The following is a 56,649-nucleotide window of genomic DNA, read 5'->3' as shown; positions in this document are numbered from 1 at the left end:
GTAGCCGAGGATCGCGGCCACGGTGCTCGCGGCCGCGATGGCGCCCCACACCCCGAAGACGTAGGCCTTGCTGCGCCCGGACTTCTTCATGCCCGCCGAGCTGGACAGGCCCTCCGGGATGTTGCTGATGAACACCGCCGCGACCGTCACGAGGCTGACCGCCCCACCGTCGAGCAGGCTGACGCCGATCACCGCCGACTCGGGCACTCCGTCCAGGAGCGCGCCGAGTGCCAGCGCCGTGCCCGAGCCGCCCTGTTGCTCCTCGGACGGCTGCGCCTGTTCCGTGTGATGACCCGATCGCTTGCGATGGCGGGCGCCTCGGCGTGCCAGCCACAGGTTCCCGGCGGTGTAGGCGACTGCTCCGGCCAGCGTCCCGATCGCTGCCGGACCCAGCCCACCCTGCTCGTAGGCCTCGCCGACCAGCTCGAAGGAGACGGCCGAGAGGAGCACGCCGGCACCGAAGGCCATCACCAGCGCGATGACCTTCTGCGACACGCGCATCCCGTACCCGAACACCGCTCCCAGCAGGAGAGCACTGCCCGCCAGCAACCCCCAACCGCCTGCTTGCATCACCTCGGACATGCAGCGATGTGTACCCGCGCGACCGTGATCGGCACCCGAGGTCCTCGGCGACGGTGGCCGGTGGCCGTGGCGGTCGGCGGACCGAGCGGCGCTCGGGCAAGCTGCCGTTTCCTCAATGGCGGACCAGGCAGAACGGGTGCCCCGCCGGGTCGGCATAGAGCGGACCGAGCGGCGCTCGGGCAAGCTGCCGTTTCCTCAATGGCGGACCAGGCAGAACGGGTGCCCCGCCGGGTCGGCATAGATCCGCCAGCTCCGCCCGTCGGCACCGGCGTCCAGCACCGTCGCCCCGTGGGCCAGTACCTGCTCCTCGGCCAGGTCCAGGTCCGCGACGCCGAAGTCGAGGTGGAACTGCTGTGGCCGGGACGGATCCCGCCACAGCGGCGGGTGATGGTCGGCTGCCCGCTGGAACGCCAGGACGACACCGGACGGCGTGTGCAGCGTCGCCCAGTCGTCGCTCAACGCCCACCGCCGGTCCGGCTGGTTGACGGTGCCGCCCAGGATCGACCGGTAGAACGCGGCCAGTTGCACCGGTTCGGGGCAGTCGAGCACCACACATTGCAGGTCCGCGATCACGGGCCGATCCTAGTGCCGCGGCAGGCAACGTTTGCCCGTCAAGGAGCGGCGTCCGGTGCGTGCTCTCGGCGTGCCGGGTGCATGCCCTCGTACTGGATGTACTTGGGTTTGTGCCCGGTGCGGCGAGAGTGCGTGCCGGGCGTCGCGACGGGGCGAACGTTGCCTGCCGCGGCACTAGGACCCGCCGTCAGTTCCGCGACGTGAGGTACTCCTTGACGCCCGGTGCGATGTGGGCGTTCTCGACGTTCACGGCGGCTCCCACCGCCTTGTCGTCCGGCTTGTACACATAGGTCGAGGTGCTCGCGGGCCGTGCCTTGTCGGAGAAGTTCTGCGGCGAGCCGAGGCCGACGTCGACGCTGGACTGGGAGCGGTGGGCCTTGACCACGTCCTCGCGGGCCAGACTGCCGTTCTCGCAGGCCTTCTTCAGGTCGGTGCCCATCAGCTGAGCGGCGTTGTAGCCGGAGAGCACGCCGGAGTCGACCAGGGAGCCCGGGTACTTCTTCTTGTAGGAGGCGACCATCTTGCGGACCCCGGCCGCGTCGGAGCTGACCGCGGGGATGGCGCTGACCACGTTCAGCATGGCCGCCAGGGCCGGGGCGGCCGGAGTCTTCATCAGCTGCGGGGCGTAGCCGGGGGCGCTGCTGACGACGGGTACCTTCAGGCCCCGGGAGGCCGCGACCCCGACCAGTGAGGCCGTCTGGGCCGGTCCGGCGCTGATGAGGACCGCCTTGACGCCCTCCTTGCGCAGCGCCGAGACCTGCGCGGACAGATCGGTGTCCGTCGCCTTGATCTTCTGGCCGGCGACCTTCAGGCCCGCCTTCTTCGCGGCCCACTGCGAGCCCTCCAGCGCGTTCGCGCCGTAGTCGCCCTCGAAGTAGACGTGGCCGATCGTGTCGCCCTTCGCCAGGCCCTTGGTGCGGGTGAGGAAGTCGACCGCGGCGATCATGTCGATGTCGTAGGTGGTGCCGAGGACCTGGACGGAGTCCCGGTCGAGCAGGGAGGCGGCCCAGGCCTGCGGGAAGGTGAGCACCTTGTCCCGTTCGATGTCGTCGAGCAGTGCGGCCATCACGGGCGAGCCGATGACCTGGGGCAGCGCCACGACGTCCGCGGAGATGTCGGCGTAGGCGGTGACGGCCTTCTGGACGTCGTAGCCGTGGTCCTTGACGACGATCTCGATGCGGCGGTCGCAGATGCCGCCACGGGCGTTGACCTCGTCGGCCCACATCTGCTGGGCCTGCACGATGCTCTTGCCGAGGGTGGCGTAGGGGCCGGTGAGGTCCGTCAGAGCGCCGAGTCTGATGGTCTTGTCGGTGACTCCGGGGCCGGTCTTGATGCCGTCGGCGCCGTCGTCGGTGCTTCCGGAGGAGTCTGCCTTGGAGCTGCATCCGGTACCGGCGAGCAGCAGGCCCGCGAGGGCGGTGGCCAGTAGCGTTCTGGTGCGTGGTGCGGTGTGGTGCGTGGACTTCACGGGGTGGGCTCCTTGGCTCGTGCGGCTGACGTGGGCGGCAGGGACGGGGAGGTGGTGCCGACGGGTGGCGGGGCGGCCCGGCGGCGCAGGCGTGCGCGCAGGCGGCGGACCAGGCCGTGCAGGCCGTCGGGGGCGAAGAGGAGGATCAGGACGATCGCCGCTCCGTAGAGGTAGCGGGCGGCCTCGGTGGGGCCGACCGTGCCGTCGGTGGTGCCGGGGGCGGCCACCAGCGGGAGTTGGTCGGCGTAGCGGGTCATCAGCAGGGGCAGGGCGGTGACGAAGACGGCGCCCGCGGTGGCTCCGGCCACCGAGCCGAGTCCGCCGATGACGATCATGGCGAGGTAGTCGACCGACAGCACCAGGCCGAAGTAGTCGGGCACCACGCGGCGGAAGGAGAGGGCGAGCATCACCCCGGCCAGGCCCGCGTACATCGACGAGACGACGAAGGCCGCCGAGCGGTGCCGGGAGACGTTCACGCCCATCACGGCCGCCGCGGTCTCGCTGTCGCGCAGCGCCACCAGGGCGCGCCCTGGACGGCCACGGAGCAGTCCGCGGGCAGTGAACCAGGTGACCGCGAACAGGGCGATGCCCAGGTACCAGAGCCGTTCCTCGGCGCCGAACGGTACGCCCAGCAGGGTCAGTTCGGATTCCGCCGAGAAGGAGAAGCCGCCGAGTTCCAGCGGCGGCACCGAGCGGCCGTTGAATCCGCCGGTGACGGAGTGCGCGGTGAGCAGGACGTGGTGCCCGAGGAAGACCAGGGCGAGGGTCGCGACGCCCAGGTAGATGCCGCGTACCCGGCCGGCGACGGGGCTGAAGAGCCCGCCGGCCGCCCCGGCGAGCAGGACCGCGAGTACGGCGGCCAGGGCGGTGGGCAGCCCGGGCCCGGGTTCACCGGCCAGCCATACGTAGCCGTAGGCGCCGACGGCGAGGAAGAAGGCGTGGCCGAGGGAGAGTTGGCCGGCGGTGCCGGACAGCAGGCCGAGGCCCACCGCGCCGATGGCCGCCGCCATCGAGAACAGGCCGATGCGCAGCCAGAACGCGTCGAGGTAGAAGGGCAGCGCGCACAGGACGACGACGATCGCCGAGGTCCAGCCGACGCGGACGGCGCCGGCACGGGAGAGTCGCTCAGACACGGACCGCCGCCTTTCCCCCGAACAGCCCGGTCGGCCGCACCAGCAGCACCAGGACCATCACCGCGTAGGGGGCGACGTCGCCGAACCCCTCGCCGAGCACGTGCAGATCGGACTGGTAGCCCGCGACGAGCGCCTCGGTCATGCCGATCAGCAGGCTGCCCGCGAGGGCGCCCGGTGGCGAGGCCATCCCGCCGAGGATCGCCGCCGGGAACGCCTTCAGGGCGATCTGCCCCGTCGTGCGCTCCAGCCCGGGCGCCGGGAACGCGGCGAGGAACACCGCCGCCAGCGCGGCCAGCGCTCCGGCCAGGCACCAGGCCAGCATGCGGATGCGCACCAGCCGTACGCCCATCAGGGAGGCCGCCTCGACGTCCTCGGCCGCGGCGCGCAGCGACAGGCCCCAGGAGGTGTACCGGAACAGTGCGAAGACGCCGGCGATGACCACGCCGGAGACCACGATCGCGGCGATCCGGCTGTCCGCGACGGTCACGGGACCGAGCCCGCTGACCGAGTCGCCCCAAGGGTCGCCGAGCGAGAGCAGGTCGCCGCCGATACGCCGGGACAGGTCGGTGAGGATGAGGATGTCGACGCCGATGGTGACGATGGTCTGCACATGGGCGCCGTGCGGGTCCGGCCCGCCGGCCTGGAGCAGGAAGCGGTCCATGACACCGGCCACGGCCGCCGTCGCCAGCACGGACACCGCGAGGGCCCCCGCGAAGCCGATGTCGTCGTGGAGTACCGCGGTGAGGTAGCCGCCGAGCAGGAGCAGGGAGCCGTGGGCGAAGTTCATGACGCCGGAGGCCTTGAAGATGATGACGAAGCCGAGCGCGACGAGGGCGTAGACCGCGCCCAGGGCGAGGCCGTTGAAGAGGGTGTCCAGGAGGGTGGTCATGCCGCGTCCTCCTGTTCGGCGCCGGTGCCGAGGTAGGCGCGCAGCACCTCGGGGTCGCCGCGGACCTCGTCGGGAGTGCCGTGCGCGATGGCCCGGCCGAAGTCGAGGACGGTGACCTCGTCGGCGAGCCGCATCACCAGACCCATGTCGTGCTCGACCAGTACGACGGACAGGCCGAGTTCGGCGCGCACGGCGTGCACGACCTCGACCGTCCGGGCCCGTTCGGCCGCGTTCATCCCGGCGACCGGCTCGTCCAGCAGCAGGACGCTGGGCTCCAGGCAGAGGGCGCGGGCGAACTCCACGCGTTTGCGGTCGCCGTAGGAGAGGAGGGCGACGGGGCTGTCGAAGTGGTGTCCGAGTCCGGTGAGTTCGGCGATCTCGCGGGCCCGGGCGAGGTGTGCGCGCTGTTCGCGCCGCACGTGCGGCAGGCGCAGCGCGCTGGCGGCGAATCCGGCCCGGGACAGGGCGTGGCGGCCGAGCATCAGGTTGTCGGCGACCGTGCCCTGGGTGGTGACGATGTTCTGGAAGGTGCGGGCCACGCCGAGCGCGGCGATGCGGTGGGGCGCCAGCCGGGTCAGGTCGGCATCGCCGAGCCGTACGGTGCCGCCGACCGGGCGGCACAGGCCCGACAGCACGTTGAAGCAGGTGGACTTGCCCGCTCCGTTGGGTCCGATGAGCGCGTGGACGGAGCCCGGGGCGACGGTGAACGCCACCGCGTCGAGGGCGGTGAGCCCGGCGAAGCGGACGGTCACGTCCGTCACGGCGAGTTCGGGCGGTGCGGTGGTGCGGACGGTCACGCGGCTCCCTGCCCCTCGGTGGTTCCGGCTCTCTGCGCGGTCTCGGCGCCTTCTTCGGCGGTCTCGGCGCCTTCCTTGGTGGTCTCGCCCAGGTACAGCCGCTTCACGGCGTCCGTGCGGGCGAGTTCTTCAGCGGGCCCGGAGAGGCGTATGTCGCCGACCTCCAGGACGTGGGCCGTGTGGGCCAGGGACAGCGCCATGCCCGCGTTCTGCTCGACGAGCAGCACGGCGGTGCCTTGCGCGTTGATCTCGCGGACGACCTCGGCGATCCGGTACACCATCTGCGGGGCGAGGCCCAGGGAGGGTTCGTCGAGCAGGAGCAGGCGGGGCGCGGCCATGAGGGCCCGGCCGATGGCGAGCATCTGCTGTTCGCCGCCGGAGAGCAGGCCCGCCGCCTGCCGGGTGCGTTCGGCCAGGCGCGGGAAGAGCGTGAAGACCCGCTCCCGGGCCTCGGCGACCTGGTCCGGGCGGCGCCGCCCGAGGCCGAGGCCGCCGGAGCGCAGGTTCTCGTCGACGGTGAGCCCGGCGAAGACCCGGCGCCCCTCGGGGACCTGGACGACCCCGGCGCGCACCGCGGCGACCGGGTCCCGCCCGTCGAGTTCCGTGGCGCCGTAGCGGATGCGGCCGGCCGTGACCGCGCCGCGGTGCAGGCGCAGGGTGCCCGACACCGCCCGCAGCAGGGTCGTCTTGCCCGCGCCGTTGGCGCCGAGCAGGGCGACGACCGTGCCGTGCGGGACGGTCAGGGACACGGAGCGAAGGGCGGACAGGGCGCGGCCGTAGGTCACGTCGAGGCCCTCGACGTGCAGGGCGGGCTCCTCGTCCGGTGGTGCTTCGGGCATCACGGCTCCTCGGATCCGTGCCGTCGGGCACGGGTGCTTCGGGGGAAGGGCAGCTCACGACAGCACGGGCGTGGAGGGGCGGTACAGGTGTTCGGGCCGGGTGGCTGCATGCTCCCAACGCGGGTGGGCGGGGATTGTGCGGCTGCCCAGGGGCGGGGCGACCCGGGCCGGCGGGTGCCCGGGTGCCCGGGTGCCCGGGTGGGCAGGCGACCTGGGCCAACGGGGGGGGCGGCTGCCAGGGGGGACGCGATCCGGGCCGGCGGGGACTGTGCGGCTGGCCAGGGGCGGGGTGCGCGACCCGCGCCGGGGCGCGGTTGCGCCCTGGGCGACCGTCGCCGGGGTTCGGTTGCGCCCCCTGGCCAACCCCTGGGGAATCGCCGATCAGCCGCGCGGCAGTCGGCGCGCCGTCAGTGCGAGGCTGATCTCCACCACGTCGTGCGGGCGGGCCAGGGAACGGCCGATGAGCTGCTCGCAGCGGCGCAGGCGGTTCAGGACGGTGTTGCGGTGGCAGTACAGCCGTTCACCGGCGCGCTGGGCGGAACCCTCGCAGGCGAACCAGGCGACCAGGGTGTCCAGCAGTACGTCGCGGTCGGCCGGTTCCAGGCGGAGCAGGGGGCCGAGCACCCGCTCGGTGAGGGTCGCGCCGAGCTCCGGGCAGGAGACGACCAGCGCCTCGGGGAGGTGTTCGGTGAGCCGGACCGTGCCGCCTTCCGGTGGGCAGATGCTCAGAGCCAGATCGGCCAGGCGCCGGGCGTCGCCGACGGCGGCGAGTCCCGTCACGGCGCTGCCGACGCCGATCCGGCGGCCGGCCGGGGCGTCGGCGGTCAGGTCCAGGGCCGCAAGGGGGTCCCGGTCGGGCTCCCTGTCGTCTTCGTCGGCAACCAGGACGATGCCGTGGTCCACGTCCACTCCCGAGTGGAGGTACGCGCTCCCGCCGGTCGGAAGATCATGCGGCGGGCCGCCGGCGAACGCGACGACGACGTACCGGCCGTGCTCCGGCAGGCTCAGCCTCTCGGCGGTCTCGGGCAGGTCCGCGATCCGGCTCGTGCCGTCCAGGAGGGCCGCGGCCAGCAGGCGCACCCTGTTCTCGCGCCGCCAGGCGAGCTGTCGCTCGGCCTGCCGGTAGGCGTCCGCCACGAGGGTGCAGTGCTCGTCGACGAAGTTCCACACGTCGGTGGCCACATGCACCAGGAGCCGGATGTCCTCGGGCTCCGAGCGGGTGGTCTCCTCGACCAGCCGCTGCCACACCAGGGACCCGCCCAGCCGGAACGCGTGCAGCAGGGCGTCCAGCGGCAGTCCCTGCTCGGCCCGGGTGGCGCCGATCCGCCAGGTGCAGCGGTGGGCGGCCTCACGGGTGCCGCGCGGGTCGAGCAGCGAGGTCACGCTGTGCCGCAGCGAGCGGTGCACCTCCTGCCAGGTGGCCGCGTGATCGTTCTCCAGCGTGGTCCGGTACGCGGGTTCCTGCTCGCGCAGGACCGCCAGCAGCCGGTCGGTCAGGTCCGGCAGGTCGTCCAGCAGGACGCGGGCGGCCCGGTGCAGGACGCGCAGCGCGTCGGCGTCGATCAGCGACCGGATCCGCCGTGACCGCGGCTGCGGAACCGGCGTCGGCCCGGTGCGGAACGTCGTACGTGCGCGTGCTGCAGGATGCATGGCGGTCCTCCCCCGACATCGGCCTTCCGGCGGCCCCCGGCGCCGTCCGGGCGCGGCGGCGTCCGGCGGGTGCTCCGGCCGTGCGGCCGTCGTCACCCGTGTAGTGCTGCTTCGAAGGATGACATACCGTCCGGTCGGTCCCCAGGGTCGTGCGGTGTCTTCCCGATGCGTCAGCCGAGATTTCCGGGGGGCTCAGCGCTGCTCTTGATCGACCATGCGGGCCAGTTCGATGCGGGAGCGCACGCCGAGGGCGGCGAAGACATTGCGCAGGTGATAGTCGACCGTGCGGGTGCTGACGGCCAGCCGCTGGGCCACCTCCCGGTTGGTGGCTCCCTCGGCCACGTGGCGTGCGATGCGCAGTTGCTGCGGGGTCAGCCCCGACAGCCCCACGGCCCCTTCCTTCCCGGACGCGGCTCCGTTGGCGCGCAATTCGCCCCGGGTCTGGTCGGCCCAGGCTCCGGCTCCGCAGCGGTCGAAGCCGACCAGGGCGGCTCCGAGCCGGCCGCGCGCCTCCCGCAGCCTGCGGCGACGCCGCAGCCACCGGCCGTACAGGAGCTCGGTGCGGGCCCGCTCGAAGTCGCCGCCGGACTCGTCGTGCAAGGCGAGCGCCCGCAGGTAGAGGTCGTCGGCTTCCCGGTCGTCCGCGGCGAGCAGGGCCCGGCAGCGCGCGTGCTGGGCCGGCGCGTGCGGATCGGCGCCGAAGGAGGCCCATCGGGCGAGGTCGTCGACGACGCCCCGCGCGTCCTCCGGCTGCCCGGCCAGCACCGCTGCCTCCACGAAACAGGGCACAGCGAGCATCCAGACGGCGAAGTGACCGCGCCGCGGGCCGGGACCGACGAGGGGCCCGAGCCGGTCGGCGGCGTCCAGGGGACGGCCGCGGGCCAGGTCGGCGCGGGCGGTGGCCCACTCGGTCAGGGTCGCTGCCTGGGCCAGGCCGTGGCGACGGGCGGTGGCCAGGGCGGCCGAGGCGTACCGGGCCACCGCGGCGGTGTCCCCCTCGATCGAAGCGGCCAGGGCGAGCATCGCGTGATGGCTCGCCGCGGTGTTGCGGTGGCCGGCCACGAGCGCCGCACGCACACCCTCCTCGGCGTGGGCGCGCGCCTGGGCATGACGGCCGGCGCGCAGTTCGCCGTAGGCCAGGTACTCCAGGGCGCGTGCCTCCAACGCGGCGGATTCGGTGGTCCGGGCGGCCGCGAGGGCGCGGGCCCCGGCGGTGCGGGCCGCGTGGACGTCCCCGAGCAGCAGGGCCGCCGCCGCCGCGCGCAGCAGCCGCTCCGGCCGGTCGTCGCGGCGGGCTCGGTCCAGCACGCGCCGCAGGGGCCCGGCGGCGTGCTCCGGCCGCCGGGCCAGCAGGGCACTCATACCGTCGCGGTAGTCCCGGATGAACGGGTCGCGGACCCACCCGCCTGGCCGGGGCCCGGGGGCGGACTGTTCCGGTTGCCCGCCCTCCGCGGGCGGAGGGGTGAGGCTCGTGACGCCGGGCGGTGGTGGGTCGACGGGGCCCATCGCGGGCGCATCGCCCCTGCCGGTCCTCGACGCACCCCCCTCGTCGGCGAGGAACCCGGCTGCGGCGCGGCCCTCCCCCGGCCCTGACACATCCGTGCCGTCGAGGACGGCCAGGCAGGCCACCACGTCGCCGGACGCCCAGGCGGCGTCCGCCGCGCCGAGGTGTGCGGCTTCGGCGGTCTCCGGGACGTCGGATGCCAGCAGGGACGCGGCCAGCAGCAGGGTCTCGCGCGCGTCGCCCACGGGTCCGTCGAACAACTGACGCCTGCCGCGTGCGAGTTCCGCATGGCCGCGGTCCTCGGCGGCCGACCGGGCGGCGTCGTGGCCGTTCCGGCTCCCTGCGCGGGGAGCCGTTCGCACCCTGCTGCTGTCTCCCGTCATCCCACGGAGGCTACTTGCGAGCAGGAAGGACCGGAAGGCTGACGTCCGCGCGCTCCGGCGTGCGTGCCCTCGGCTTCACCTGCGCGTTGACCGGGCCCGGGCGGTGGACGGATTGTGCGGCGGCCCAACGGACGGCCGCTTCGGGAGTGCCCGGGCACGCCACCGGCGGCGGACGCCTCGCGCACGTCCGCCGCCGGTCCCCGCCGCCGCGGCTCCGTGGCCCGGGGCGCGGGACGGGTCAGGAACCGTGCGGGCAGTTGCCCCGGTACTCCTCGATGGTCAGGCTCGGCCGGGGCAGCGGGCACAGGAACTGCTCGTAGCGGGTGTCGTTGTCGATGAACCGCTTGAGCCAGGAAATGCTGTACTTCGCGATCGTCGTGTTCGACGAGTTGGGCGTGAAGTGGGTCGCCGAGTTCAGCTCCAGGTAGCCCCGGTCCAGCGAGGAGGACAGGCTCGAGTAGAACGGTTCGGCGTGCGAGGCGACCGGGGCGATGGTGTCGCCGTCGGCGCCGAAGATCAGGGTCGGGGTGGTGACCTCGGGCCAGGTCTTGTCGAGGTTCCACGGAGTCAGCGGGATCGCCGCCTGCAGGGACGGACGCGACTTCGCGACCTCCAGACTGCCGCCGCCGCCCATCGAGTGCCCCATGACGCCGAGACGGCTCGCGTCGACGCGGGTGCGGACCGAGCTGCGCTCGGTGAGGTGGTCGAGGGCGGCCAGCAACTGGCGGCCGCGGGAGTCGGGCTGGTCCAGCGTGGTGAGGGTGTCGATGGTGAACACCACGAAGCCCTGCGAGGCCAGGCGCGGTCCGAGCCAGGCGATGGACGACTCGTAGGCGGTGTAGCCGGGCGAGATGACCACGGCGCCGAACCTGCCGTCGCTGGTGGACGTCGGGTAGTAGATGGTGCCGCCGCCGAACCCGGTGACGGACAGCGAGGAGACGGACGTCTGCGACACGGCGTACGGACCGCGCAGCGCCTCGATGCTGGAGGTGGTGGGGGCCGGGCCGCGCTCGTAGGGGTTGTCCGCGGCGTGGGCCCCCGGGCCGGCCAGGGGGCCCAGGCCTACGGCGAGGGCGAGTGCGGCGCTGGCTCCGGCCAGTCGTCCCGCCCCGCGCCCGCGGGGGCGAGTCGGTGAGTCGGTGTGGGGCTTGAGGTGCACGACGAGTCGTCCTCTCTGTCGTGGCGATCGGCCGTTCCACGGGCACGCGGGACCTGGGGTGTCTGCCGCGTGCCCGCGGTCGGGCACCGCCGTTGGGCTGGCCGTGCCACTGTCGGGGACCGGCCTCCGCGCGCGGACCGGCAATGTCACCGGTCTTGCGCCGCCGCCCTCGGGAGTGCGCGCCCCTCGCGGGGAGACAGCGGGCGCGGCCGGGCTGCGTGTCAGCCGGCGGTACCGGCCATCGCGAGGCCGAAGCCGATCAGCACGACGCCCGTGGTCCGCCCGAGCACACGGTGGACGCGTGGCCTGTGCAGGACCGGCCCGGCCTTGGACAGCAGAAGCACGTACCCGCCCAGCCAGACGAGGGTGAGGGGGGTGTGGAGGAGGACGAGGAGGGGCATGGCCCAGGCGGTGGGCAGCCGGGGCGAGGCCAGGGCGGGCAGCAGTCCGGTGGAGAAGATGACGATCTTGCCCGAGGGCACGACCGCCCGGTACTGGGCCGTCGCACTGTGCCGTGGTGCGGGTTTCGAACCCGACGTTCGGTTCGGGACCACCGACCTTCTGCTCCACCAGCTCCTCGTCGAGCAGGGACAGGCCGTGGCCTTCCTCCCCGACCTCGTCCGGAACGGGCAGCCCCCCACCGTCCCCCTGCACCCCCTCCCCGCGGCCGGCGCACGCGCCGCATCTTCACGGTCGTACGCCAGGGCAGCAGCCGGCACCCCGCCGTCCTGTGCCGCGACGCGCTGCGTCACGCGGCCGGCCTCCACGCCCGCCGGGCCTGAGGCAGCACAGTCCGCCTTCGCAGCGGCGCACTCCCTCCCCGGGACACCCCGGACGCCGCCCTCGCCGCGCTGAAGGGCTGACTCCACCAGGCCCGTCCTCCGACGCGACAGGCCGGTCGGTTCCCCTGCCGTGCGGCGTGGTGACAGGGGAACCGTCGCGGCTCGCTGCCGCTACCGATCGCCGGCGCGCCATCCAAGACGGACACCGGGCCTCTTCACGCGAGGAACCGCAGGCGTCAGTCCACGATCACCCCGGCACGCACCGCCGGGGCCCGCCCTGCGAGTTCGCCGCCGAAGTTGCCCTCGACCTCCGCCTTCTCGGCGGCGTTCGGATACGGGTTCGTGCACGAAGTGCCCGCGCTGGAACCGGACATCAGACTGGAGCACGGACCGGGCTTGCGATCCGGCAGGCCCAGGATGTGCCCGAGTTCGTGCGCGGAGATGCGGATCGTGTTGTAACCCTGGTCGACGGCCTGGCGCCCGATGTACACGGTGCCGTTGCCCAGGGTGGTGGGCAGAGCGCGCGGCCAGCCGTTGTCCGCGAGGACCCGGATGTTCGCCCGCTGGCCGGTGGCGACCGGTCGCAGCTCGACGGCGTCGACGCTCTCGTTCCAGATCGCCGCGCCCCGGTCGACGGCACTCTTGAACTCGGCGGATCCACTGGCGTCGTAGGTCACGACACGAGCGGCCAGAGGGGCGTCCGACGTGTGGGGGGCGGCGGCCGCGATCTGTCCACCCGTCAGGGACAGGGACATCAGACAGGCGGCTGCGACGCTGCCGGTCAGCGAACGGACGTGCATGATCGACCTCCTTGTGGGGGAAGGGGAGTCGTGCTCATGACATTCTTTAGCCCATTGCCCAGCAGGGTCATCATTGAATCCGTCAACCGGAGTACACCGACGGCCGGCGGCACCGACCAGGGGGAACCATGTGCGACCGGTGTCCGTACCGCGAGACCATCGGTGCCCTGGCGCGGAATCCGGCGGCGCCGGTGGACGTACTGACCCGGCTGCTGTCCTAAGAGGCCATCGCGGCCTGGGACACGCTGGCTTGGCGCGCGCTTTTGGACGAGGTGTTCGACACCCGGAGAAGAGGTGGCTGGTGGGACTCGACGAGCACGCCCCGGCCGACGTGGTGGCCCGGCTCCTCACCGATCCCGAGAGGCGCGTGCGTGGCATGGCGGCCGCGCATCCCGCCCTGCCGGTCGACCTCGTCCTGGAGAGCTGCGAGGACCCGGAGCTCGCCTCCCACGCTGAGCAACCCGGCCCTTCCGGCGGAGGTCATGCACCAGCAGCTCGACGCCGTGGGCATCCCACGCTGACGCCGGCGGCGGGACGGCCCGGGTCCACGCCGGTCGGCGAGAACCGCGACGGGCGGGGATCCTAGCCCGCCGCGCGCCTCTCGCCCCCGGGCAGCGGCGGCAGCGTCGTCCCGTGGATCCACGCCTGCAGCAGTTCGTCCACCGGCTCGGCCGCGAAGCGCGCCACGTGCGCGGTGAAGGCCGCGGTGGTGACCGTGCCGCCCCGGTGCAGTTGCCCCCAGCCGCGCAGCATGCGGAAGAAGGCGATGTCGCCCAGCGCGCAGCGCACGGCATGCAGGACCAGCCCGCCGCGCTCGTAGAGCCGGTCGTCGAACATCGACTTGCGCCCCGGATCCGACAGTCTCAGGTCCTGGGCCAGCGACGACAGCAACCGGTGTGCGGCGGCCGCGAGTTGCTCCGCCGTACGCCCACCCGAACGCTCCGACCACAGCCACTCCGCGTACTTCGCGAACCCCTCGTTCAGCCAGATGTGCCGCCAGTCGGCGATCGACACGCTGTTGCCGAACCACTGGTGCGCCAGCTCGTGCGCCACCAGCCGCTCCGAACCCCGTGCCCCGTCCACGTGGTTGGCGCCGAACAGCGACAGTCCCTGTGCCTCGACGGGCACGTCGAGCTCCTCCTCGGTCACCACGACCGCGTACTCGTCGAACGGGTACGGCCCGAAGAGCTCCTGGAACACCTCCATCATCTGCGGCTGGCGTGCGAAGTCCCGCGAGAAGTCGCCCAGCAGATGCGCCGGGATGTGCCCGTGCTGCGGGACCCCGCCCGGGCCCGGGTCGCCCAGCAGCACCGTCTGGTACTTGCCGATCACGAGGCCGACCAGATAGCTGGAGGTCGGCGCCGACTGCTCGTACACCCAGGTGGTGGTGCTCGCCTTCGTCGTCCGGGTCAGCAGTCGTCCGCCCGCCACCACCGCGTACGCAGACGGCGTGGTGATCGAGAGCTGGTACGACGCCTTGTCGGCGGGCCGGTCGTTGCACGGGTACCACGACGGCGCCCCGATGGGCTGGCTGGCCACCAGCGCCCCGTCCTCCAGCTCCTCCCAGCCGAGCCCGCCCCAGGGGCTGTTCACCGGCTCGGGGTTGCCCGACCAGTGCACCTCGACCGTGAAGGGCGCCCCGGCGCGGACCGGCTTGGCGGGACGCAGGCGCAGCCTGCCGCCGCGGTGCGTGTAGTGCGGCTGACGTCCGTCGACGCGCACCCTGCCGATCTTGTAGTCGGCCAGGTTCAGCACGAACTCGGTGAGCGGCGCCCGTCCCGCTATGGCGTTGATGCGGGCCGTCCCGGAGAGCCGGTTCGGCCCCGGGCGGTAGTCCAGCGCGAGCTCGTACCGGTGCACCCGGTACCGGGGGTCGCCGTGCTCCGGAAAGTACGGGTCCGCGCCCGCCGCCTGCTGGACTGCCACTGCCGCCTGATCTCCCTGCGCTGCGCTGCTGCCACTGCCTGCCGGTGCGTCGCCTCCCGGCTCCGAGTGACCCGCGCTCAGGGGCGCCATGCCTCGATCGGGTTGCCGAGCCAGCGGGTGTCGTCGGGGACGGACTCCGCGGCCATGACGAGCGACGCGGGACCCAGCGTGGTGCGGGCCCCGATCGTGCTGCCGGGCAGGACGATCCCGCCAGGGCCCAGCGTCGCGCCCTCACGGAGGACCACAGTATCCGTCCGCAAGATCCGGTCGTGGAAGAGGTGCGTCTGAAGGACGCAGCCGCGGTTCACGGTGACGGCGTCCCGGAGCGTCACCAGGTCCGTCTCCGGCAGCCAGTAGCTCTCCACCCACACGCCCCTGCCGATCCGGGTGCCCAGGCCCCGCAGCCAGGCCGTCATCACCGGTGTGCCCGGCACCGCGCCCGCCAGCCACGGCACGGCGAGGACCTCGACGAAGGTGTCCGCCAGCTCGTTGCGCCACACGAAGGACGACCACAGCGGATGCTCGCCGCTGCGGTGCCGCCCCACGAGCGCCCACTTGGCGACGATCGAGACGAGGGCCGCGCCGCCGCCCGCCGCGAGCAGCACCAGCCCCGACAGCAGCGGCGCCCAGGCTCCCAGGGCGCACAGCGCGGCGATCGTCAGCACCGCCAGGCCCGCCGAGCAGAACACCGGCACGATCCGGCACAGTTCCACCAGTCCGCGCGCCCACAGCAGCCGGGCGGGCGGCTCGTAGGTGCGGCTCTGGTCCCCGTCGGCGGCGGCGCGCGGCAGCTTGACCGGCGGCAGCCCCAGGTAGGAGGTGCCCTTCTTGGCCTTCTTCGGGGTCGCCGACAGCACGCCGACCAGCCCGCCGTCCGGCACGCTCCGTCCGGGCCCCGTCATCCCCGAGTTCCCGAGGAAGGCCCGCCGTCCGATCTCGGCCCGGCCGATCCTCATCCAGCCGCCACCGAGTTCGTAGGGCGCGGTCAGGGTGTCGTCGGCCAGGACGCGCCCTCGCCGACGGTCGTCAGGCTGGGCAGCGCCAGCACGGTCGACACCTCGGCGCCGCGTCCGATCCGCATGCCGAGCAGCCGCAGCCACACCGGCGTGACCAGCCCGGCGTACAGCGGGAACAGCGTTTCGCGCGAGCGGTCCATCAGCTGCGTCACCGTCCAGGCCTGCCACCCGATCCGGCTGTGCGTGGGGTGCGTGCCCTCGCGCAGTTCGAGGCTCAACAGCCGTACCGCGATCAGGAGCAGCACCGCGTACGCGAGTCCGTAGGTGAGCGTCGCCGGTACGACGGCCAGGGCGGCGCCGGTGAGGACCGAGCCGGGGGTGACGAAGGCGCGGGCCACGAGGAGCGCGGCCAGCCCCGCGAGCACCGGGAGCGCGGTGAGCGCGAGGCCGGTGAGACCGTACATCACGCTCCAACGCGTGCCCCGGCGCGGCCGTTCCTTCGGCCAGTTGCGCTTGGCCTTGCCCAGCTTGACCGCGGGCGCGCCCGCCCATCGCTGACCGGTGGGAACCTGCCCCGTGACGGCGGAACCAGGGGCCACCTCGGCCCGCTTGCCCACCCGGGCGCCGGGGAGGAGCACGCTGCGGGTGCCGACGACGGCGTGAGCGCCCACCTTGACCGTGCCGACCTCCAGCCGGTCGCCGTCCAGCCAGTAGCCGGACAGGTCCACCTCGGACTCCACGGCCGCGCCCCGCCCCAGCCTGAGCAGGCCGGTGACCGGGGGCAGCGAGTGCAGATCGACGTCCGGGCCGACCTTGGCGCCCAGCGCCCGCGCGTACCGCTGCAGCCAGGAGCCGGTCAGCGAGGTCGCGCCGCTGAACTCGGCCAGCCGTTCGGCCGTCCACAGCCGCAGGTGTACGCCGCCTCCGCGCGCGTACCGGCCGGGCTTCACGCCGCGCAGCAGCAGTCGCGCGCCGCCGGCGGCCAGGGCGAGCCGCCCCGGCGGGCTGAACAGGACGACCGCTGCGACCGCGAGGAGCCACCAGGGGGCCGTGGGCAGCCACGCGTAGGCGGGCAGCAGAGTGCCGAGTGCGGCCAGTGCCACGGTCCAGCGCAGCCCGAGGAGGGTGAAGAGCGGAACGAGGACCAGCAGTTGGATCACCTGGGCGCGTCTGGGCACCGGGGTGATCGTGCGCCGGTCCTCTTCGTCCTGCGCCGACTTCTCGAGCCGGCGGGCGAGCTTGCGCAGCACGGGCTGCTGGTAGATGTCCAGGACGGCCGCGCTGGGGTGGCGGGTGCGCAGCCGGGTGGTGAGCTGGGCGGCGGACAGACTGCCGCCACCGATCGCGAAGAAGTCGTCGGAGGCGCTGGTGACCGGGATACCGAGCACCTCGGTCCACTGCTCGGCGAGCCAGGCCTCGGTGCCGTAGAGCTGCTCGGCGGGGCCGCCCTTGTCCAGGTCCTTCAGCGGCCAGGGCAGGGCGCCCCGGTCGACCTTGCCCGACGTGCGGGTGGGCAGCTCCTCTACCGGGGCGAGCAACGGCACGAGCGCGGCGGGAAGTTCGGCCCGCAGCTTCTCGACGGCGGTGGTGTGGTCCCAGCCCTCCTGGGTGACGACGTAGCCGACGAGGAGCTGGCTGCCGCTGCGGGCGGTGCGTACGGCGGCCGCGGCTCCGGCGACCCCGGGCAGGGCCTGGAGTGCGGCGTCCACCTCGCCGAGCTCGATCCGCCGTCCGCCGAGCTTGATCTGCTCGTCGGCCCGGCCGAGGAAGACCAGCCCCTCGGGCTCGGCCCTGACGAGGTCGCCGCTGCGGTACGCCCGCTCCCAGCCCAGGGATTCCAGGGGCGCGTACTTCTCCGCGTCCTTCTCTGCGTCGAGGTACCGGGCGAGACCGACCCCGCCGATCACCAGCTGTCCGCTGCCGCCCATGGGCACGGGCTCTCCGGCCTCGTCGACGACGGCCAGCTCCCAGCCGTCCAGGGGCAGCCCGATCCGGATCGGCTCCTGACCGCTCATCAGCGAGGCGCAGGCCACCACGGTCGCCTCGGTCGGACCGTATGTGTTCCAGACCTCACGCCCCTCGGTCACCAGCCGCTGGGTCAGCTCGGGCGGGCAGGCCTCACCGCCGAAGATCAGCAGTCGTACGTCGTTGAGGGTCTCCGGCTCCCACAGGGCGGCGAGCGTGGGCACGGTCGACACGACGGTGATCTCCTGCTCGACCAGCCAGGGCCCGAGATCGGCGCCGCTCCTGACCTGCGCACGCGGCACCGGTACCAGGCAGGCGCCGTACCGCCAGGCCAGCCACATCTCCTCGCAGGAGGCGTCGAACGCCACGGACAGCCCCGCCAGGACCCGGTCGCCGGGGCCGATCGGCTCCTCGGTGAGGAACAGCGCGGCCTCGGCGTCCACGAACGCGGCGGCGCTGCGGTGGGAGACGGCGACGCCCTTGGGCTTGCCGGTGGAGCCGGACGTGAAGATGATCCACGCGTCGTGCCCGACGCCGGGGCGTGCGGCGGGGGTCTCGCCGGCACCGTGCACGGTGATCTCGTGCCCGGCGCCGATGACGGCCCGCACGTCCGCCTCGCCGAACACCAACTCGGCCCGCTCGTCGGGGTCTTCGGCGTCGACGGGGACGTAGGCCGCGCCGGCCGCGAGTACGGCGAGGATCGCGGTGTACAGCTGGTTGGTGCCGGACGGCACCCGGACTCCGACCCGGTCCCCGAGTCCGACCCCGGCGGAGCCGAGCCGTCGCCGCAGCCGCTCCACCTCCGCGGCCAGTTCCCGGTAGGTGAGGCTGGTCGTGCCGTCGTCCAGGGCGGGCTCCTCCGGATACGACCGCACGGAGGCGTCGAAGATGTCGACGAGGGTGCGTGGCGATGCCGCCGGGCGTCCCGAGAAGCGGGCCGCGTCACCGAACTCCTGCTGGATCTGCGCGCCGAGCTCATCGCCGAGCAGGCCGAGAGCGTCGCTCTCCTGTATGGCTGCCATCCGGTCCTCGCGTCTCGATCCCGGATGCCTCCGGGGCGCTGGCGGGCCCGCAGGTATGCCTGGGGTTGTCCGGCTCCAGCTCGGTAACAAGCCGGAAATCTTAGTACGACGCTAGATTTGGGCGCTTCGGAACGCCACTCGGAGCAGCCGTACGAGGGTGCGGCGGGGCCGACGGCATTGATGCTGACCAGGGAGTCTTCCGGCGAACGAGACTTCTCCCACACCGGGGACCGGGTCGCCCCCCGTGGACGGCCCGGAGGGAAACGGCTGCTTCCGGGGTCCTCCAGTAGTCGAGATCCAGGTAGTCGATGTCGTTGATGGCCACGTCCGACAGGTCCATCGCGCGGACGCCGCCGTCCTGGAAGTACACGTCCTTGAAGCCGTCCGCGATGATCTGCCGCATCTCCTGGTCGCCGGCGCCCGCGTCGCGTGCCTCGAACAGGCGGCGGGCGTGCTCCGGCGTGAGGCGCACGGTGAGGCGGCGGAAGCGGCCGTCGTCGGTGGTGCCGATCGGTGCGGTGCAGCCGAACCGGGCCCGCGTCACCACGGTGCCGACCGTGGCCGCGGCCTGCCTGCGCCGGCGCTTGCGGTCCTGGGGCTGCCAGCGGGACCGGACGGCCGTGTCGATCCGCTGCCGAATGTCCTTCGGCGGGTGTCTGCGTTCGCCCGTGCGGCAACGCTCCACCGACCGCTGGCTCACCCCGAGCTCCGCCGCCACGGCCCGGGTCGTCTTGAGCTGAATCATCAGGAAGTTGATCTGGCCCTTGAGGGGCTTGGGCGGTTCCCGGGTGAAGGCCTCCTGGTCGGCGCGCTCGATGGCGCCGTCGATCTCTCCCACGGCGTCAGTTCCCTCCGAGGGCCGGGCCGTCGGGGTGGCGGCCCGGCTGATGCGCGGTCACGGTCACGCCCCTACTCCCCTTCGTCGAGGGCGGCGTCGCCGCCCTCGACGTGGCGGGCCGGGTCGTAGCCCTTCTCCATCAGGTCCACTGCCCAGAGCATCTCCTGGACGCCTTCGGGTTTCGGCAGGAAGTCCAGCGGGCTGGGGCCGGGGCTCGGGTAGACGACGCGGTCGGACAGCACCGCAAGCGGGTACAGGCCCGTCAGCTTCGCCATGTTCAGCAGTTTGCGGTGCATGTTGACCCGGGCCTTGGAGATGACGGCGGCGCGCAGACCGCCTCGCCGATACGGGAATCCGGACGCCCGCCTGTTGTGTCGTAGATCAAATCCAGGCATCACACTGCATAGGGTGACAAAGGCTTTCCGGGCGCGGAGTCCGCCGAACCACTACCCAGCGAGGTGCAGCCCGATGAGGACGCCTTTCCGTAACCGCCGTGCGCGGCTGGCACTGGCGGCTACGCTGACCGCCCTGTGCGCGGGTCTGGCCCCGCTGGCCGTCGGCGGCAGCCCCGCGTCGGCCGCCCACGTCTGGAGGCTTCAGTGGGCGGACAGCTTCAACGGGCGCGCGGGGAGCCTGCCCGATGCCGATAAGTGGATCATCGATGTTGGCACCGGGTACCCCGGTGGCCCGCCCAACTGGGGGACCGGTGAGGTGCAGACCTACACCGCCGACCCGGCCAACATCAGCCACGACGGCCGGGGCAATCTGCGCATCACCCCCCTGCGGGACTCGGCGGGGCGGTGGACTTCAGGGCGCATCGAGACACGCCGCAGCGACTTTCGGCCTCCTGCGGGCGGACGCATGCGCATCCAGACCCGCATCCAGCTGCCCGCCGTCACTGGCGCGGCCGCCGAAGGCTACTGGCCGGCCTTCTGGACTCTGGGAGCCTCATACCGGGCGGGCGTGCCCTCTCCGACGTCTGGTGAGTTCGACATCATGGAGAACGCCAACGGCCTGGACCGCGTCTGGGGCGTGATGCACTGCGGCACACCCGCCGGGGGGCCGTGCAACGAGAGCACCGGCCTGGCCGCCAGCACGACCTGCCCCCGCGTGCGCTGCACCGGCGCCTTTCACACCTACACCCTTGAATGGGACCGTCGTACTTCCACCGAGCGGCTGCGCTGGTTCGTCGACGGACGGCACTACCACACCGTCAGCTCCACGCAGGTCGACCCGGCCGCCTGGCAAGCGGCCACGGCCCGGGGACACTTCCTCCTGCTGAACGTTGCCATCGGCGGCGGCTTTCCCAACGCTCTGGCCGGCCACCCCACCCCCACGGCGCAAACCCGCCCCGGGCACCCCATGCTCGTCGACTACGTCGCGGTCCTCACCTCCTGACCCGCTCCCTCAACAGGCTCACAGCACGCTGTCTGACGGTGCGTACGGATCCGCTGACCGACGCCGAGGAGGCCGAGGTCACGGGTGCCCTGCGCGACCTGGACGGCCGGGCGGACAAGGTCCGCGACGAACTGATCGGTCCCAGCCTCGGCGAGGAACTGCGCCAAGGTGCCCTGATCGCGCTGGCGGTGGCCCTCGGCGCGCAGTTCGTCTACCTCGCGGCACGCTTCCGCTGGATGCTGGGTTCCGCCGCGGTCGTCGCCCTCCTCCACGACGTGGTCGTCCTGCTCGGGGTCTTCGCCTGGCTCGGCAAACCGGTCGACGGGGTGTTCCTCGCCGCTCTGCTCACCGTCATCGGCTACTGCGACAACGACTCCGTCGTCCTCTTCGACCGCGTCCGGGAGCTGACCCGGCGGGGCCCCGGGTCGCCGTTCGCCGGCACCGTCAACCGGGCGATCCTGCAGACCCTGCCCCGCACGGTGAACACCGGCATGGGCGCGGCGTTCATGCTCACCGCCCTCGCCTTGCTGGGCGGTTCCTCGCTCACGGACTTCGCCCTGGCCCTGCTCATCGGTCTCGCCGTCGGGACGTACTCCTCGGTGTTCACGGCGGCCCCGGTCGCGATCCGGCTGCACCAGCGTTTCCGTCCCGGAAAGCCGTCTCGGGAGGGCGGAGCGGTCACGGAGTGAGACGGTCCAGCGCGGCCAGGACCGGGGCGACACCGTCCTCCCCGGCCAGATCGCGTGCCAACTCCCGGGCACGAGTGCCGTGGTGAGAGTCGCCCGTGGCGCGGCGCAGGGCGGGGGCGAGGGTGTCGGCGGTCAGGCGCCGCAGGGGGACGGCCTCCGGGGCCGTCCCCAGGGCGACCAGGCGCGCCGCCCAGAAGAAGCCGTCGAACTGCACCGGCACCGGGATCGTGGGGACCCCCGCGCGCAGAACGGCGGCGGTGGTGCCGGCCCCGGCGTGGTGGACCACGGCGGCCGTGCGGGGGAAGAGCGCCGCGTGCGGCACGTCGCCCACGGTGATCACGTCATCGTCGTCGCGGGCGGCGAGGCCCGCCCACCCCCGCTGGATGACGCCGCGCAGTCCTGCCGTCCGCAGCGCGCGCACGATCTCGGCGCTGACGTGTTCGGGGTCCGGCACCGTCGCACTGCCCAGTCCGACGAACACCGGCGGCGGCCCGGCGGCCAGGAACTCCTCCATTTCGCCGGGCAGTGCGCGGGTGTCGTGCGGCCACCAGTACCCGGCGATCTCCAGCCCGGGGCGCCAGTCCTTGGGTCGGGGCACCACCTGTTCGCTGAATCCGTGCAGCACGGGCCAGTTCGCCCGCTCGTGGGCCCGGCGGCTCGCGGAGGGGCCGCGCAGCGTCATGCCGTGCCGGGTGCGCAGCCGGTGCACGGCTTGGGTGAAGACCCGGTCGACGGCGGAGATGACGGCCCGTCCGCCCAGGTGGTTGCCCACCATGCCGAGCGAGCGTCCGCCGAGCATGGGTGCGCCGAACTCGCGTGTCGGATGCTGGGGTTGCAGAAACAGACCCAGGCTGGGAAGGTTCAGCCCCTCCGCGATGGCGCGGCCCAGCGGTGCCACGGCTCCGGCGGCCAGGACGATGTCCGCGCCGCGGGCCGCCTGTACCAGGGCGTCGGTCATCTCCTCGGCGGCGGAGCGGGCCATCGACGCCGCGCGCAACAGTTTGCCCAGGCCCGTGGTGCTGGCGTGCAGGTCGCGGCCCTGGTCGGAGTGGGACACGGCGTGCGGGTCGACCGGGGTGGGGTGGAAGCGCACCCCCGAGCCGGTGGTCAGGGGTTCGAACAGGGCGTGGGTCGCCAGTGTGACCTCGTGCCCGCTGCGCGCCAGCCCTGCGCCCAGCCCGGTGTACGGCGCGACGTCGCCGCGCGAACCCGCCGTCATGATCACCACGCGCATGGGTCCCAGTGTGGACCGGCCGGGCGGCTGACACACGGCGCACGTCCGCACGTGGACGAAAATCGCCTGTGGGTGTGTCTTCCGCCCGCCTACGGCGGGCCGGAGTCCGCCACGCCGAGCAGGCGGGCGACGGCCTGACGCAGTCGGGGCGAGCCGTCCTGCCGTCCAGCGGTCCGGGTCGGCGCCGGCCCCGGCGGCGAGTGACGGGTGGGCTCGTCCCGGGACGCCCCGGAGCCGGGTCCTCCATCACGGCGTGGTGGAGGACCCGGCTCCCGGTACGGCGGTGGCTCAGGAGGACTGGGCGCTCTGGTACAGGTTCTGCGCGTCCGTGCCGAAGTACGGGCCGTACATGGCGTTCGGCAGGAAGTTGTACTTGAAGCTGTTCACCGAGGACTGCAGGCCGGTCCCGGTGGCCTCGCTGAACTGGGTGAACCAGGGGCCTCCGCTGGAGCCGCCGGTCATGTTGCAGGTCAGACCGTGATCCTTGGACAGCAGGAAGTCGCGGGTGGTGGTGCCGCTGCAGTAGATGAACTTCTCCCCGTCGTAGGGGGCGGCGGCCGGGAAGCCGAAGGAGTACATCGCCTTGTTGTAGCCGGTGTTGAAGGCCAGGCCCTGGCCACCGACGACGTCGGTCAGCTTCTGCCCGTCCAGCGGGGCGACCACGGCCGCGCCGATGTCGTAGTTGATGTCCTCACTGGCCGTCCACTGCGGCGTGGAGAGGGTCTTGGACGCGGTCCAGGTGCCGTACGGGCGCTGCCCGTCGTGGTAGCCGGGCACGAAGACCCAGTTGGTGTGCCAGGCGCCCTCCAGCTTCACGCAGTGGCCCGCGGTGATCACCGTGCTCTTGTTGGCGCTGGTGACGGCGTTTCCGGAGCAGGACGCGGTGCGGCCCTGGTAGCTGAAGAAGACCCGTCCCGCGGTCTTGGTGACCGCTCCCCCGCCGGACCAGGGCCCGCCGCCGTGCGGGAAGGCCAGGGGGCCCATGGCGGAGGCCGGCGCGCTGGGGGCCACGACCGCCGCCTTGCCCGTGCGAGGTGCCGGTGTCCGTACGTCGGAGCGGTCGACGGTCAGGAGGTCGAGCGGGGTGGCCTCGCGCATCCGCTGCGGGGTCCAGAAGGCCAGGGCGCGTTCCTGCGCCGAGGAGGTCATCACACCGGGGTCCGGTGCGGCGCCCGCCGGTGCGGCGGTGACGCCGGTGGCCAGGAGCGCGGCGACGCCGGCGAGTGCGCCGAGGACGGACCGGCGGACGCGGGTGTCGCCACCGGCGGAGCGGGCGCTGCGGGGTTTGCCCATCACGCGGTCTCCTTCTGCTGTGGGGGCCGGGTGGCGGGAAGCCAGTCCACCCGGTCAGGCAGGGGTGTCACTGCGGACAGTCAGGGGGCAGCGTGCCACCGGGAGGCCGAGATGGACAGGTGCATGTCATAAGGTTGGCCGAAAGTTCACGCACTCTCCGTGTGGGGCGGGTCATGCGGGCACAGAAGAACCCGGCCCCACGGGGGAAGCCGGGTTCAAGGTGCGGCTGGTGTCAGAGGACGGGGCCGGGGCCGCTGGGGCCGCCCGGCTGGACGCGGCCGCGCCAGGCGCCGGATTCGACTCCGCGCTCCTCGATGTACCGCTTGAAGCGCTGCATGTCGCCCTTGACCCGGCGGTCGATCGTACCCATCATGTCCGCGGCCTTCTCCACGGCTCCGCTGGGCTCGATGTCCATCACGAGCTCCACCCTGGTGTGGGTGTCGTCCAGGCGCTCGAAGCGGACGGAACCCCTCTGGTGGGTGTCTCCGCTGGTCGTGCGCCATGTGACCCGCTCGTCGGCCAGCTGGTCGACGATCTCGGTGTCGAACTCGCGCCGTACCCCGGCGACCTTGGTGGTCCAGTGGTTGTGGCGGTCGTCCAGTTGCCTGACCTCCTCGACGCCCTCCATGAAGTTCGGGAACTCCTCGAACTGCGTCCACTGGTTGTAGGCGGTGTGGACGGGGACGTCGACTTCCACGGTTTCCTTGATGGTGCTCATCTGAATGCCTCCGTATTCACTGATCGACTGCGGGAGGCCCATCGGCCCTCCGGGCCAGTGGAGGACGGGTACCCGGGAAGCCCCGGTTGCCACATCGGAGGCGATCAGACGCTGGTCCGGGCCGTTTCCGAGCGGAAGCCGTGGCCGACCTCGGGGGCCAGGCCGTGATAGTGGCGGAAGTTGTAGATGAGCGGGCTCCAGGCGGCGGGGTCGATGTGCTGGGTGCCGGGGACGACGACGCGCTGCGCGGCGTGGACGCGCAGGACCTCGCACTCGACGGTGACGAAGAGGCCCGCTCCGCCCGGGGTCAGCGCGCGGGCCCGGGCCTCCAGCTGCAGGGCGCACTCGGCGACCCGCGGGGGCCTCACCAGGTCGGCGGCCGCCGGGGTGAGCCCGGCCGCGGCGAACTTGTCCCGCTCGTGCCGGTAGACCGGCCGCTTGGCCTCCGGCACGGGGTCCGCCCCGGTCAGCGGTGCGAGGCGTTCCACGTGTTCCCACAGCTCGGGCGAGGCGACGTTGATCACGAGTTCCGGGCGTCCGGCGAGATTGCGCGCGGTGTGGCTCTCGCTGCCGAGCCCCAGGACGAGGTGCTGCCCGAGGGCCCACGCGGAGGAGATCGGGGCGAGGTTGCAGGTGCCGTCGGCGTTCTCGGTGGTCAGCAGGGCCACGGGCGTGCCGAAGTAGAGAATGCTCGGCCGGATCACGAGGTGGGGGCGGGGCGTCATGGCCCGGGACGCTACGGGCGGGACGCTTCGACGCCCGCCGAAGCGTCGACCGGCGAGGCTGGGCCGGTGGCCGGTGTCGGGGCCCGCGGCGAGAGCGGTCCGGCCGCGCCCGAGCCTGCGGGACTCCGGGCCTGCGGGACTCCGGGCCTGCGGGCCTGCGGGCCTGCGGGCCTGCGGGACTCCGGGCCTGCGGGCCTCCGGGCCTCAGAACCGGTCGTGCTGCTGCGGCTGCCCGTACGCCTGGCCGCTCGGGCCGTTCGTGCTCTGGGTCTGCAGATGATCCGCCTGCTCCTTGGTCACCTTCTGTTCCGCGCCGCAGAAGGTGCATTGCGTCAGGTACTTCGTCGAGATCGGGAACAGCGGGACGAAGAACAGGGTGAACTTCGTGACGCGCTTCCTGAGCGTGTGGGCGGCGGGGTTTCCGCACTGGCCGCACACCAGCGTCAGTATCGCCAGCTGGTACAGGTATCCCTTGGTGCCGAAGATGATCACGTGTCGGTCCTTCCCGGTCGGATCTTCACCCAGTGTCCTGTATCGCGGGCATGTCGGGCGCGCGGACCCCTCGTTCGTGCGGAGAGCCCGGCGGGGACTGGTCCACTCGGGTGACGGCGGACCGGGTGCCGTGAGGTGCGCCGAGACGGTTCCGCGGTGACCTCGATCTCACCCGAAACGCAGACCGTGTCCACCGAAGACCTGGGTTCCCTCGTCGTCCAGGCCGGGCGGGGCACGTACCCCCGGCGGGAACGACGTCCCCATCTGCTGGCCTGCTCCCTCGGAGACGGGACGAACGGTCCGGAGGGCACTGCGACGGCCATCGAGCAGGTGCTGGTCGGCGCCGGGCTCCCCCTGGGCGAGGGGCTCGTCCACGCGGCCCAGCAGCCCATCGGCCCAGCAGGAGCAGGTGCTGGTCGGCGCCGGGCTCCCCCTGGGCGAGGGGCTCGTCCACGCGGCCCAGCAGCCCAGCAGCCCATCGGCCCATCGGCCCATCGGCCCATCGGCCCAGTCTGCCGGTGAGCCTGCTCGTCGTGCCCGGTCGGCCGTCCTCACCGTGCAGCACCTCAAGTCCCAGTTCGTTCCGCCGGAGACCTGGCTGGAGACGGTCGGCGAGCTCGGCTTCGCCCACCTCATCCTCGCCACGCGGCCATGGCCGGAGGGCGCCGAGCCCGGTGACGCCGAGGCGCTCGCCGCCTTCACCTCGGACGAGGACGCGATGGCCTCTGCGGCGCATGTCGTCCTGGCCGCACGCAGCCCGCGCAGCTGACGCGCGAGAGGCACAGCCCGGGCCCCGTGCGGTGGCCCGGGCCGTGGTGTGTCCGCGGTCAGCCGGACAGGGCCGCCAGCACGACGGACTTGGCCTCCTCCTGGACCCGGCCGAGGTGGTCGGGGCCGAGGAACGACTCGGCGTAGATCTTGTAGACGTCCTCAGTGCCCGAGGGACGGGCCGCGAACCAGGCGTTGTCCGTGGTCACCTTGATGCCGCCGATGGCCGCGCCGTTTCCGGGGGCCTCGGTCAGCACCGCCGTGACCGCGTCCCCGGCCAGGGTGTCCGCGCTGACCTGGGCCGGGGAGAGCTTGGCCAGGAGGGCCTTCTCCTCGCGGCTCGCGGGGGCGTCGATGCGGGCGTAGGCCGGTTCGCCGAAGCGGGCGGTCAGCGCCGCGTAGTGCTCGGAGGGGGTCTTCCCGGTGACCGCCGTGATCTCGGAGGCGAGCAGCGCCAGGAGGATGCCGTCCTTGTCGGTGGTCCACACGGAACCGTCCCGGCGCAGGAAGGACGCCCCGGCGGACTCCTCCCCGCCGAAGCCGATGGTGCCGCCGGCCAGTCCGTCCACGAACCACTTGAAGCCGACGGGCACCTCGACCAGCTCGCGGCCCAGGTCGGAGGCAACCCGGTCGATCATGGCGGAGGAGACCAGCGTCTTGCCGATGCCGGTGGTGGCCGGCCAGCGGTCGCGGTGGGCGTACAGGTAGGAGATGGCGACGGCCAGGTAGTGGTTGGGGTTCATCAGGCCCGCGTCCGGGGTGACGATGCCGTGCCGGTCGGCGTCGGCGTCGTTGCCGGTGGAGATCTGGAAGCGGTCGCGCTGCTCGATGAGCGAGGCCATCGCGTACGGCGACGAGCAGTCCATGCGGATCTTGCCGTCCCAGTCCAGCGTCATGAACCGCCAGGTGGGGTCGGTGTGCGGGTTGACCACGGTCAGGTCGAGGCCGTGCTGTTCGGCGATGCGGCCCCAGTAGGCGACCGACGCCCCGCCGAGGGGGTCGGCGCCGATCCGGATACCGGCGGAGCGGATCGCGTCCAGGTCGAGCACGTCGGGCAGGTCGGCGACGTAGGTGCCGAGGAAGTCGTAACGGCCGGTGGTGGGTGCGGCGAGGGCGCGGGCGTGGGAGACGCGCCGTACGTCCTTCAGGCCGCCCCGGATGATCTCGTTCGCCCGGTCCTGGATCCAGGAGGTCGCGTCGGAGGCGGCGGGGCCTCCGCTGGGCGGGTTGTATTTGAACCCGCCGTCGGCGGGCGGGTTGTGGGAGGGCGTGACGACGACGCCGTCCGCGAGGCCGGTGGTGCGGCCGCGGTTGTGGGTGAGGATGGCGTGCGAGACGGCCGGGGTGGGCGTGTAGCCGTCCGCGTCGTCGATCAGCACGATCACCTCGTTGGCGGCGAACACCTCGAGGGCGGTCACCCGCGCGGGCTCCGAGAGGGCGTGGGTGTCGGCGCCCAGGAAGAGGGGACCGTCGATGCCCTGGCCGGCGCGGTACTCGCAGATGGCCTGGCTGGTCGCGGCGATGTGGTCGTCGTTGAACGCGGCCGCCAGGGACGATCCGCGGTGTCCGGAGGTCCCGAACGTGACGCGCTGCCCCGGGTCGTCCAGGTCGGGCCGGCGCGCGTAGTACGCGGTGACCAGCCGAGCGACATCGACGAGATCCTCGGGTCCGGCCGGACTTCCCGCTCGCTCGTGCTGCATGGGCCCGCTCCTCCGCATGGGTTGATCCTTCGCTTGCGGTCTCATCCTTCCTCGTCACGGCGGTGACGCGCGAGGGGGGCACCCCGGTGAGGGACGGATGTGCGCCAGGCCATGCGTCAGGGAGCGGCTCGGAGCACGAGGAAGGCGGCGCCACGGACCACCGGAACACCCGGTGGCGCGTCGCGCCGCCTGCTCCCTCGTGCCGGCACGTCCATCGCGCCGGCCGTGCTCAGATCCGCCCGCCGGTCAGGCGGGTGAGGGGGCCGTGCGCGCCGCGTTCCGCGCGGCGTCCGACGGCGTAGGACGCCGCGCTCAGAGCGGTCAGACCGGCTCCGACGCCCGCGGCCACCAGCTTGCGGTGGGCGATGACCGTCCAGGCCGTCTTCGCCGTGGTCGCGACGTGACCCGAGGCCGTGACGACCGCCTGGCGGCCGGCCTCGACGCCCTTGGCCGCGGTCTGTGCGGCCGTCTTCGCCGTCTCGGCGGAGCGCTCCGCGCCGGACTGGGCAGCTGACGCCGCCTCACCGGCCTTGCCCGCGGCGCCCTTCGCCGCCTGGGACGCGGGCGCGGTGGCCTTGTCCGCCGTGCGGCGTGCCTTGGACTCCGCGGTGCGTACGGTGGTCGCCTTCTGATTCGTGCGCTTGTTCTCTTCAGTCATGGACACCGACTTGCCTCTGACTCCGGCCGCAAACACATTCGGTCGCGCGCCGAGCGGGCAACGATGTGCCTGAGCACGTCGTCGGCAGGGTAGGCGCACTACAGACAAGCGACAGCGCGACAGGAAGGTAGGTGCGTCATGGCCGGAATGCTGGACCGCATCAAGCAGTTCGCCCGGAGCCCGCAGGGGCGGCGGGCCGTGGACCAGGCGCGGCGGGCCGCGGCCGACCCCCGCAAGCGGGCCCAGGCCCAGCGTCTGCTCGGCAAGCTCAGGGGCCGCCACTGACCGTGACGTCCGTTCTCCCCGGTATCCAACTCCTCGTCCCCACAGATGTGTTCGTGCCCGGCTCGGGCACTTGGGTCGCGTCACACGCCTGAGAGGAGCTGGTTCGATGGGCAGGGCGGGGAACGGCAGGCGGGTCTGCGCCTTGGGCGTCGCCGGGGTTCTGGCGGGGACGGTGCTGGTCGGCTGCGGTGAGGACGGCGACTCGGACGACGGCACGCGGGGTACCTCGGCGGATGCGAGCGCAGGCACCCGGGAGGAGGGCACGCGGGCGGTGCGCTCGGCCTACGACAGGACGGCCGAGGAGGACACCGCCAAGGTGAAGCTGAGGGTGCAGACCTCGCCCGGGGGCGCCTCGCAGACCGCGAACGGGCAGGGCGTGGTGGACCTGGACGACGGCGACAGCGTCATGACCCTCACGATGCAGGGGCAGCGGATCGAGCAACGCGTGATCGACCGGGTCCTCTACCAGAGGATGCCCAGGGGGCAGGCACCGGGCGGCAAGCCCTGGATCAAGATCCACCTGGGGAAGGTCGCCGCGCAGCAGGGCACGGACGGCCGGCCCATGAGCGATCCGGCGCAGTCGGCGGCGTACGCCAAGGCCATCACCGACAAGGACGTGACCGAGAAGGGCTCGGCGACGGTCAACGGGGTGGAGACCACGCACTACCGCGTCTCCGTCGACGTCGCCGACCTTCTGGGCGGCGACGCCCTCCGCAAGCAGGTCGGCCCGACCCTGCCGATGGACGTGTGGCTGGACGACGAGGGCCGAATGCGCCGCCAGCAGATCGACATGACCGTCAGGACCCCGGAGGCGACGCGGCGGTCCTCCTCCGGCTCCACCTCCGCACCCGAGAAGGTCACCGTGCGCACGGTCATGGACTTCACCGACTTCGGCACCGAGGTGGAGGCGGTCGCGCCGCCGGCCGGGCAGGTCACCGACATGACCGGCAAGGCGTTGGAGCAGGGCAAGGGGCAGAGCTGACCCGAGCTCAGCTTGCCGCAGGGCCGCGGAGACGTCGTACGAGGTCGTCCGCGGCCTCCGGCCACTCGAGACGCTCGAAGGCGAAGCCCGCTTCGAGCAGGCGGCCGGGAACGAGGCGGCGGCTCTTCAGCAGCAGTTCGGTGTCCGAGCGCAGGACGAACGCGCCGATCTCCGCCATCCAGCGCGTCGCGGGCAGGCCCACCGGGACTCAGCGCGCGCTTGAGGACCGTGCCGACCTGCCCGGTACCGCCGGGCATCACGAACCTCATAAGGTCTCCCCTTCGACGTGTGGAAATGACCCTAGCCGACTTCTGAACACGTTCAAAATGTAGTGGAGGCGCAGTGCTTAACCTGCGCAGATGCGCCGTCGGGCAAGATGGGGCGCATGAGCGTAGTCAAGATCAACGTGCTGACCGTGCCCGCCGAGCAGCGGGAGACGCTGGAGAAGCGGTTCGCCTCCCGTGCGCACGCCGTGGAGAACTCCGACGGGTTCGAGTGGTTCGAGCTGCTCCGCCCGGTGGAGGGCACCGACACCTACCTCGTCTACACGCGGTGGCGCGACGAGGAGTCCTTCCAGGCCTGGATGGAGGGGCCGATGAAGAGCGCGCACCAGGGCGGCGGCGAGGGCGGCGAACGGCCGAAGCCCGCGGCGAGCGGCTCCACGCTGTGGTCCTTCGAGGTGGTGCAGCAGGCCGGGCCGAAGGAGGCCTGACCTACGGCCCCACGGACGAGGTCCCCCACGCCGCAGGGCGTGGGGGACCTCGTCCGTGGGACCCCCGCCGGGGCTCAGGTGCGCCGGAGCGTTCGTCCGTGACGACCCCGCCGGCGCTCAGGCGCGCCCGGAGCGCGTGGGTACGGCGGTGCGGCCGACCGCGGCGGCCAGCTTGCGCAGCCGGCGCCAGTCGAGACGCGGGGGCGCCTTCGGGACTCCGGGACGGTTGCGGGGCACGCGGACGCGCAGGGCGCGGCGCGCGATGCGGCAGTGGACGGGGGCGGGCATGGTGAGCGCCTCTCCGTCGAGGCCCACTTCCAGCTGCGGTTCGTCGGCGTCCACGACGACGTGCTGGGCGGTGAGCACGGTGAGCCCCTCCGGGCGCGGGGACAGCAGGAGTTCGGCGGCCTCCACTGCACTGTCGACGCGGACGGCGAGCACGCCCAGCCGCCCGGAGTTGAGCCGCTCGCGCCGGCCGAAGCCGAAGGGGTCGTCCATGCGGTAGGCGTTGTTGCTGACCAGGATCGCCTGCGGGTCGGCGACGGTGGTGCCGTCGGCGGTGGCCGTCAGACGCGGCCCGCTCTGCCGGGTGAGCAGGTCGGGCAGGCGCTCCAGGGCCGCGCCCACCTTGTCCTCGCGATAGCCGGGGGACTGGACGACGGCCCCGTACACGCCGAACGAGGCGTTGTTGACGAACGGACGGTCGGCGGCGAACCCGAGGTCGACACGGAGTTCCACGCCGTCGGTGAGGGCGTCGAGACAGGTGGCGGGGTCGTCCCGGTCCAGGCCCAGGTCCATGGCGAAGTGATTGCGCGTACCGGCGGCGATGACGAGGAACGGCAGGCCGTGCTCCGCGGCGACGGCGGCGACCAGGGCCTGGGTGCCGTCACCGCCCGCGACGCCCAGGAGGTCGGCTCCGTCGGCCACGGCCGCCTTGGCCAGGGCGGTGACGTCCTGCTGCTGGTCCGGGTCGAGCAGGACGACCCTGGCGCCCAGCGACTCGGCCTTCTCCTGCAGGTTGAACTTCTCGACCTTGCCGCCGCCGGAGCGCGGGTTGAGCAGCAGGAAGGGACGCAGCGGCGGCGGCGTGCGGTACTCCTTGACCCGTACGGTCCGCAGGCCCGTGCTGCGCAGGGCGTAGCGGCCGCTCCAGACCGCCCCGCACCACAGGAGCAGCGAGACGAAGACCACCCAGAGCAGATTCGCGGTGGCGAAGAGGGTGATGAGGCCGACGGGCGCGACGACGGCCAGCGCGGCCGACGCGATGCGGACCACTCCCCGCCGGGACAGCACCCACCAGAGCGCGGCCGCGGTCAGAGCGAGTCCCGCGAGTCCCGCCACGAGCAGGAGCAGCCCTCGCAGGCCGCCGGAGACGAGCGGCAGCAACGCCGCCAGCGCGGCGGCAGCCAGGGCGCCCCGGGCGGCCCATCTCTGCCGGCGGTGAAACCGCTCGTCCATCGCCGATCCCATCTCGTCCTCCGCTCGAAGGCCCACGCGGGCGGATTCCCGCGGACCGTGCCCCGCCGTGACCATGGTGCCCGCCGACGCGTCGGCACTGCCACCACCATCCTGGATGGCTCCCCCGCCGCCGGGCCCGTCAGACGCGAAGATCCCTCGGGGCGGAGCCATCGGTAGCGTACGCGGCCCCGCCGGCGCGGTTCCGTGTACCGGGGCACATCCGCACGCCTTCTCACCTCACCTGACCGCAGGCGCTCTTGACCTGGTGAGTCTCATTACGCAACTCTGTGGGCACAGTTCCTGTCGACGAGGAGGCCGGCACGCGATGGAGTGGACGGGCGCGCGGTACGCGGACCAGCCGACGGTCGAGGTGACGACGTGGGTCGCCGCCCCGCCGGGGAGGGTGTGGGCGCTGGTGTCGGATGTGACGCGGATGCCGGAGATGAGCGTTGAGCTGCAGTCGGCTCGGTGGGCCGAGGGCGCGTCCGGGCCGGCCGTGGGAGCCCGCTTCGTCGGCCGGAGCAGGCACGAGCGGTTCGGGGAGTGGGAGACGACGTCGACCGTCGTCACGTGCGAACCGGAGCGGGAGTTCGCCTGGGCGGTCGGGGACCCGGCGCACCCCAGTGCCGTCTGGCGGTTCGGGCTCGAGCCGAGGGACGGCGGGACCGCGTTGTCGCAGTGGATGCGGATGGGGCCCGGCCGTTCGGGTCTGTCGTTCGCGATCGACGCCATGCCGGAGAGAGAGCAGAAGATCGTGTTCGTGAGGCTGCGGGAGTTCGAGCGGGGCATGTCCGCGACACTGGAGCACATCAGGCAGTGGGCGGAGGCGTGATGCGCGCGGCGACGACCGTCGAGGCGGCGGCTCTCGGCTCCTGGTCCCGGCAGGCCGACTTCGTGATGGAGGCCGAGAAGCTGGGGCTCGACGTCTGCTGGGTGGCCGAGGCCTGGGGTTCGGACGCTCCGTCCGCCCTGGGCTTCTACGCCGCCCGTACGGAGCGGATGCTGCTCGGCTCGGGGGTCATGCAGATCGGCACCCGTACGCCGGTCGCCCTCGCGCAGACGGCGATCACCCTGTCCAACCTGTCCGGCGGCCGGTTCCTGCTGGGGCTCGGCCCGTCCGGGCCGCAGGTGATGGAGGGCCTGCACGGGGTGCCGTTCGCCCGTCCCCTGGCGCGAATGCGGGAGACGGTGGAGATCCTGCGGCAGGTCGTCGAAGGCGGCAGAATCTCCTACAGCGGCTCGGAGTTCGGCATCCCGCTGCCCGGCGGGGAGGCGGTGCCGATGCGCCTGTCCATGCGCGCCGAGCACCCCGTGCCCGTCTATCTGGCGGCGCTGTCCCCCGCCATGCTGCGGCTGACCGGCCAGGTCGCGGACGGCTGGCTCGGCACCAGCTTCGTCCCCGAGGGTGCGGCGGAGGCCTACTTCGCTCCCCTGGAGGAGGGTCTGGCCGCCGCCGGCCGTGAGCGTGCCGGGTTCGACGTCTGCCAGGGCGCCGAGGTCGCGTTCGCCCGGGACGAGGAGGCGCTGGCCGCCATGGTCGCCGGGCGGAAGAAGGAACTCGCCTTCAGCCTGGGCGGCATGGGTTCCGCGTCGACCAACTTCTACAACCGGGCCTACAGCCGGCAGGGCTGGGCCGATGTCGCGGCGGAGGTCCGCCGGCGCTGGCAGGCGGGCGACCGGGACGGTGCGGCCCGTCTGGTCACCGACGAGATGGTGCTGGCCACCACGCTCATCGGCACAGAGGAGATGGTCCGGCGGCGCCTGCGCGTCTGGCGCGACGCCGGGGTGGACACGGTCCGCCTCTACCCGGCCGGAGAAACCCTCGACGACCGGCTCGACACCCTCGGCAGGGCGATCGAGCTGGTCCACGAGACCTAGGAGTGTCCTGAAGGTCTTGGAATTGCGCCCTGATTGCACCGGTTCATGGCGATTGACATTTACCGGCAATCCGGGGCGATCCCGGCGGCCGGAGCAAGATCTTCATCGGTCTTAGCAGGACTGCGTTACTGGACGGTAGCTCCGGCACCCGGCACCCGGCCCTGGGCCGTGGCCCCGGCGCTCGACCCATGGACCGTGGCTCCCGCGCTCGCCCCATGGACACGGCTCCGGGCATCCGCCCCGCAGACCGTGACCCTGACGTCCGCCCCCGTGGCCCTGGCGCACGGCCCGTGGAGCCAGGCGCCCGTCCACCATGGTCCAGGCGCCCGCCCACCGAGGCCCAGGCGCCCGTGAACCATGGTCCAGGCGCCCGCCCACCATGGCCCTGGCGCCCGCCCCGCCGCCCACGCGCGCGGGACGCGCACCGTGGCCCCGGGGCTCGGCCCGTGCACCGTGTTTGGGGCTCGCCCCGTGGCCTGGGCGCCTGCCCTGGAGCCCTGGCGTTCGCCCCCCGGCTCCCCGGGCGCCCAGCAGGTGGAGCCGGGCGCCATAACGTCAGCCCGTGGCTGTCCAGCTGTGGGCGACGTCCACGATCACGCGGTCGTCGAGCTGCTGCACCCGGAAGGGCAGCCGGGCCCGGACGCCGAGGCCGATCTGGGTCTCGCCCTCGAAGCTGCCGGCGAACCGGGTGTCCCGGAAGGTGCGGTACCCGGTGAGGTCCACGCCCGGCAGCGGGCGCGCCACCCGGCCGGGGTACGTGGCCGCGCCGGTCTCCGGGTCGTAGGCGGGCGCGGTCACCCGCACCTCGATGACGGCGCCGCCGGCCACCGGTATCTGGCGGCCCGAGCCGTCCTGGTAGAGCCGGTCGACGTACTGGACCCGGTAGCCGACACCGCTGCCCGCGCCGGGCACGTCGACGACCATCCGGTCGAAGCAGGTGTGCCGGCCGGTCCTGACGTTCGTCAGCGGTGCGACCGTGCCGCCGGCGTCGGTCTTGGCGAGGCTTCCCCAGCCGGTCGGACACGTCGTGGCGCGGGTGGTGGACTGCGCGCCGACCGGTGCCGCACCGGCCGGGACGGCCGCCACACCCACCGTGGCGCCCACGAGTGCGAGAGTCGCGCATGCTGTTCTGATTCGTACCATTGCCGCCCCCGAGGCTTGCATTTTGCTGGTATCGGGTGAGACGGCCGGGCGGACCGAAAGGTTGCACTTACCGCGCCGGACCGCCGACCATGGCACATCCTGGTGGGGAGCGATTGGTGTCCGGTGCGTCCGTACCGGGAGGACGCGACATGGATGAGGCAGCCGCCGTACCGGACGGGCCGCGGTCAGCCGCCGGCCGGAGCCGGGACGGGGCTGACGGCCGGGTCCGGGGCGGAGACACGAGCCGGATCGAGGATGCCCTCACGGACCCGCTGGTGGAGGCCGTACGGGACCTCGACGGCTACGGCGGCCTGGTCTATCTGCGCTCCCGCGACCGGCGCTCGCTCGTGCTCGCGATGGTCACCGGGGTTCCCCGCTCACTGCTCAAGAGCTGGTGGCGAGTGCCGGTGGGCGGTGCCCTGCCGATGGCGGAGGCCTACCGGCGCGACGAGACGCTGTGGCTGCCGGACGAGCGGGCCACCATGGTGCGCTTCCCGCACTTCACCGCCGGGCTGCCCTACTCCTTCGGCTCCGCCTACCAGCCCGTCCGGGCCGGCGGCGAGGCCGTGGGCGTCCTGGTCGTCCTGCGCTCGGCGGCCCGGCCACCGATGGAGGCGGAGGCGGTGGATCTCGCGCTGCGTCCCGCCGAGCGGGTCATGGAGGAGCGCCTCGATCACCTCGCCGCGGGCCGGCCGGGCCCGGACACCGATGTCTGTCCCGTCGAGTACGACGACGAGCCGATCAGCGTCCGGCTGCCCACCTCCGCCGCCCGCCCGGTCCGGGTCGGGCTCATCGACTGGGACCTGGACACCGACCGGTGCGCGGCGGACGACGAGGCCCTCGAACTGCTGGGCATCGACCGGGCGGACTACGGCGGCTCCATCACGGACGTAGAGGCCCGGGTCAGCCCCGACGACCTGCATGAATTGCGGGAGAGCCGATACGACGCCCTGACCGACGGCCGGGTCAGGTCGCGGCACTTCCGGGTGCGGGACGAGTCCCGGGGCGAGGGGCGGACCGGATACCGGCCGGTCGAGCTGTGGGGCCATCTCGTGCACGGCGGCACCGGCTCCGCGCGGATCCTGGTGGGCGCCCTCGTCGACGCGGGTGGCGGACTCACCGCGGCCGAAGCGGCCGAACGGCTGCCCGACGGGCTCTTGTCGCTGGACCATGACGGCCGCCTGACGTATGCAAACCGCCGCTGCGAGGAGCTGCTGGGCTCCGGGCGCGAGGACCTCTTCGGCCGCTGTCCGTGGGAGGTGATCATTTGGCTCCGGGATCCCGCGTACGAGGACCGCTACCGGGCGGCGATGCTGTCGCAGGAGCAGGTGTCCTTCCTCGTCCGGCATCCCGACGGGCATTGGCTGAGCTTCGTGCTGTACCCGGACGTGCACGGGCTGACCGGCCGGGTCTACCCGACCGGGCCGCCGCCCACCGGGGCCGAGCAGGGGCCGGAGGCCGCCACCGCCACCGGGCCCGGCCTCACGGCCGCCGCGCCGCCGCCCGGGCCGGTGGCCGCGGCGCGGGCCGGGGCGCTGTACCACGTGGTGCAGATGGCGAGCGTGCTCACCGAGGCGGTCACCGTGCAGGACGTCTGCCGAGCCGTGTCCGAGCAGCTGCTGCCCGCCTTCGGTGCCCGGGAACTCGCCCTGTACACCGTCCGCGACGGCCGGATGTACCTGCTGTGGGAGTCGGGCTACCCGGAGGGCTTCCTCACCCCGTTCGAAGGCGTCACCCTCGACACCCAGCTGCCCGGCGTCCACGCCCTGACCACGCGGCTCCCGCTGTTCTTCGAATCGCCCGAGGACCTCTCCGTCGCCTATCCGGGCATCACCCTGGACCGCATGAACGCCTGGTCGTTCCTGCCGCTGATCGCCTCCGGCCACTCGGTCGGCTCCTGCATCCTCGGCTGGGACACCCCGCACCGGTTCACCCCCGACGAGCGTTCCGCCCTCACCGCGCTGAGCGGCCTGGCCGCCCAGGCGATGGAGCGGGCGCGGCTCTACGACTCGGAGTCCGCCGTCGCCCGCGGCCTCCAGGAGGGGCTGCTGCCGCACCGGCTGCCCGCCATCGAGGGCCTGCGCACCACCGGCCGCTATCTGCCCGGTACGCAGGGCATGGCGATCGGCGGCGACTGGTACGACGTGATCACGACCGGGCGTGGCGTGGCCCTGGTCATCGGGGACGTCGAGGGGCACAGTGTCGGAGCCGCCGCGGTGATGGGCCAGTTGCGCAGTGCGGTGCACGCCTTCGCCGCGAGCGAGCGGCCGCCGCAGGAGGTCATCACGCACACCAACCGGCTGCTGACCGAGCTGGAGTCGGACGCCTTCGCCACCTGCTGCTACATCGAACTCGACCCTGCCACCGGACGGGCCCTCGCGGTGCGGGCCGGCCATCCCCCGCCGCTGCTGCGCCACCCCGACGGACGGGTCGAGACGCTGGATCTGGCGGGCGGCGTCATGCTGGGCGTGCAGCCCGACTCGGTGTATCCCGTCACGGCGCTCACCCTGGCCCCCGGCAGCGTCCTCGCCCTGTACACCGACGGGTTGGTGGAACGGCCGGGCGACGACATCGAGACGGGCATCGACGCGGTACGGCGCCGCCTGTCCGAGACCCCGGCGGACTCGGTCGAGCACCTCGCCGACCGGTTGGTCGGGACGGCCCGCCGGGCCCGGGAGCGGCCGGACGACGTGGCGCTGCTGCTGACGGCGTACCGGTGATCGCGCGGCTCGGCTCCGGGCATGCCGCCCGGACGCCCGGCCCCTCGGACGAAAGGCCGTGCGAAGCGGCGCGGAGTACGGTGGGCGGCACCGGCGAACGAGGCGGTGGTGACGGTGGAGTGGCGGCGGTACGCCGAGCGGATGGCGCAGCTCGCCCGGGACCTGGTCGCGCAGGATTCGCTCCAGGCGACGCTGGACGCGATCTCGTCATCGGCGGTGAAGGTGATCGAGGGCTGCGACGCCGCCGGGATCCTGACGGTCTCGAAAGGCCGGGCCGTGACCCTTTCCGTGTGCGGTGACATGGTCGCCGAGTCGGACCGGCTGCAGGGCGAGCTCGGCGAGGGTCCGTGCTTCGACGCCGCCCGCCGCGTGGACGGGGAGCGGCTGTTCCGGATCGCCGACATGACCCGGCCGCAGCCGTCCTGGCCGCGGTACAGCCGGGCGGCCCGCGACCTCGGGATCGGCAGCATGACCGGCGTTCTGCTCTACACCCACGAGGAGGATTTCGGCGCGCTGAACCTCTATTCGCGCCGACCCGGGGCGTTCGGCAAGGACATCGAGGCCGCGGGGTGGCTGCTCGCCTCGCACGCCGCCGTCGCCCTGGCCACCGCCCGTACCGTCGACCAGCTCGAACACGCCCTGGACTCCCGGCACGCCATCGGTGAGGCCATGGGGATCCTGATGGAACGCCATCGGATGGACGAGGACGAGGCCTTCGGTGTGCTGCGGCGCATCTCCCAGGACCACGACCTCAAGCTGCGCGACGTGGCCCAGCGGGTCCGGGCCGACCACTCCGACCAGGTCTGAGGGTCCGCTTCGGCCTCACGCGGGTTCGTCGCGCAGGCGGAAGGCGCGCAGGAGGAGCACCGCGATGTCGTCGGTGTGCCGTCCGGTGGGTGTGGTGTGGCGGACGAGCCGGTCGATGAGCCGTTCCAGGTCGTGTCCGTCGGCGGTGTCCAGGTGCCCGGCGAGATCTCTCGTGGTGCGGGTGGCGTGGCTGCCGGGGATCTCGACGAGGCCGTCGGTGTAGAGGGCGAGGGTGGTGCCGGGGAGCAGGGGCACCGTCGTGACCGGGTAGTCGTCGCCGGTGTCGATGCCCAGCAGCGGGCCGGGCTCGACGTCGAGGACGGCGGCGGGGTACCGGGCGTGGCGCAGCAGCGGCGGTACGTGTCCGGTCCGGGCCTTCGTCGAGGCGGACGAGCCGCCGTCACCGGACGAGATCACCAGCGCCTTCTGGGGCGCCTGCCACGGCGGGCACCTGCCCACCGCGCAGTACCTGCACCACCGGGGCGCCGACCCCCACTGGTGCGGCTACGACGGCATGACACCGCTCGGCATCGCCCCCGCCCAGGACGCCGACGACGTCGTGCGGTGGCTGCGCGACCTGGACACGCAGCGGAAGGCCTCCGGCGGGGCGCCTCACAGGCAGTAGCGCACGAGCCATTCGTCCTGGTTGTAGGCGGTGCGCGCCGGGTCGGGCACGCTCGCCGCCCGCTCCTCGACCATGTCCTCCACACGCACCGGCTCCGGCAGTGTCCCGAAGCGGGCCCGGCGGGCGGCACCCTCCGCCTCGCTCCCCTGCTGCGACGTCGCCTCGTCCACGGCGATTCCCCTCTCCGGCTGGTCGGTCCGACCCTTCGGCCCTTGGCGGGCAAAGAGTTGACGTGTGAGAGGGGCGCTTGGTTCCCGCCGCGTCGCTCAGCCGTAGAAGCTGCGCTGCCACCGGTGCCCGGCGAGGGCGGCGAGTTGCTCGTCCGTGAGCGGCCGGCCGGCGCTCAGGGCGGTGTCGCGCTCGACGTTGCGGACGTTGCGCTCCCGGGGATGACGCTCGAGACGGCGGGGTGGCCCAGGACGAGGCGCAACGCCGTCTTGGTCATGTCGTCCGTGTCGATGCCGAGGTCGGCGCTGATCGCCGCGACACGCCGCTCGACCTGGGCGGGACGGTCGTCGCGGAAGTAGCGGTTGCGGAAGTCGCCCTCGGGGAAGGCCGAGCCGGCCGTGAACTGTCCGGTCGGCCCGCTCTCGTCGAGGGCGACGCGCACGATGACGCCGACGCCGTGTTCCGCGCAGGCGGGGAGCAGGTTCTCGGCCGGGGCCTGGTCGAAGATGTTGTAGATGACCTGGACGGTGCCGACCGTGCCGCTGCGCACCAGCCGGACGGCGTTGTCGGGCTCGTGGTCGTTGACCGACACGCCGAAGAGGCGGATCTTGCCCTCGCGCTTCAGGTCCTCGACCGTCTCCAGCCACTCACCGCGGCCGCCCCGTTCGTCGCTCCACACCTGGAACTGCACCACGGTCGAAGTGGTCGAGGCCGCTCGCGCGCAGGGCGGCGTCCAGGCTGTCGCGGACCCGCCGCTGGACTGGAAGGTCTACGGCGACAGCTACCACATCGGCTGACGCCCCGGCCCGGGAAGTGGTCCACCAAGCAGGCACGGAAGTGGACTCCTTCCCGGGCCGCCCGGTTGCCTAGCGTCGCCCCCATGAACGCCACCACCACGCGCGGAGCCCTGCTCGCCGCGCTCGCCTGCGTCCTCGTCGGAGGGTCCTTCACCGCCAACAGCCTCCTGGGCGACTACCCGTACGCCGGCGGCCAGTTCCTGCGCTACGGACTGGCCTGTCTGTTACTGCTCCCGGCGGCCGGGAAGGGCGCCGTCGACCGGCTGCGGGCCGTGACACCCCGCCAGTGGGGCCGTCTCGCCCTGCTCGCGGCGGTCGGCATGGTCGGGTTCAACCTGGCCGTCCTCGCCGCCGAGCGCACGGCGGAACCGGCGGTGCCCGGCGTGTTCGTGGGCTGTGCGCCGGTGGTCGTCGCCGTGCTCGTCCCCCTCCTGGACGGGCGCGGGCCGCAACGGACGGTGCTGTACGGGGCGTTGCTCGTGGCCGTCGGCGCGTTCACGGTCCAGGGCTGGGGGCGTACGGACGGCGCGGGCATCGCCTTCTCGGTCTGCGCCCTGGCCGGGGAGGTCGGGTTCGCCGTGCTCGCGGTCCCCGTGCTGCGGCCGCTCGGGCCCAGGCTGCTGTCGGCCGCGGTGTGCGCCGTCGCCGCACTGGAGTCGGCGGCGATCGGGCTGCTGATCGACGGGGGCGGGTGGCTGCGGCGGCCCGACGGCGTCGAGACGGCCGCCCTGCTGTGGCAGGCGGTGGTGGTCACCGTGGTCGGCTTCGTGTGCTGGTACATGGGCATGCAGCGCATCGGCGCGGAACGCGCCACTCTGTTCTCCGGCCTCATCCCGGTCGCGGCGGCGTGCACCGCACCGCTCGTCGGCACGGGCTCCTACGGACTCCCGCAGGCGGCGGGCAGCGCGCTGGTCGGGCTCGGGGTGGCGCTCGGGTCGGGGGTGCTGAGGCACACGGGAGGCGAGCGCCGTTCACGGGAACGGGCCTTTCGGGGGAACGGACGCCCTGAGTACCGCGGCGTCCGCGTGCCTGGAGGTCCGGAGTGATCCCGCGCGCATCTAATGGACGGCATTGACCTCCCGGCCGACACAGGAGACGACGTCCATGCCGCACAGCCGCAGGGGTGAAGGGGACCGGAAGGACGCGCGCGGAGGTGTGCTGCGGCGGCTGGGCGAGTGGTGCGCACGTCACTTCGTCGTCGTCATCATCGCCTGGCTGGTGGCACTGGTGGCGCTGCAGGTCGTCAGCCGTGAATTCGGAGGGGAGTACTCCGACAACTTCAGCCTGCCCCAGGCGCAGGCCCAGAAGGGGCTGGACGTGCTGAAGGCGCACGATCCCCAGGCCGGCGGCTACAGCAGCCAGATCGTGATGCGCGACGACCAGCAGCCCCTGACCGCGCTGAGCTCCCAGATGTCGACCACGGTCGCCGACCTGGAGAAGCTCCCGCACGTGCTGTCGGCCCAGAACCCGCTGACCGCCCCGGGCACGCCGAGCGGTCAGCAGAACGTGGGACCGCTGTCGGACGACAAGAAGACTGCCTACATCACCGTCCGTTTCAACGTGCAGCCCTCGACACTCGGCGACGACTACCTCAACGGCGTCGACACCGCGGTGCAGCCGTTGCGTTCGGCCGGGGCGCAGGTCGAGTACGGCGGGCCGCTCGGCGAGCTCGCCCGGCCGTCCGCCGACGACCGGGTGAGCGAGCTGATCGGTTTCGGCGTGGCGGTCATCGTGCTGCTGGTCGGGTTCGGGAGCGTGATCGCCGCCGTCGTCCCGCTGCTGAGCGCGCTGATCAGCGTCGTCGGCGGGCTCGCCATCCTCGGGCTGCTGGCGGCGGCCTTCACCTTCGCGACGGTCTCACCGACCCTGGCCACGATGATCGGCCTCGGTGTCGGCATCGACTACGCCCTGTTCATGCTCACCCGGCACCGGCAGAACCTCATCGACGGCATGGACCCGGTGCGGGCCGCGGGTCAGGCAGCGAGCACCAGCGGCCATGCCGTTCTCGTCTCGGGCTGCACGGTGATCATCGCGCTGGCGGGCCTGTCCGCGTCCGGGGTCTCCTTCATCTCCCTGCTCGGTGTCGCCGCCGCCGTCACCGTCGTCTCGGCCGTCGTCGGCGCGCTCACCCTGGTGCCGGCCCTGCTCGGCCTCATCGGCCGGCACATCGACCGCTTCCACGTGCGCACGCCCATCGCCGAGACCGAAGCCGGGGCGGGGGACACGCCGCAGGGCACCTGGCACCGGTACGCGCAGCGGGTGGAGCGCAGACCGCTGTCGTTCCTGTCGGCGGGTGTCGCCGTGGTCGTGGTCCTCGCGATCCCGTTGTTCTCCATCCAGCTCGGGCACATCGGCGACGGCGCCGACCCGACCTCCTTCACCGACCGACGGGCCTTCGACCTGATGGCCGATGCCTTCGGGCCCGGCTCGAACGGCCCGCTCACGGTCGTCATCGACCAGACGAACGTGCCTCAGTCGCAGCGCTCCGACTTGGCTTCGAAGGCCCAGCAGTCGGTCGACAAGGTCCAAGGGGCCGCCGTCGTCACTCCTCTGACGCCAACGCAGGACGGCGACCTCCTGATCGGCACGGTCTACTCGACCGTGTCCCCGCAGAACGCCACGACCACGGACCTGACCAACCGTCTCGTCGACGACACGCTGCCGGACGTGGTCCGGGGCACGGACGCCAAAGGGTACGTCACCGGTACGACGGCGACACAGGTCGACTTCCGTGACATCGTCGCCTCCCAGCTGCCCGTGATCATCGCCGTCGTGGTGGGTCTGGCGTTCCTGATCATCCTGGCCGTGTTCCGGGGGGTGCTCGTCGCCGTCAAGGCGGCCGTCCTGAACGTGCTCTCGATCGCCGCGTCGTACGGCGTGGTCGTCGCGGTCTTCCAATGGGGCTGGGGCGGTCCCGCTCTCGGGGTCCACGGCAAGGTGCCCATCGAGAGCTACGTGCCGATGATGATGTTCGCCATCGTCTTCGGCCTCAGCATGGACTACGAGATCTTCCTGCTGTCGCGTGTCCACGAGGCCTGGCTCCGCACCGGGGACGCCAAGGGGTCGGTCGCGCACGCCCTGGAGATCACGGCCCGCGTCATCACCTGTGCCGCCCTGATCATGGTGAGCGTGTTCGCGGCGTTCCTCCTCAGCAACAACATCGTGGTCAAGATGCTGGGGCTGGGGCTGGCCGTCAGCGTGCTCATCGACGCGACCGTCGTGCGGCTGCTCATGGTGCCGGCCGTGATGACGCTGCTCGGGCGGCACGCCTGGTGGATGCCGCGGTGGCTGGACCGGGTGCTGCCGCACATCGACGCCGAGGGGTCGAAGGCCGAGGCGCGCCCCGCTTCCTGACGGGGCCGGAGGTCAGCGGAGCACCAGGTGGACGAGGGCGACGGTGCCGACCGACACGATCAGCGTGCGCAGCACGGCCGGGCTGAAACGGCGTCCCGTTCTGGCTCCGACGAGGCCGCCGAGCGCTGATCCGGCGGCGATGAGCAGGACGGCCGTCCAGTCGAAGTGGGCGAAGAACAGGAACAGCACGGCGGCGACGGTGTTGACGACGGCGGCGAGCACGTTCTTCACTGCGTTGAGCCGCTGCAGCGTCTCGTCGAGCAGCATGCCCATCAGGGAGACGTAGATGATGCCCTGCGCGGCGGAGAAGTAGCCGCCGTAGACGCTGGCCAGCGTCAGCCCGGTGAACAGCAGGGGTCCGCCGTCGCGGCGCACGGGGCTGCTCCCCGTCTCGCGACGGCGGCGCACCCTCTTCGCGATCCAGGGCTGGCACGCGACCAGGACGAGGGCGAGGCCCACCAGGACCGGCACGATCCGTTCGAACGCCGACGCGGGCAGCGTCAGCAGCAGCACGGCGCCCGCGAGGCCTCCCAGCACGGCGCCGATGCCGAGCAGCAGGACGCGCCGCCGCTGGCCGCGCAGTTCCTCGCGGTAGCCGACGGCCGCGGTGATGGAACCGGGGACCAGGCCCAGGCCGTTGGACACCGTGGCCGTGACCGGGGGCATGCCGGTGGCGAGCAGGACCGGAAAGGTGATCAGCGTACCCGAGCCGACGACGGCGTTGACGGCCCCGGCGCCCGCGCCGGCGGCGAACACGGCGGCCATCTCCCACGGCGTCACGCCGTCCCTCCGCCGCGTGCGCCGTTCCAGGTGAGGTTCATGGGGCCACGCTAGAGGGTGGGTGGGTCGGCGGCGGTCGAAGGGTGCCGGTGTGCGCCCCTGGCCGGACACGCGGAACGGCGGCGGGATCCGGTGGGATCCCGCCGCCGTCACCGCCTCACGCCGGGGCGTGATGTCCAGTCGCCTCACATGTGGCTGCGCCTCACCCGGCGGAGGACGACGAAGCCCGCGATGACCAGCACGGCACCCGCCGCGGCCGGCCAGAGCTGGGCGCCGGTGTCGGCCAGGCCGCCCTGGCCGACCGCCTGCGGCTCCGTCCGGGACGGGACCGACGGGGTCGGGGCGGCACTGGTCGCCTGGCCGACGGCCTGGGAGTCACCGAGGCCGTCGGCGTCCTCGTCGTCGCCGTCCTTCGAACCGCCGCCCTGCTCGGCGGCGTTGCCGCCGTCGGCGGAGGCCGTCGCCTTCACCTCAGGCTGGGCGCCACCGGGAGCCGTGGACGCGTCGCCGGGCTCCGGCTCGGGGTCCGGCTCGTCCGCCGGGGGCTTCGCGGCCCCGCCCTTGCCGTCGTCACCGTCGTCGCCCTGGTCACCGGGCTTGCCGCCGCCGTTCCCGTTCTGCGGGGCGTCGGGGGTCCTGGTCGGCTCCTCCTGCGGGGCCGCCGGCGCCTTCGTCGGTTCCTCCTGAGGAGCCTCGGGGGTCTTGGTCGGCTCCTCCTGGGGGGCCTCCGGCTTCTTGGTCGGCTCCTCCTGGGGCTCCTCGCCCGGTGCCGGGTCCTGTCCGCCGTCCGCTCCCGCTCCGCACTTACGGCCGTCGTTGATGCAGTCGACCATCTCACCCATCAGATCCTCGTCGAAGATGTTGATGAAGTCGCCGTGGTCCGTGACCGGCTTGTGCAGCTGCTCCGGGAAGGAGTCGACCGCGAAGAGAGGTGTCGTACGGCCGCCGTCCTGTAGGCTCGGCGCGTCGATGTCGTAGACGATGCGCTGGACGAGCTGCGGGATGGGGCGGAAGCCGGACGGGCAGTTGCCGGCGGCGTCCGCGAACGCCACGTGGGTGCGGTGGTTGGCGCTGTCGATGTTGCGGCCGTCCCAGCAGCTCTGGAACCTGAAGGTCCGTACGACGTCGCTGCCCTGCGGGCACAGCGGGTACTTGTCCTTCAGCTGCCGGTCCTCGAAACCGGTGCAGCTCCACGAGGCGTTGGCGTTGGCGGGGCCGTTCACGAAGGACTTGGCGTCGCCGGTGATGATGCGCAGCAGCCGCGGCATGGCCGTGACCTTCTCGCGCGGGTTGCCGAGGAACGTCAGCGTGACCTGCTTCGGCGTGACGATCTCGCCGGCGTTGCCCTCGATGCCGCCGCCCGGCTTCTGGGCGTCCTGCTCCTGGGCACCGTTCTGCAGGCGCACGACGGGCCAGTAGTAGGACGACTTGTCGCCCTGGTCGGCGCAGCTGGTCTCGGCCTTCGCGAGGTCCTGGTCGCTGGCGAAGGCGTTGTTGGACTGGTTGCCGACGTAGTCGTGGAAGTGGTGGGCGCCGTTGGTCACGCCCGGGGCGGCGATGATGTTGTCGGAGTTGAACAGGCCGTTCTCGTTCACACCGCAACTCGTGGCGAAGGAACCGCCGGACACAGCGCCCTTGTCGTTCGCGTTGGGCTGGACGCTCTTGATGTCCGCGAAGTCGGCGGCGACGGGGCCGTTGCCCGCCTGCCCGCCGTTGGCGCCCTGGCCCTGGCCGGCCTGGCCCTGCTCCTCGGCGGGCTGTTCGTCACCGCCGTCCTGGCCTTCGCCCTGCGCGGGTGCCTCGTTGCCGTCCTCGACGGTGCAGGCGGCGAGGGCCTCGAGTCCTTCGGGGCGGTCCCCGACGCGGTCGATGGCGATCGCGATGCGCTCGAGGGTCGCGGCCCGCTTCTCCTTCAACGGGTTCACGACCGCGTTGTCGGCGAAGCCGGGGTCCTGCTGCACCTGCTGGGCGGATTCGCTCAGCCGCTGATAGGCCTTGGCTATCTGCTCGTCGAGGAGGGCGAGTTCCTTGTCGACCTCCCCTCGCGCCTGTTCGGGGACCGAGGTCAGCTTGCTGCCGACGTCCGGGCAGTCGATCGTCGCGCCCGCGGTCCGAACCCCCGTGCCGGACCGCGTCTCGGCGGAGTCGCCGCCCGAACCTCCGTCCGTGGCGGAGGCGTAGACGTTCGCGGCCATCAGGCCGCCTCCGCCCAGGATCAGTGCGAATGCGGCGAAGGTCGCGCGTCGTGGGCCGGTAGGGCGTCTTCGCGTATTGCGTCCCAAGGGTGCTCTCCTGCGCTTGTGGCGTGCCGGGCATGAAAATCCCCTCGCCCCATACGTACGGGAGCACCGGTGTGTTCACTCGGCTCGAAAACTTTCGGAGAACTCTCATGAATCCCGCACCGGCCCGGGCCCCGCCGGGCGGTGCCGCCCGGCGGGGAGGCGCAGGTCAGCGGAAGTTCACGTCACTGCACAGGAAGTAGGTCTGGTCCATGTGCGAGGCCTGCCAGATCGTGTAGACGACGTGCCGGCCGCTGAGTCCCGAAGTACTCACGGGGATCTCGTAGTTCTGGCTGGGCGCGTACCTGCCGGTGCGCTTGACGAGCTGGAGGTCGTTCCAGGTCAGCGGCCGGGTGGTGGGGTCGAAGCCCTGCCGGGTGACGTAGACCAGGAAGTAGTCGGCGCCGTGGCTGGCCTGGTCCTGGAGCTTCACCGTGAAGTCGCCGGTGATGTCCGTGGTCTTCCAGGCGCCGACCGCGTCGAGGGAGTTGTACCGGCCGCCCTCGGTCCGGCCGCCGCTGCACAGCTGGCCGTCGGGAACGGCTGCGGGGAAGTTGCCGCCGGAGCCGTTGCGGTACAGGCCGTTCCAGTTCCACATGGCGTTGGGGTTGTCCTGCCACGCCTGCCAGCACATGGGGTCGAGCCGGGCCGTCTCGGGGTTCTGGAAGTCACTCCCCCAGCGCAGCCAGCAGCCGTAGTTGCGGGAAGCCGGGTCGACGACCGAGCCGTGGGCGACGGCGGTGCCGCTCCAGGGGATCAGGCTGAGCAGTGCGGCGACCAGGACGCTCAGGGCGAGTGCCGGTCGGGACCTGAGATGGGGGGATTTCTGCCATGACCATGACACTTCATGATCTCTCTCTTTCAGGTGTGGGGGTGTCATGCGCTTCAGTCGCGCTGTCGATCATGTTTCGATGTGGGAGCGCTCCCACCCACTCAGGCTGCACCCGCTGACACGAGTCGGCAATGTTCGAATCGCACCACTTCCGTATCGGTCAGAGCCGGTCGGGTTCCTTCGTGGCGCGCCCGAGGTGGGTGGCCTCGCCCGGCTCGGGGACGTCGATCTCCTCGAAGCCCATCCGGTCGTAGAAGGCCCTGGCCCGGGTGTTGGCGGTCGCCATGGAGAGGTGGACGGCCTGCACGCCCCTGTCCTGGAGGGCCCCCAGGAGCGTTTGCATCAGGCGGCGTCCGTGACCGCGGCCCTGCCAGCCGGGAAGCAGGTCGATGTGCAGATGCGCGGGATGGGCCGCCAGTTCGGGCAGCACCATCCGTTCGGGGTGGTGCAGCAGCCCCGCCATCACCTCGTCCGGGGTGCGCGGCGGCCGGGGAGGCTCCGGGTAGCGGTCGGCGACCATGGGCAGCCATGTCGCACGGAAGGCCTCGGCGAAGCGCGGGGTGTCGGCCGCGCCGAGGATGTAGCCGACCGCCCGCCCGTGCCCGTCGTCCAGCACGAAGGCCGGCTCCGGCTCCAGATGTACGTACGGCGCGGCGAAGGTCACCGGGAAGATGCCCGGGTCCGCGTAGTGGGGGCGGCTGTCCTCGCCGTGGTGCGCGGTGCGGATGCAGACGTCGTCGAGGGCGGGACGGTCTTCGGGGCGGTACGGACGGATGGCGGGCGATGTGGTCATGGCTGCATCGTGCCGGGCGTGGGAGCGCTCCCTCAACCTCTTTCGGAGCAGCGGAGGACTCCGGCTCGAACGAGCGCGGCTTAAGGGCCCGGCCTGGGGTTACCCGTCTCACATGATGAAGCTGCATATTCCGGGACGTAAAGAGCACGACGAGGCCGAGGCCCCACCTCCGCAGAGCCCGGACACCGGGCCCGAGGCGGACCGCAGGGAGTCTCCCGAGGCGGTTCACCGGGAGTCTCCCCAGGCTGAACGCCATGACGCCCCCACCCCCGCTTCCGAGGAGCCCGGACCGGGCCCCGAGGTGGAGCGTGCGGCGCCGGACTCGCTGGCCGAGATGCCCCGGAAGTCGTGGGGCGCGGTACTGAAGGGCAGCCTGCGGGAGTTCAAGGACGACGAACTGACCGACCGGGCGGCCGCGCTGACGTACTACGGCGTGCTCGCGATGTTCCCGGCGCTGCTGGTGCTGGTGTCGATGCTGGGCCTCACCGGCGGGTCGACCACGGACAAGGTCACCGAGAACGTCCGCGAGCTCGTGCCCGGCTCGGCGGGTGACATCATCACCCGGGCCGTCGACCAGTTGCAGGGCAACGCCGGCATCGGCTCGCTGATGGCGATCGTCGGTCTGGTGCTGGCCGTGTGGTCGGCGTCCGGCTATGTCGGGGCGTTCATCCGCTCCGCCAACGCCGTGTACGACATGCCGGAGGGCCGGCCGGTGTGGAAGCTGCTGCCGATGAGGGTGGGCGTCACGGTCGTGCTGCTGGTGATGGCCGTCATCAGCGCGCTGATCGTGGTGTTCTCGGGCGGGCTGGCGCAGCAGGCCGGGGACGCCCTGGGGATCGGCGACACCGCGTTGACGGTGTGGTCGATCGCCAAGTGGCCCGTCCTGGTCCTGTTGGTCGTGAGCATGATCGCGATCCTGTACTGGGCGGCGCCGAACGCCAAGGTGAAGGGGTTCCGCTGGATCACTCCGGGCAGTTTCCTGGCCCTGCTGATCTGGATGGCCGCCTCCGCCGGCTTCGCGGTCTACGTGGCCAACTTCGCCTCGTACAACAAGACCTACGGCACCATGGCCGGTGTCATCGTCTTCCTCATCTGGCTGTGGATCACCAATCTGGCGATCCTGCTGGGTCTGGAGTTCGACGCGGAGACGGTGCGGCAGCGGGCCATCGCCGGTGGGCATCCGCCCGAGGCCGAGCCGTACACCCAGCCGCGTGACACCCGGGCGTGGGACGAGCAGGACCGGCGCCGGCTGGAAGAGACCTGACCCGGTCGGCCGGGTCAGCCCATGAGCCCGGCGGCGACCGTCGCGCCCAGGTCCCAACACCGTTCGAGGTCGCCCTTGTCCGGCTCGCCGGTCACGGTGACGGCCTCGGCGGTGCGGCGCCAGCCGAGGCCCGTGGTGACCGACTCGATTCCGCGCACCGCGCCGGTGACGTCGTTGCCGCCGTGCACCCAGTAGCCGAAGGGGCGTCCGCGCGTGGCGTCCAGGCACGGGTAGTAGACCTGGTCGAAGAAGTGCTTCAGGGCGCCGGACATGTAGCCGAGGTTCGCGGGAGTGCCGAGGAGGAAGCCGTCGGCGGCGAGGACGTCGGAGGCGGTGGCGGACAGCGCGGGCACGCGGACCACCCGGACGCCCTCGATGTCGGGGTCCGTCGCCCCGGAGACGACGGCTTCGAACATCGCCTGGCAGTTCGGCGAGGGCGTGTGATGGACGATCAGCAAGGTGGCCACGGCACCCGACCTTGCCGTCCGGACACCCGTCACGCAAGCCCGGGCTCCGTCACCGCGTGTGGTGACGGAGCCGAGTACGCCGGCTCCGCCGAACAGGCCGCCGCCCTTGCCGAAGCGCTGGCCCTTCTCGGTCGTCTCGGCCTGGGCGAGCGGCATCTCGCCGCGTACCGGGTCGGTCAGTTGCTCGGTGGCCCGTTGCACCAGCTCGCCCACCGGCTCGTCCCCGGCCGCCCGCCGCTCCCCGAGCGGGGAGCGGCGGGGCCCGTGCGGTGCGTGTCCGTCATGGCGATCACCTCCCGTTCCGCAGTTCGGGGCCGGGTACCAGCGACAGCGGAAAAGACACCTGGTGAGACAAGTTGCGATGACGATGAGTGAGCGGCGCAAGATCAGGTACCCGTCCTTCGCTCACGTTCGAGAGAGGGAGGCATCGCCTTGTCGCAGGTAGAGGAATCCATCGAGGTCCGCGTGCCGGTGCACACCGCGTACAACCAGTGGACGCAGTTCGAGTCCTTCCCCCAGTTCATGGACGGTGTCGAGCGCATCGAGCAGCGCACCGACACCCTCACGCACTGGGTGACGAAGGTCGGCGGCCAGGCGCGGGAGTTCGACGCGGAGATCACCGAGCAGGTCCCGGACGAGCGCGTCGCCTGGACCACCGTGGGCGGCGAGGCGCGGCAGGCCGGTGTGGTGACGTTCCATCGGATCAAGGACGACACGACCAAGGTCATGCTGCAGATGGACTTCGACCCCAGTGGTGTGGCCGAGACCGTCGGCGACAAGCTCGGGTTCGTGAAGCGGCAGGTCTCCGGTGATCTGGCACGGTTCAAGGAGTTCATGGAGGCCCGCGCAGCGGAGACGGGCGCCTGGCGCGGCAAGGTCTGACCAGGTGTGAGGAGGCCGCCACCCCGGCATGGGGTGGCGGCCTCCCGCTGTGCCCGCCCGCTATGCCACGGGGGCGGCGATGCCGCTGCGGAGGAGCTGCCGGGCCTGCCCGCTCAGGTCGCCCAGGCGCAGGGCGAGCCGTGCCGCGGCGTCGTAGAGGGTGTGGACGGCGCCGAGGCGCTCCAGGCGGGGGGCCAGGGCCGACAGGGCGATGGCCAGGGCGACGCCCGCCCAGGCGACGGGGCCGAGCGGGGTGCAGCCGAAGAAGTGGCTGACGCCGGGGGTCTGGACGAGGGCGGCGAGGACCGCGGCGGAGCCGAGGGCCGTGACCCACACCAGGGTGCTGTGGCGCCGTCCGGACAGGGTCTGGACGAGCTGGGCGCCGACCACGCCGCACAGGGCCATGGTGGTGGACCGGCGTTCGGTGCCGGGGGTGAGGCGCCCGATGAGGTACGCCGCGACCGCGCCGAAGCAGGTGGTGATGCCGCGGCGGCGGATGGAACGCAGCAGGGGCGCGCCCAGGACGTCGAGGCCCATCGGGCCGTTCGCGGCGTGCTCGGCGGTCGAGGGGTCGCTGCTCGGCGTGACGGCCACGGCCATGGCCGGGAACATGTCGGTGAGCAGGTTGACCAGCAGCAGCTGACGGGTCGACAGGGGTGAGGCGCCGGCGAGCAGGGTGCCGAGGACGCTGAAGCCGACCTCGCCTGCGTTGCCGCCGATGAGGATGCTCACCGCGTCGGCGACGCTGCGCCACAGGGCACGGCCCTCGGCGACCGCGTCCACCAGGACCGACAGGTCGCCGGTGGTGAGCACGAGGTCGGCTGCGTTGCGGGCGGCTGCGGAGCCGCGGGACTCCACGCCGACCCCTACGTCGGCGGCGCGGATGGCGGCGGCGTCGTTGGCACCGTCGCCGGCCATCGCCACGACCCGCCCGGCCTGTTGCAGGGCCTCGACGACGTGCAGCTTCTGCTCGGGGGCGACCCGGACGATGACACCCGCTCCGCGCAGGACCCGGACGCGTTCGCGGCGTTCCATGGCGACGAGTTCGTCGCCGGTCACCGCCTCGGTCTCCTCCGGCCAGCCCAGTTGCAGGGCGATGGCGCGGGCGGTCTCCGGGTGATCGCCGGTGAGCATGACGGGCAGGATGCCGGAGCGGCGCAGTTCCGCGAGCAGGGCGTGCGAGGTGTCGCGCGGCACGTCGGCGAGGGCGACGAAGCCGCTGAACTCCAGGTCCGCGAGCGGCAGGTCGAGTTCGGCCCCGGCGTCGTCGGCCCGGCAGGCGCGGCGGGCGACGGCGAGGACGCGCAGTCCCTGCCCGGCCAGCTCGTGGGCGGTGTCCCAGGCGTGGCCGGGAAGGTCGCGGCAGGCGGGCAGGATCGTCTCGGGGGCGCCCTTGACGACGAGGAGTTCACCCATGTCCGGGTCGCCGTCCCGGCCGACTGCGGCGGCGTAGCCGCGGCGGGTCTCGAAGGGCAGTTCGCCGGTGGGGGCCCAGCCCTGGTCGGGCGGGGCGACGTCGAGGACGGCCTCGTCGGTGGCGTGCGCGACTTTGCGGCCCTGCCCCGTCTCCTCCTGCGGGCAGGCGCGCGCGGCCAGCCGCACGATCGGGTCGGCCTGCTCATCGTCCGTGGCGAGGACGGTGCCGTCGGCGGTGGCGGCGCGGACCAGGCGCAGCTTGTTCTCGGTGAGGGTGCCGGTCTTGTCGAAGCAGACGGTGTCGACCCGGCCCAGCGCCTCCAGGGTGCGCGGGGTGCGGACCAGGACGCCGCGGCGGGACAGCCGGCGGGCCGCCGCCATCTGCGCGACGGTGGCGACGAGCGGCAGCCCCTCGGGGACGGCGGCGACGGCGACCGCGACACCACCGCTGACGGCGCGCCGGACGGGGCTGCCGCGCAGCAGGGACAGCCCGGTCACGGCCGCGCCGCCGGTGAAGGTGACCGGCAGGGCCTTGCGGGTGAGTTCCTGGAGCCGGGCCTGGACGCCGGCGGGGGGCGGGGTGCGGGCGGCGAGGGTGACGGCCCGGCCCGCCTCGGTCTGGTCGCCGGTGTCCACGACGAGGGCGGTGGCCCGTCCGGCCACGACGGTGGTGCCCTCGAAGACCATGCAGGTGCGCTGGGCCACCGGCAGGCCGGGGGTGGCGTCGACGGATTTGGTCACCGGCAGGGACTCGCCGGTGAGCGCCGACTCGTCGACCTCCAGGCCGTCGACGTCCAGCAGCCGGGCGTCGGCGGGGACGACGTCGCCGGCGCCGAGGCTGATCTCGTCCCCGGGGCGCAGCCGGGCGGCGTCGACGGTGACCGTGCGGGCGGGGCCGTTCTGCTTGCGGGCCTTGGGCTGCTGCCGGGCGGCGAGCCGGGCCAGGGCCTGTTCGGCGCGCAGCCGCTGGAGTCCGCCGGTCACCGCGTTGAGGTCCATGGCGCCGACGACGAGCAGCGCGTCGACGACCGAACCGAGCAGGGCGGAGGCGACGGCTCCGGTGGCGAGGACGGGCGTGAGCGGGTCGTCGAGTTCGCGGCGCACGGCACCGGCCGCCTGCCACGTCCAGCGGGCGGGGGCGACGGCCGGGTGCCGGGTCAGGCGGGCGGCCTGCTGCTTGGAGCGGTCGGCGAGCAGGGCGAGTCCGCGGGGCTCGCCGTCGCGGTCGGCGCGCCCGAGCCGGTCGCGGGCCTCGTGGGGTTCCAGGGCGTGCCAGGGGATGTGCAGCCGGGGTGGCGGCGGGGTCGCCCGGGCCACCTGGACGGCTTCGAGCCAGCCGGTGAGCAGGGCGCCCGCGGCGGCGATGTTGACGGGCGCGTGCCGGGTGAGGGGCCACAGGAGGTGACGGCCCGGGGGCTGCCCGCCGCGGGCGACGAGGAGACCGGAGAGGGCCGCGCCGGCGCGGGCCAGGGTCTGCGAGCGGCGTCCGACGCGCCGGGCCGCGGGAATCGCCGTGAGCAGCCGCCACACGTCGGCGAGGCCGCCCGGTGCCAGCACGTCGACGCCCCAGGAGAGGGCCGCACGCCCGTCGGCGAGGGCGATGGCCACGTCACCGGCGGGCAGCCCGGCCGCGACGTGCCCGTCGCCGGACTCGTTCAGGCGGGCGACGGTCACGACGACGTGCCCCTCGTCCTGGAGGGCCCGTACGACCTCTCCGAACGGCTTGGCGCTCGGGGCGATCTCGTCGGCGAGGCGGGTGATGTCCTTCAGGTCGGAGCCGCCCGCGATCACGACGTGCAGTCCGGCCCTGCGAGCGGCGTCCAGCACGGCTTCGGCGAAGGGGTGGACCGGGTCGTCGGGCAGGCCCTCGTCGGTGTCGTCGGGCCGCAGGCTGCGCAGGGCGTCGGCGTGCAGGACCAGGGCGTCGGCGATCTCCAGTTGCCGCAGGCGCTCCCCGTTGCGCAGGAGGATCCCGGCGTGGGCGAGGTAGGTGCCGAGGGTCGCGCCGAAGGCGGCGGGGCCGTACCGGGCCGCCTTCGGGGATCCGGCGAGGACCGCTTCGGCCGCGTCCCTCGCGTGGTGCGTGACGAGGAGGGTGGCGGCGGCGCCGGCGATGCTGCCGGTGCTGGCGTGGGAGGCGTACTCCGCGGCGGGGGTCACCTTGAGTGGCGGCCGGGTGTTCACGGGGCAGGGCAGGCTGGTGCGCCGGTGGTGGCAGACGTCGTCGTGCAGCGTCTCGAAGGCCGCGGCCCTGGCCACGGCTTCGGTGAGCTGGTTGCCGCGCAGGATGCCGTCGAGCACGAGGGCGAGCGGGGTCTGGCCGATGCCGTGGGCGGCGGCGTTGGCCGCGGCGAGGACGAGTTCCATGCCGGACGCGCCGAACCGCTGCCGGAGCAGGGCCCGGAAGCGGGGGTTCTCGCGCAGCAGCGTGACGGTGGCGGTGATGATCCGCGAGGAGGGCGGCAGCCGCAGGGACCGGCCGGCCAGGGCACCGGCCGTTCCCGCGGCGTCCATCAGGATCGCCGCCGCGGTGACGCGCACCTCGGTGGGGTCCCCGGGGTGGCTGGTGTCGCGGGCGGTGGGGTCGGCTCCCTCGGCCAGGCCGAAACGGGTGGCGAGCTCGGTGGCCCGCTCGGTGACGCGGTCGGTGACGGCGTCCTCGGCCATGGTGACCACCAGGCGGGACAGTCCGCCGTCCCAGTACGCCGTGAGCACGTCCGGGTGCTCGACCAGTTCCTCGGCGACCTGGCGGGCGAGGGCCCCGACCTCGCCGTCGGGGTGCCGCAGCGCGAGGTGGAGGCGCTGCCCGGCCTTCCAGTGCTCTCCGCCGGTCAGGGCGTTGCGCGCGACGTTGCGGACGCGGCGCGTGGTGTCGTAGGCGGACGTCACCGACCGGGCGGCGCTGCGGGCGGCGCCTGCGGCCGCCCCGGCCACGGCACCGGCGAGCGGGGTGACGTCGAAGAGTGCGAGCATGTGCTGTCGTCCTGACTCAGCCAGTGGGGTGGCTGTCGCGTGCGTGCCCGTGGGGCTGCTCCTCGCCGTGGTGGGCGGTGGCCTCGGCGACCTGCTTCAGCGCGGAGGCGGTGGCGGTGTCGCCGACCTTGGCGGGCTGTTCGTGGACGTGCTGTTCCGACTGCTCGCGGCGGTGGTGGGAGGGGTTGAGTCTGCCGCCCGGGCCGTGCGCGGAGGTGTCCTCGTCGTCGCGGCCCGTCCGGGCGGGGCGGTCGGCCCCGGCCCCGGCCCCGGCCCCGGCCCCGGCCCCGGCCCCGGCCCCGGCGGAGTGTGTGCCGCCGTTCGGTGACGCGCCGTCGGGCCCCTGTCCGGGGCGCGGCCGGGTCAGCCAGGCCACGGCCGCGCCGGTCACCGCCACCGGCCACTCCACGACTCCGGCCACGCCGAGCACCCCTGCGCCGGCGTAGACGGCCATCCGGCGGCCGCGCGGCGAGACCGCGCCGATCCTGTCCAGCGCGTCCGTGGCCACCTTGCCCACCTGCTCCGCACCCGGCAGGTGCCGCAGGCCCGAGGCAACGGCCCGCAACGGCTGCGGAAGTCCGGACGAGCGTGATGTCTCCTGGTTCATACCGACCTCCACAAGCGCGTCGTCCAGCGGCGTCATCCGGTTTCCCACACCTTTGCCCCATATTCCGTCTTTGCGGGGTTATGCGCTTGTCTTGTTCGGCCGGGGTGTCGGAGGACCGTCCGGCCGTCGTGGACTCCGCCCGTGCAGCGCCTGGATCGGCCGGGCGGTCCGGCCCGTACCGGCCTCGCGAGGGCGCGCCGGTGGCGCCACCCGGAGAACTCCCCGCGGCCCGGATCACCGACAGCCCGTTCACCCTCGGCGTCGCCTCCGGGGACCCGCTGTCCGACGCGGTGCTGCTGTGGCCCCGGCTCGCGCCCCAGCCGTTCGCGGAGGACGGCGGCCTCGGCCAGGAGCGGGTCGCCGTCTCCTGGGAAGTGGCCCTGGACTAGTGGCAAGGCCGTGAAGTTATGGCTCGGGCGGGGTTGTCCAGGGGGCCGTAGGCAGCGGTTTCGCCGGACATGAGGAGCGGAGCCCCGGTAGAACTGG

47 protein-coding genes and 6 pseudogenes (1 of these 53 only partly in view) are annotated in these 56,649 nt (G+C 72.9%); 17 read left to right on the top strand and 36 right to left on the bottom strand.

What is annotated here, in order from left to right; translation table 11 throughout:
* From HDC93_RS35365 to HDC93_RS35310, 12 genes are all read right to left on the bottom strand, one after another.
* Positions 1-582 carry the 5' portion of a ZIP family metal transporter gene (locus HDC93_RS35365; protein WP_185014911.1) on the bottom strand. 180 nt of this gene lie to the left of the window's left edge, so only the first 582 of its 762 coding nucleotides appear in the window; the start codon lies at positions 580-582; its stop codon lies beyond the left edge, outside the window.
* Positions 583-777: 195 nt separating this feature from the next.
* Positions 778-1,155, bottom strand: a complete 378-nt coding sequence (locus HDC93_RS35360) for a VOC family protein (protein ID WP_185014910.1) — start codon at positions 1,153-1,155, stop codon at positions 778-780.
* A 187-nt stretch (positions 1,156-1,342) separates the two neighbouring features.
* Positions 1,343-2,623: an ABC transporter substrate-binding protein gene (locus tag HDC93_RS35355; RefSeq protein ID WP_185014909.1), complete on the bottom strand. Its 1,281-nt coding sequence runs from the start codon at positions 2,621-2,623 to the stop codon at positions 1,343-1,345.
* Positions 2,620-3,756: a branched-chain amino acid ABC transporter permease gene (locus HDC93_RS35350; RefSeq protein WP_185014908.1), complete on the bottom strand. Its 1,137-nt coding sequence runs from the start codon at positions 3,754-3,756 to the stop codon at positions 2,620-2,622. Before HDC93_RS35350 ends, HDC93_RS35355 begins: the two co-directional genes overlap by 4 nt.
* Positions 3,749-4,645 carry a branched-chain amino acid ABC transporter permease gene (locus tag HDC93_RS35345; RefSeq protein ID WP_185014907.1) on the bottom strand — a complete coding sequence of 299 codons (897 nt, stop codon included), beginning with the start codon at positions 4,643-4,645 and terminating at the stop codon, positions 3,749-3,751. Before HDC93_RS35345 ends, HDC93_RS35350 begins: the two co-directional genes overlap by 8 nt.
* Positions 4,642-5,442: an ABC transporter ATP-binding protein gene (locus HDC93_RS35340; protein WP_185014906.1), complete on the bottom strand. Its 801-nt coding sequence runs from the start codon at positions 5,440-5,442 to the stop codon at positions 4,642-4,644. Before HDC93_RS35340 ends, HDC93_RS35345 begins: the two co-directional genes overlap by 4 nt.
* The gene (locus HDC93_RS35335) at positions 5,439-6,281 is read right to left on the bottom strand and encodes an ABC transporter ATP-binding protein (protein WP_185014905.1); all 843 of its coding nucleotides are present in this window, start codon (positions 6,279-6,281) and stop codon (positions 5,439-5,441) included. The genes HDC93_RS35340 and HDC93_RS35335 overlap by 4 nt, the downstream gene beginning before the upstream one ends.
* Positions 6,282-6,662: 381 nt before the next feature.
* The gene (locus tag HDC93_RS35330; protein WP_185014904.1) at positions 6,663-7,931 is read right to left on the bottom strand and encodes a CdaR family transcriptional regulator; all 1,269 of its coding nucleotides are present in this window, start codon (positions 7,929-7,931) and stop codon (positions 6,663-6,665) included.
* A 192-nt stretch (positions 7,932-8,123) separates the two neighbouring features.
* On the bottom strand, positions 8,124-9,818 hold the full coding sequence (locus HDC93_RS35325) for a helix-turn-helix transcriptional regulator (RefSeq protein ID WP_185014903.1): 1,695 nt from the start codon (positions 9,816-9,818) through the stop codon (positions 8,124-8,126).
* Between the two features lie 238 nt (positions 9,819-10,056).
* Positions 10,057-10,977 (bottom strand): dienelactone hydrolase family protein, encoded by a 921-nt coding sequence (locus HDC93_RS35320; protein WP_185014902.1) that lies wholly within the window; start codon positions 10,975-10,977, stop codon positions 10,057-10,059.
* A gap of 221 nt (positions 10,978-11,198) precedes the next feature.
* Positions 11,199-11,459, bottom strand: coding sequence for a hypothetical protein (locus HDC93_RS35315; RefSeq protein WP_185014901.1), 261 nt, complete (start codon positions 11,457-11,459; stop codon positions 11,199-11,201).
* A 536-nt stretch (positions 11,460-11,995) separates the two neighbouring features.
* Positions 11,996-12,559 carry a snapalysin family zinc-dependent metalloprotease gene (locus HDC93_RS35310; RefSeq protein WP_185014900.1) on the bottom strand — a complete coding sequence of 188 codons (564 nt, stop codon included), beginning with the start codon at positions 12,557-12,559 and terminating at the stop codon, positions 11,996-11,998.
* Between the two features lie 301 nt (positions 12,560-12,860).
* Here HDC93_RS35310 and HDC93_RS35305 point away from each other — a divergent pair, with 301 nt between their 5' ends.
* A complete protein-coding gene (locus HDC93_RS35305; protein ID WP_185014899.1) occupies positions 12,861-13,145 on the top strand; it encodes a hypothetical protein in 285 nt (94 codons plus the stop codon).
* On the opposite strand, the gene HDC93_RS35300 is transcribed toward HDC93_RS35305, so the two are convergent.
* From HDC93_RS35300 to HDC93_RS35285, 4 genes and pseudogenes are all read right to left on the bottom strand, one after another.
* Positions 13,142-14,485 carry a M1 family metallopeptidase gene (locus HDC93_RS35300; protein WP_185014898.1) on the bottom strand — a complete coding sequence of 448 codons (1,344 nt, stop codon included), beginning with the start codon at positions 14,483-14,485 and terminating at the stop codon, positions 13,142-13,144. The two genes, HDC93_RS35305 and HDC93_RS35300, sit on opposite strands and share 4 nt — an antisense overlap.
* 77 nt (positions 14,486-14,562) lie before the next feature.
* Positions 14,563-18,428: pseudogene (locus tag HDC93_RS35295) on the bottom strand (Pls/PosA family non-ribosomal peptide synthetase).
* Positions 18,429-18,714: 286 nt separating this feature from the next.
* Positions 18,715-19,266, bottom strand: a pseudogene (tpg, locus tag HDC93_RS35290) (telomere-protecting terminal protein Tpg); the annotation flags it as partial.
* A gap of 71 nt (positions 19,267-19,337) precedes the next feature.
* Positions 19,338-19,616 (bottom strand): annotated as a pseudogene (locus tag HDC93_RS35285) (transcriptional regulator); the annotation flags it as partial.
* Between the two features lie 118 nt (positions 19,617-19,734).
* Between HDC93_RS35285 and HDC93_RS35280 the strand changes: the two are divergent.
* Together HDC93_RS35280 and secF are read left to right on the top strand one after the other, a co-directional pair.
* Positions 19,735-20,664, top strand: a complete 930-nt coding sequence (locus HDC93_RS35280; RefSeq protein WP_185014897.1) for a glycoside hydrolase family 16 protein — start codon at positions 19,735-19,737, stop codon at positions 20,662-20,664.
* Between the two features lie 32 nt (positions 20,665-20,696).
* Positions 20,697-21,353, top strand: a pseudogene (gene secF, locus HDC93_RS35275) (protein translocase subunit SecF); the annotation flags it as partial.
* On the opposite strand, the gene HDC93_RS35270 reads toward secF, so the two are convergent.
* The 5 genes from HDC93_RS35270 to HDC93_RS35250 form a co-directional block, all read right to left on the bottom strand.
* A complete protein-coding gene (locus HDC93_RS35270) occupies positions 21,343-22,587 on the bottom strand; it encodes a glycosyltransferase (RefSeq protein ID WP_185014896.1) in 1,245 nt (414 codons plus the stop codon). The pseudogene secF and the gene HDC93_RS35270 overlap by 11 nt on opposite strands.
* A 288-nt stretch (positions 22,588-22,875) precedes the next feature.
* Complete coding sequence (locus tag HDC93_RS35265) at positions 22,876-23,880, bottom strand: serine protease (RefSeq protein ID WP_185014895.1); 1,005 nt, start codon at positions 23,878-23,880, stop codon at positions 22,876-22,878.
* A gap of 232 nt (positions 23,881-24,112) precedes the next feature.
* Positions 24,113-24,598, bottom strand: a complete 486-nt coding sequence (locus HDC93_RS35260; RefSeq protein ID WP_185014894.1) for an SRPBCC family protein — start codon at positions 24,596-24,598, stop codon at positions 24,113-24,115.
* A 104-nt stretch (positions 24,599-24,702) separates the two neighbouring features.
* Positions 24,703-25,323, bottom strand: coding sequence for a flavin reductase family protein (locus HDC93_RS35255; protein WP_185014893.1), 621 nt, complete (start codon positions 25,321-25,323; stop codon positions 24,703-24,705).
* A gap of 204 nt (positions 25,324-25,527) precedes the next feature.
* The gene (locus tag HDC93_RS35250) at positions 25,528-25,815 is read right to left on the bottom strand and encodes a zinc-ribbon domain-containing protein (protein ID WP_031112578.1); all 288 of its coding nucleotides are present in this window, start codon (positions 25,813-25,815) and stop codon (positions 25,528-25,530) included.
* 135 nt (positions 25,816-25,950) lie between these two features.
* Between HDC93_RS35250 and HDC93_RS39040 the strand changes: the two genes are divergently transcribed.
* Together HDC93_RS39040 and HDC93_RS39035 are read left to right on the top strand one after the other, a co-directional pair.
* A complete protein-coding gene (locus HDC93_RS39040) occupies positions 25,951-26,337 on the top strand; it encodes a DUF5949 family protein (protein WP_311774718.1) in 387 nt (128 codons plus the stop codon).
* Positions 26,225-26,584, top strand: coding sequence for a DUF5949 family protein (locus HDC93_RS39035; protein ID WP_311774717.1), 360 nt, complete (start codon positions 26,225-26,227; stop codon positions 26,582-26,584). The genes HDC93_RS39040 and HDC93_RS39035 overlap by 113 nt, the downstream gene beginning before the upstream one ends.
* Positions 26,585-26,642: 58 nt before the next feature.
* Here the strand turns inward: HDC93_RS39035 and pgm are convergent, their stop codons facing one another.
* Positions 26,643-28,283, bottom strand: a complete 1,641-nt coding sequence (pgm, locus tag HDC93_RS35240) for a phosphoglucomutase (alpha-D-glucose-1,6-bisphosphate-dependent) (RefSeq protein WP_185014892.1) — start codon at positions 28,281-28,283, stop codon at positions 26,643-26,645.
* Positions 28,284-28,512: 229 nt separating this feature from the next.
* The gene (locus HDC93_RS35235; protein ID WP_185014891.1) at positions 28,513-28,941 is read right to left on the bottom strand and encodes a hypothetical protein; all 429 of its coding nucleotides are present in this window, start codon (positions 28,939-28,941) and stop codon (positions 28,513-28,515) included.
* Between the two features lie 138 nt (positions 28,942-29,079).
* On the opposite strand from HDC93_RS35235, the gene HDC93_RS35230 reads away from it, so the two are divergent.
* Together HDC93_RS35230 and HDC93_RS35225 are read left to right on the top strand one after the other, a co-directional pair.
* Complete coding sequence (locus tag HDC93_RS35230) at positions 29,080-29,226, top strand: hypothetical protein (RefSeq protein ID WP_179878731.1); 147 nt, start codon at positions 29,080-29,082, stop codon at positions 29,224-29,226.
* Positions 29,227-29,332: 106 nt separating this feature from the next.
* Positions 29,333-30,208: a hypothetical protein gene (locus HDC93_RS35225; RefSeq protein ID WP_185014890.1), complete on the top strand. Its 876-nt coding sequence runs from the start codon at positions 29,333-29,335 to the stop codon at positions 30,206-30,208.
* A gap of 7 nt (positions 30,209-30,215) precedes the next feature.
* On the opposite strand, the pseudogene HDC93_RS35220 reads toward HDC93_RS35225, so the two are convergent.
* Positions 30,216-30,416: pseudogene (locus HDC93_RS35220) on the bottom strand (DUF1731 domain-containing protein); the annotation flags it as partial.
* 177 nt (positions 30,417-30,593) lie between these two features.
* Here HDC93_RS35220 and HDC93_RS35215 point away from each other — a divergent pair.
* Complete coding sequence (locus HDC93_RS35215; RefSeq protein ID WP_031113632.1) at positions 30,594-30,920, top strand: antibiotic biosynthesis monooxygenase; 327 nt, start codon at positions 30,594-30,596, stop codon at positions 30,918-30,920.
* A gap of 117 nt (positions 30,921-31,037) precedes the next feature.
* On the opposite strand, the gene HDC93_RS35210 is transcribed toward HDC93_RS35215, so the two are convergent.
* Positions 31,038-32,390, bottom strand: coding sequence for a diacylglycerol kinase family protein (locus tag HDC93_RS35210; RefSeq protein WP_185014916.1), 1,353 nt, complete (start codon positions 32,388-32,390; stop codon positions 31,038-31,040).
* 313 nt (positions 32,391-32,703) lie between these two features.
* Between HDC93_RS35210 and HDC93_RS35205 the strand changes: the two genes are divergently transcribed.
* Both HDC93_RS35205 and HDC93_RS35200 read left to right on the top strand, forming a co-directional pair.
* The gene (locus HDC93_RS35205) at positions 32,704-33,210 is read left to right on the top strand and encodes an SRPBCC family protein (protein WP_185014889.1); all 507 of its coding nucleotides are present in this window, start codon (positions 32,704-32,706) and stop codon (positions 33,208-33,210) included.
* Positions 33,210-34,256 (top strand): LLM class flavin-dependent oxidoreductase, encoded by a 1,047-nt coding sequence (locus tag HDC93_RS35200; protein ID WP_185014888.1) that lies wholly within the window; start codon positions 33,210-33,212, stop codon positions 34,254-34,256. Before HDC93_RS35205 ends, HDC93_RS35200 begins: the two co-directional genes overlap by 1 nt.
* A 555-nt stretch (positions 34,257-34,811) precedes the next feature.
* Here HDC93_RS35200 and HDC93_RS35195 read toward each other — a convergent pair.
* Complete coding sequence (locus tag HDC93_RS35195; RefSeq protein WP_185014887.1) at positions 34,812-35,399, bottom strand: hypothetical protein; 588 nt, start codon at positions 35,397-35,399, stop codon at positions 34,812-34,814.
* Positions 35,400-35,548: 149 nt separating this feature from the next.
* Between HDC93_RS35195 and HDC93_RS35190 the strand changes: the two genes are divergently transcribed.
* Complete coding sequence (locus tag HDC93_RS35190) at positions 35,549-38,119, top strand: SpoIIE family protein phosphatase (RefSeq protein ID WP_185014886.1); 2,571 nt, start codon at positions 35,549-35,551, stop codon at positions 38,117-38,119.
* A gap of 114 nt (positions 38,120-38,233) precedes the next feature.
* Positions 38,234-38,926, top strand: a complete 693-nt coding sequence (locus HDC93_RS35185; protein ID WP_311774719.1) for a GAF and ANTAR domain-containing protein — start codon at positions 38,234-38,236, stop codon at positions 38,924-38,926.
* 15 nt (positions 38,927-38,941) lie between these two features.
* Here HDC93_RS35185 and HDC93_RS35180 read toward each other — a convergent pair whose 3' ends face one another.
* The 3 genes from HDC93_RS35180 to HDC93_RS35170 all read right to left on the bottom strand — a co-directional run bounded on the left by HDC93_RS35180 (position 38,942) and on the right by HDC93_RS35170 (position 40,413).
* Positions 38,942-39,343 (bottom strand): PP2C family protein-serine/threonine phosphatase, encoded by a 402-nt coding sequence (locus HDC93_RS35180; RefSeq protein WP_311774716.1) that lies wholly within the window; start codon positions 39,341-39,343, stop codon positions 38,942-38,944.
* 195 nt (positions 39,344-39,538) lie between these two features.
* Positions 39,539-39,721: a hypothetical protein gene (locus HDC93_RS35175; RefSeq protein ID WP_030853560.1), complete on the bottom strand. Its 183-nt coding sequence runs from the start codon at positions 39,719-39,721 to the stop codon at positions 39,539-39,541.
* A gap of 173 nt (positions 39,722-39,894) precedes the next feature.
* Positions 39,895-40,413 carry an aldo/keto reductase gene (locus HDC93_RS35170; RefSeq protein WP_311774715.1) on the bottom strand — a complete coding sequence of 173 codons (519 nt, stop codon included), beginning with the start codon at positions 40,411-40,413 and terminating at the stop codon, positions 39,895-39,897.
* Between the two features lie 186 nt (positions 40,414-40,599).
* Here HDC93_RS35170 and HDC93_RS35165 point away from each other — a divergent pair, with 186 nt between their 5' ends.
* Together HDC93_RS35165 and HDC93_RS35160 are read left to right on the top strand one after the other, a co-directional pair.
* Positions 40,600-41,562, top strand: coding sequence for an EamA family transporter (locus tag HDC93_RS35165; RefSeq protein WP_185014884.1), 963 nt, complete (start codon positions 40,600-40,602; stop codon positions 41,560-41,562).
* 58 nt (positions 41,563-41,620) lie between these two features.
* A complete protein-coding gene (locus HDC93_RS35160; RefSeq protein WP_185014883.1) occupies positions 41,621-43,870 on the top strand; it encodes an MMPL family transporter in 2,250 nt (749 codons plus the stop codon).
* Between the two features lie 12 nt (positions 43,871-43,882).
* On the opposite strand, the gene HDC93_RS35155 is transcribed toward HDC93_RS35160, so the two are convergent.
* The 4 genes from HDC93_RS35155 to HDC93_RS35140 form a co-directional block, all read right to left on the bottom strand.
* Positions 43,883-44,650, bottom strand: a complete 768-nt coding sequence (locus tag HDC93_RS35155) for a sulfite exporter TauE/SafE family protein (RefSeq protein WP_185014882.1) — start codon at positions 44,648-44,650, stop codon at positions 43,883-43,885.
* 185 nt (positions 44,651-44,835) lie between these two features.
* Positions 44,836-46,845: a DUF1996 domain-containing protein gene (locus tag HDC93_RS35150; protein ID WP_185014881.1), complete on the bottom strand. Its 2,010-nt coding sequence runs from the start codon at positions 46,843-46,845 to the stop codon at positions 44,836-44,838.
* Positions 46,846-47,098: 253 nt separating this feature from the next.
* A complete protein-coding gene (locus HDC93_RS35145; RefSeq protein ID WP_311774714.1) occupies positions 47,099-47,773 on the bottom strand; it encodes a lytic polysaccharide monooxygenase in 675 nt (224 codons plus the stop codon).
* Between the two features lie 148 nt (positions 47,774-47,921).
* Positions 47,922-48,554 carry an N-acetyltransferase gene (locus HDC93_RS35140; RefSeq protein WP_185014879.1) on the bottom strand — a complete coding sequence of 211 codons (633 nt, stop codon included), beginning with the start codon at positions 48,552-48,554 and terminating at the stop codon, positions 47,922-47,924.
* 115 nt (positions 48,555-48,669) lie between these two features.
* On the opposite strand from HDC93_RS35140, the gene HDC93_RS35135 reads away from it, so the two are divergent.
* Positions 48,670-49,818 (top strand): YihY/virulence factor BrkB family protein, encoded by a 1,149-nt coding sequence (locus HDC93_RS35135; RefSeq protein WP_185014915.1) that lies wholly within the window; start codon positions 48,670-48,672, stop codon positions 49,816-49,818.
* Positions 49,819-49,832: 14 nt separating this feature from the next.
* On the opposite strand, the gene HDC93_RS35130 is transcribed toward HDC93_RS35135, so the two are convergent.
* Positions 49,833-50,285 carry a flavodoxin family protein gene (locus HDC93_RS35130; RefSeq protein ID WP_398987646.1) on the bottom strand — a complete coding sequence of 151 codons (453 nt, stop codon included), beginning with the start codon at positions 50,283-50,285 and terminating at the stop codon, positions 49,833-49,835.
* Between the two features lie 432 nt (positions 50,286-50,717).
* On the opposite strand from HDC93_RS35130, the gene HDC93_RS35125 reads away from it, so the two are divergent.
* A complete protein-coding gene (locus tag HDC93_RS35125) occupies positions 50,718-51,167 on the top strand; it encodes an SRPBCC family protein (RefSeq protein ID WP_185014878.1) in 450 nt (149 codons plus the stop codon).
* A gap of 60 nt (positions 51,168-51,227) precedes the next feature.
* Here HDC93_RS35125 and HDC93_RS35120 read toward each other — a convergent pair whose 3' ends face one another.
* Both HDC93_RS35120 and HDC93_RS35115 read right to left on the bottom strand, forming a co-directional pair.
* Positions 51,228-55,556, bottom strand: coding sequence for a cation-translocating P-type ATPase (locus HDC93_RS35120; RefSeq protein ID WP_185014877.1), 4,329 nt, complete (start codon positions 55,554-55,556; stop codon positions 51,228-51,230).
* Between the two features lie 16 nt (positions 55,557-55,572).
* Positions 55,573-56,199, bottom strand: a complete 627-nt coding sequence (locus tag HDC93_RS35115) for a hypothetical protein (protein ID WP_260419947.1) — start codon at positions 56,197-56,199, stop codon at positions 55,573-55,575.
* A 146-nt stretch (positions 56,200-56,345) separates the two neighbouring features.
* Between HDC93_RS35115 and HDC93_RS39025 the strand changes: the two are divergent.
* Positions 56,346-56,549, top strand: a pseudogene (locus tag HDC93_RS39025) (PhoD-like phosphatase N-terminal domain-containing protein); the annotation flags it as partial.
* Positions 56,550-56,649 lie beyond the last annotated feature (100 nt).

Source organism: Streptomyces sp. AK010, from assembly GCF_014207295.1.
GTDB classification, from domain to species: domain Bacteria; phylum Actinomycetota; class Actinomycetes; order Streptomycetales; family Streptomycetaceae; genus Streptomyces; species Streptomyces massasporeus.
Note: the sequence above shows the minus strand (reverse complement) of the source record. Positions and strands in the feature narration are given on the sequence as shown.

Coding starts and splice junctions, on each gene's coding strand:
- pgm (WP_185014892.1), bottom strand. CDS start 28,283: ATGCAGCACGAGCGAGCGGGAAGTCCGGCCGGACCCGAGGATCTCGTC.
- HDC93_RS35265 (WP_185014895.1), bottom strand. CDS start 23,880: ATGGGCAAACCCCGCAGCGCCCGCTCCGCCGGTGGCGACACCCGCGTC.
- HDC93_RS35200 (WP_185014888.1), top strand. CDS start 33,210: ATGCGCGCGGCGACGACCGTCGAGGCGGCGGCTCTCGGCTCCTGGTCC.
- HDC93_RS35325 (WP_185014903.1), bottom strand. CDS start 9,818: ATGACGGGAGACAGCAGCAGGGTGCGAACGGCTCCCCGCGCAGGGAGC.
- HDC93_RS35195 (WP_185014887.1), bottom strand. CDS start 35,399: ATGGTACGAATCAGAACAGCATGCGCGACTCTCGCACTCGTGGGCGCC.
- HDC93_RS35135 (WP_185014915.1), top strand. CDS start 48,670: ATGAAGCTGCATATTCCGGGACGTAAAGAGCACGACGAGGCCGAGGCC.
- HDC93_RS35255 (WP_185014893.1), bottom strand. CDS start 25,323: ATGACGCCCCGCCCCCACCTCGTGATCCGGCCGAGCATTCTCTACTTC.
- HDC93_RS35140 (WP_185014879.1), bottom strand. CDS start 48,554: ATGACCACATCGCCCGCCATCCGTCCGTACCGCCCCGAAGACCGTCCC.
- HDC93_RS35205 (WP_185014889.1), top strand. CDS start 32,704: ATGGAGTGGACGGGCGCGCGGTACGCGGACCAGCCGACGGTCGAGGTG.
- HDC93_RS35330 (WP_185014904.1), bottom strand. CDS start 7,931: ATGCATCCTGCAGCACGCGCACGTACGACGTTCCGCACCGGGCCGACG.
- HDC93_RS35225 (WP_185014890.1), top strand. CDS start 29,333: ATGGGCAGGGCGGGGAACGGCAGGCGGGTCTGCGCCTTGGGCGTCGCC.
- HDC93_RS35120 (WP_185014877.1), bottom strand. CDS start 55,556: ATGCTCGCACTCTTCGACGTCACCCCGCTCGCCGGTGCCGTGGCCGGG.
- HDC93_RS35150 (WP_185014881.1), bottom strand. CDS start 46,845: ATGGCCGCGAACGTCTACGCCTCCGCCACGGACGGAGGTTCGGGCGGC.
- HDC93_RS35260 (WP_185014894.1), bottom strand. CDS start 24,598: ATGAGCACCATCAAGGAAACCGTGGAAGTCGACGTCCCCGTCCACACC.
- HDC93_RS35280 (WP_185014897.1), top strand. CDS start 19,735: ATGAGGACGCCTTTCCGTAACCGCCGTGCGCGGCTGGCACTGGCGGCT.
- HDC93_RS35235 (WP_185014891.1), bottom strand. CDS start 28,941: ATGACTGAAGAGAACAAGCGCACGAATCAGAAGGCGACCACCGTACGC.
- HDC93_RS35345 (WP_185014907.1), bottom strand. CDS start 4,645: ATGACCACCCTCCTGGACACCCTCTTCAACGGCCTCGCCCTGGGCGCG.
- HDC93_RS35115 (WP_260419947.1), bottom strand. CDS start 56,199: ATGACGCCGCTGGACGACGCGCTTGTGGAGGTCGGTATGAACCAGGAG.
- HDC93_RS35190 (WP_185014886.1), top strand. CDS start 35,549: ATGGATGAGGCAGCCGCCGTACCGGACGGGCCGCGGTCAGCCGCCGGC.
- HDC93_RS35215 (WP_031113632.1), top strand. CDS start 30,594: ATGAGCGTAGTCAAGATCAACGTGCTGACCGTGCCCGCCGAGCAGCGG.
- HDC93_RS35210 (WP_185014916.1), bottom strand. CDS start 32,390: ATGGGATCGGCGATGGACGAGCGGTTTCACCGCCGGCAGAGATGGGCC.
- HDC93_RS35310 (WP_185014900.1), bottom strand. CDS start 12,559: ATGCACGTCCGTTCGCTGACCGGCAGCGTCGCAGCCGCCTGTCTGATG.
- HDC93_RS35335 (WP_185014905.1), bottom strand. CDS start 6,281: ATGCCCGAAGCACCACCGGACGAGGAGCCCGCCCTGCACGTCGAGGGC.
- HDC93_RS35160 (WP_185014883.1), top strand. CDS start 41,621: ATGCCGCACAGCCGCAGGGGTGAAGGGGACCGGAAGGACGCGCGCGGA.
- HDC93_RS35165 (WP_185014884.1), top strand. CDS start 40,600: ATGAACGCCACCACCACGCGCGGAGCCCTGCTCGCCGCGCTCGCCTGC.
- HDC93_RS35270 (WP_185014896.1), bottom strand. CDS start 22,587: ATGCGCGTGGTGATCATGACGGCGGGTTCGCGCGGCGACGTCGCGCCG.
- HDC93_RS35230 (WP_179878731.1), top strand. CDS start 29,080: ATGGCCGGAATGCTGGACCGCATCAAGCAGTTCGCCCGGAGCCCGCAG.